The sequence below is a fragment of the Micromonospora costi genome (assembly GCF_003626655.1).
GTDB lineage: Bacteria > Actinomycetota > Actinomycetes > Mycobacteriales > Micromonosporaceae > Micromonospora > Micromonospora costi.
This window is the reverse complement of sequence record NZ_RBAN01000004.1, coordinates 456,599-514,269: the sequence shown is the minus strand read 5'-3', so window position 1 is coordinate 514,269 and position 57,671 is coordinate 456,599. Positions and strand designations below refer to the sequence as shown.

The window sequence follows — 57,671 nt, the reverse complement described above, 5'->3', positions numbered from 1 at the left end:
CTCCTCGAAGGCCGCCACCTGCCGCGGCACGGCCGGACTGCCCGGCACGTCGGCGTCGGCGAGGTGGGACCACACCCCGCGTACGCGGATGCTGCCCTCCACCTCGTACTTCCGGGCCCAGGCCACGAGTTCGGGCCAGTCCTCCCCGGCGGCGCCGTTGCGCGACAATCCGGTGTCGGCCTTGAGCTGCACCATGGCGGGTGCGCCGAGCCGGCGGGCCGCGTCCGCGACCGCGCGCAGGTGGACGGGCGTCGACACACCGACGTCGACGCCGGCGGCGATCAGCGCGGCGAAGTCCTCGTCCGGGCGGTACAGCCAGCTCAGCGTGGGCGCCGTGACGCCGGCCGAGCGCAGGGCCAGTGCCTCCGCCGCGGAGGTCACCCCCAACCAGCGGGCGCCGGCGCCCAGTGCGGCGCGCGCGACCGCCGCCGCGCCGTGCCCGAACCCGTCCGCCTTCACCACGGCCATCACCGGGGTGCCGGCGGCTGTCGCGACCGTCCGCACGTTGCGGGCGATCGCGGCGAGGTCGATCTCCGCCTCGGCCAGCGCCGCCATCACGCCAGCTCCGCTCGGCGGTGGCGCGGAAGGTCGAACAGCCAGGACGCGCCCGACGCGGTCAGCCCGCGGTGGATGGCGAGGCTCAGGCCGATCACCAGCGCGGTCAGCAGGACCGGGTAACCGAGCACGACCAGGCTCTGCCCGGCCGGGCCCAGCCCGGACAGCGGCGCGGCGAGCAGCCCGTGCAGCAGGGCGAGGGTCGGCATGTGGATCACGTAGACGGGCAGCGTCGTGCGGCCGAGCCGGGCGAGCGGCCGGCCGAGGGCGGGCCGGCGGCACAGACGCGCGGCGGCGGTGACCCCGAAGGCGACCGCCACGACGGAGACCAGCGGCCACACACCGAACCAGCGCTGCGCGCCGGTCCCGGCCATCACGGCGAGGGCGAGGGCGTACGCGCCGGCCGTCAGCCCGAGCCGGCGCCGGGTCGCCGTGGCCGCCCAGCGTTCGATCTGTGGGCGCAGGTGCAGTCCGGCGAGGAAGAAGACCAGGTTCTGGTACAGGCCACCGCGGTTGCCGGGAGTGTCGAGCAGGCCGGCGGCGGCGACGGCGGACAGCGCGGCGGCCGGCACGAGGACCACCGCGGGGCGCATCCGGCGCAGGGACTTGGCGAACGCGAAGTAGAGGGCCAGGGCGTACAGGTACCAGAGGTTGGACGGCGTCACGGTGAGCTGCGCCAGCAGGCCGGACGCGGACGTGGCGCGGTCGGTCGGGAACTCCGGGGCGGCGGCGAGGACCGCGGTGTGGATCAGCAGCCAGGCGGCGTACAGGTAGAGGAAGCGGGCGATCCGGCTCCGCACGACGACCCGCCAGGGCCGCTGGACGGCGTTCGTGGCGAAGACCCCGGAGATCGTGAAGAACAGTGGCATGCGCAGCGGCAGGAGCTGTTCGCCCAGCGTCCCCCACAGGCCCGGAACGGGGACGCCGAGGTGCCAGTCGACCTGCAGGTAGTCCTTGACGATGACGTGCCACGAGACCACGAGGATGATGCAGGCGCCCTTCGCGGCGTCCGCCCACTCCGCGCGCGGTGGCCGGCCCGGGCCGGCGCCGCTCGTCGTGCTCCCGGGCGGCGCCGGCCGCGGGGCGGGGGATAGCTGTCGGATCACGAGGCCGAAGGTGCCAGCCGCATGTGCGCACATGATCCGCGAACTGTCATGAGCCGGTAACGGAGTCCCGGGCCGTGTCACGGCGGGGCCAGTTCGGGAGGGCGGACGGCTACAGCGCCGACACGGGCACCACGCGCAGCCCGTCGACCCCGTCGAGTTTCAGCAGGTCGGCCAGCCCCGGTGCCTTTCCTTCCACGTGCAGCTGGAACCGGAGCGACGGCCGCGCCAACTCGGGGTCCAGCTGCGCAACCAGCTCGCCGTTGCCTTCACACCGCTGGCGGAGGCGTTCGTACGCCGCGTCGCCGTCCTCGAACGCCACCGAGTCGGCCTGCGGCAGCGCGTGTACGGCGTCTTCGACCGCGGTCCGCCGATCGCTTGCGATCGCCGTCTCCAGCTCGACCACCACCCCGATCCGGGATGGCGGCGGGTCCATCTCCGTGCTGCCGAGGGTCACCTCGTCGACGCCGTCGACCCCGGCCATCGCCAGCTCGACGGCTTCCGCGATCGTGGGGTCGGTGACACTGGCCCGGAACGACTCCGGCATGTGCTCCGGCCTCATCGCCGCCAGCAGATCCGGTCGGTCCTTCATCATCTCCTTGCTGCGCTCGTACGCCTCGTCGCGGGTTTCGAGGGTCACCTCCCGGACGCTCGGCATCGAGCGGAGCCGCTGCTCCACGGCGGTCTTCTGCTCGGCCGTCACCTCGTTGTCGAGGAAGACGGTCACACCGGTGGGCCCGGTCGGCTCCGGCTCGGAGGCACAGGCGGGCAGCGTCAGCAGGAGCAGGCAGGCCAGTATCGGCGCGATTCGGCGCATGGGGTCCGATCGTAGGTGATCATGGCGCGGCGTACGGTCCCACGATCGAAGCCGGCAGTGGTGCGCGGGCGGGGCTCAGGGCCGCGCCGGTCCGCTCCGGGCCCGGTGCCGGCGTACGGCGTCGCGGTTGGCGCAGCGGGGCGAGCAGTAGCGTTGCCGGCCGGTGCGGGACAGGTCGGCGTAGATGGTCGCGCATCCGTCGCGGGAGCACCGGCCCAGCCGGTCCATGCCACGGCCGGTGAGGTGCAGCGCGGTGCCGACGCTGATGAGGGCGCGCAGCACCGCCGACAGCGGCACCCCGTCGTCGCGGTAGTGCAGGTGCCACTGCCCGTCGGCGTGGTCGGTGAGCCGCGGGTACGTCGACGCGCTCGCGAGCATCCGGTTGAGCAGCGCCGCCCGCTCGCGGACCGAGGTGGCGTCGACGATCGCGCACCAGTCCTCGACGAGCCGGAGCGTGACCGGCAGGTCGTCGTCGCGTACGGGCATGTCCATCGCCACCCCGGCCGTCGCGCAGCGACCGGCCAGCTCCGCGATCGACGCGGGAGGGTCGTTGGCGAGGTCGACGGCCAACCGCACCGGATCGGCGCCGTAAGGGTTGAGATGCACAATGCCATTACACCAGGCTGTGGGCATGAGCGACAGCGACGGGCACGTGTGGCGGACCCGGTCCCGGCACCGGACGAGCGAGGGGATCGTCTACTACCAGTGCTGCCACTGCGGGCTGTGGCGGATCCACGCGGGCCGGGTGAGCGGGAGCCCGGCGGGCGTCTTGCCGCTCTCGGCGCGCCGGCCACGCCGCTGACTTTTGTTAGGTCATCTAAAAGTTTCGTTGCATCTATGTAAAGTGGTAATGTCGGCGATCGATCTTTCGTGTCACGCGATCGTAATCGCCGGTCCCGGGAGAGAAAGTGGCACGGCTTCGTCCCGGCCCGGACTCGCACCCACCGGGAGGAAGCATGACCGCACCACACCGGCAGAGACGCCGGCGCACCGTGCTCGCGGCCGCGGGCGCCGCTCTGGCCACCCTGCTCGCCGCCGCCCCGCTCGCACCGGCCGCGGCCGCACCCGCGGCCGACGTCCCGCCGCAGGAACCGGGCGTGACCCTCCGCTCGTTCGACATGGGCGTCCCGCTGTCGGCGCTGTGCACCCTCAAGCCGGCGCAGACACCGAACGTCGACAAGCTCATGCCGCAGATCAACTGGACCACGACGGACGAGTTCGGCCTGTCCGACCGGTTCATCACCCACGCCATCGCCAACCTCACCGTCCCCAGCGACGGTGAATACACCTTCCGGCTCACGAGCGACGACGGGTCGCGGCTGACGATCGACGACCAGCTCGTCGTCGACCACGACGGCCTCCACGGCGAAACCGCCAAGGAAGGGTCCGTCACCCTGGGCGCCGGCCTGCACCCCCTGTTCGTGGAGTTCTTCGAGAACGGGGGCGGCCAGGTGCTGCGCCTCGAGTGGCGGGTACCCGGCGCGGACGACTTCGCGCTCGTCCCGGCCTCCGCCCTGAGCACCGAGGCCGGCGTCGTGCGGGTCACGGCGCCCGGCTGGAAGTACTGCGAGGGCGCCACCGACTCGGCCGGCGACGGCCTGCCGCTGGACCGGGTGCACCCGGGCTACACGCTCACCGACCTGCGACCCGACGGCTTCCAGCCGCAGGTCACCGGCATGGCCTTCCGGCCCGACGGCGACCTGGTCATCTCGACCTGGGGCGGCACCGACAACGCCACCGGCGAGGTCTACGTCGTCGAGGGAGTGACCGGGCGGACGGGTCCGGAGCGGGTGGCCTACCGCCGGTTCGCCGACGGGCTGCGCGAGCCGCAGGGCGTGGCGGTGGTCGACGGCACCGTCTACGTGAGCCAGAAGCACGAGCTGACGGCCCTGCGCGACACCGACGGCGACGGCGTCGCGGACGACCGGAGGACGGTGGCGACCTGGCCGTGGGGACGGAACTTCCACGAGTTCGCGTTCGGTCTCCTCTACCGGGACGGCTACTTCCACCTCAACCTGTCCGTGGCCATCAACCAGGGCGGCGCCACCACCGTGCCCCAGCCCGCGCCGAACCGCGGAACCTCGATCAAGGTGAACGCGAGGACCGGCGAGATCACCTACGTCGCCGGAGGCCTCCGCACCCCCAATGGGATCGGGTGGGGCCCGCAGGGCGAGGTCCTCGTCACGGACAACCAGGGCGGCTGGCTGCCCGCGTCCAAGCTGGTCCAGATCCGGCAGGACGCGTTCTACAACCACTACACGACGCCCGCGGGACCGTTCGACGACAACGCCGTGACGCGTCCCATCGTCTGGTTGCCGCAGAACGAGATCGGCAACTCGCCGTCCACGCCCGTCCTGCTCAAGCAGGGGCCGTACGCGGGGCAGCTCGTCGTCGGCGACGTCACCTACGGCGGCCTCCAGCGCGTCTTCCTCGAGAAGGTCGAGGGGCAGTACCAGGGCGCGGTGTTCCGGCACACGCAGGGCCTGGAGTCCGGCATCAACGAGGTGGCCCTCGGCCCCGACGGCGCGCTCTACGTCGGTGGCCTGGGCGCCGGCGGCAACTGGGGCCAGGAGGGCAAGCTCACGTACGGCCTGCAGAAGCTGGCCCCGAACGGGACCTCGGTCTTCGAGGTCAAGCGGATGCGCGCGTCCCACGTCGGCTTCGAGCTGGAGTACACCGAGCCGCTGTCGGCCGACACCGCGCAGAAGCTCGCCGAGGCGTACCAGGTGACGCAGTGGCGCTACGGCGCGACGAGCCAGTACGGCGGCCCGAAGCTCGACCTGGAGACGCTCACGGTCGCCAAGGCCGAGCTGTCGGCCGACCGCCGCACCGTCAAGCTCCGGATTCCGGGCCTGAAGGAGAACCGGGTGGTGCACGTACGCTCCCCGCGCCCGTTCACGTCGGCCGACGGCGAGGAGCTGTGGAACACTGAGGCCTGGTACACGCTCAATGAGATCCCGGGACGTGTGGTGCAGCCGCAGACCTTCTTCGAGGCCGAAGAGGGCCGGACGGTCGCGGTCGGTATGGCCACGGACCACGCGGCCTACTCCGGCGGTGGCTTCGCCGCCGGGTTCGCCCAGGACGGCTCGTCGACGTCGATCGCCGTCGACGTGCGGGAGAGCGGCACGTACGACCTGGCCATGCGCTACAGCAACGGCCCGAACCCGTATTCCGGCGAGAAGCAGCTGAGCCTGTACGTCAACGGTGAGCGGGTGGAGCAGACGGTCTTCCCGTCCACGGTGACCTGGGAGGAGTGGGGCACCGTCACCACCACCGTGAGGCTGGCGAAGGGGCGCAACGTGGTCGAGTACCGCAAGGAGGCCGCCGACTCCGGGCACGTGAACCTCGACGTCCTCGCCGTCCGGCCCCACGGCGAGCGCATCACGCTGTTCGACGGCGGCGACCTCACCGAGTGGCAGCACAGCGACGGCCGTGAGCCGGAGTGGACGGTCGCCGACGGCACCATGACGGTGCGCGGCGGCGACCTGCGCACGGTGCAGGCCTTCGGCGACTTCCGTCTGCACGTGGAGTTCAACCTGCCGCTGTACCCGCCGGACGTGACCGGCCAGGCGCGCGCCAACAGCGGCGTGTACCTGCAGGACCGCTACGAGATCCAGGTGCTCGACTCGTTCGGCATCGACCCGCCGCAGAACAACGACGCCGCGGCCATCTACAACCAGAAGGCCCCGGACGTGAACGCGGCCCGGCCGCCGCAGACCTGGCAGACGTACGACATCGTCTACCGGCAGGCCCGCTACGACGCGGCCGGCAACAAGGTCGAGAATCCGCGCGTGACCGTGGTGTGGAACGGCGTCACCGTGCACGACGACGTCGAGATCCTCGGCCCGACCGGCGGCAGCCGGCCCGAGGGCCCGGCGGCCGGAGCCATCCGCCTGCAGGACCACGGCAACCCGGTGCAGTACCGCAACATCTGGATCGAACCGCTCACCCGGTAGATCGCGCGCCACCTGACGCGCCGGCCGGGACCGGTCCACCCGCCCGGCCGGCGCGTCGTCGTCGGGGACGCGCCGGCCCGGCCGCCAGCGTGTGAGCCGGCGGGGCGGATCGGGGCGCCAGGCGACGCGGAGCGTCTCCGGGACGCCTACCCGAGCGCCGACTCGCCGCCCGGGTAGGCGAACGACGAACGGGGCGAGTAGAAACCCCACACGACCTGCAGCGGTTCGGCCGGGCGCAGCGCGTACACCGGGTGGTCGGGCTCCAGGAACTCCAGCGACTCCACCACGAAGGGGTCGACCGGCTCCGCCACGAACGGGTAGTTGCCGCTCAGCAGCCTGCCGTCGAGGCGGGTGAGGTAGCGGAGCTGCCCCCGGTTCACGGCGTCGCCGGTGCGGCCGACGCGGGCCGTCGTCCTGATGACCGGCACGCCGTCGGCCTCGGTCGTGGCGACCAGGCGGTGGCCCCGCACGTCGATCGTCGTCGTCCCGGCCGCGGCCGGGACGCCGCGGGCGGCGGCGTACGCGCGGACCGCCGGACTCGAGTTGAGGTAGTGCGTCCACCAGCGGCCGGGGGTGACGCCGTCGGGGGCGTCGACGCCGGACAGGTCCGGACCGATGTACGTGAGCGAGTACGCGCCGAAGCCGGACGTCTGCCCGTCGCCGTCGACGACGTACTGGTTCATGAAGACCTGGCGGTTCGGTGCCGGTTCGAGCCCGTCGGGCACGAGGGCCGCCACGGCCTCCGGATCGGCCGGTAGCCAGCCGAAGTAGATCATCCTGCTGTTCACGACGAGCTGCGGAGCGACGATGTCGGTCACGAGGGGGGACCCTTCCGCGCGGCTTCGGTGTGTGATCGCGACGCTACGGAGAGAGCCCACGGCAGACAACGACGGATTGCCGACACGCGAGACCGTCACGCATCTGTCCACTCCGCACGACGGAGAGTGAACCGGACCCGTCCGCCGTGCGTGCCTTCCAGTGGGTACCGGCAGGCCCACCGACCGTAACGACCCGGGCCTGCGCCCACGTTGAACAGGCAGAACACCACATCGGACCGGCGTCGTCGCAGGCCCGCAACCGGCCCCGCGGCGCAGGTCACCACTCGGGCAGGAAAGGGAGCTTGGCATGCACGCACGGATCCTCCGTACCGTCGTCCCGCGCCGCAGGACCCCCGACGTACCGCCTGGATCGCCGGGACGCCGTCCGGCACGGCCGGGTCGCTACCGGCTTCGCGCCGCCGCCGCCCTGCTGGCCGTCGCCGCGTCGGGACTCGCCGCGACCGTCCCCGGCGCGCCCGCGAACGCCGAGCCGGGCGGCCCCACCATGCTCGACCGGAAGCTGGCGGTGCGGACGGCCGCCACGGGCCTGGTGAGCCCGACGGGCATGGCGTTCCTCGGCGACGACGACCTGTTGGTGATCGAAAAGACGACCGGTCGGGTCCAGCGCGTCGTGGATGGCGCCGTCGCCGGCACACCGCTGGACCTCGCCGTCAACGCCGCCTCCGAACGGGGTCTGCTCGGGATCGCCCTGCACCCGCGCTTCCCGGCCGATCCCGGGGTCTACCTGTACTGGACGGAGAGCACGACCGGCGCGGACACCACGGTCCTCGAGGAGACCCCGCTGCTCGGCAACCGGGTCGACCGGTTCGTGTGGAACGGCAGCACCCTCACGTTCGACCGCACCCTGATCCGCATCCGCGCCACGCAGGAGGACGCCGGCCAGCCCGCGCGCGGCAACCACAACGGCGGGGTGATCAGCTTCGGCCGCGACGGGAAGCTGTACGTCTTCACCGGTGACCTCGGCCGGCGCGGCCAGCTCCAGAACCTCACCTGCGGTCCGACAGCCGTCTGCCCCGGGCCGGTCGTGCCCGACGACCAGTTCGGCGGGCCGCGGGCCGACCGCGCCCACCTCAGCGGCGTGGTGCTGCGCCTCAACGACGACGGAAGCACGCCCTGGAACAACCCGTTCTTCCGCGTCGGCGCGGCCATGGGCGGCGAGGTCGGCGCCACCGTCCAGAAGATCTACTCGTACGGCCACCGCAACGGCTTCGGCATGGCGGTCGACCCGCGCAGCGGCGACGTGTGGATGCAGGAGAACGGTGACGACAGCTTCAGCGAGATCAACCGGCTCGAACCGGGCATGAACGGCGGCTGGATCCAGATCGCCGGGCCGGTGTCGCGGATCGGCCAGTTCAAGGAGATCGAGACGACGTTCGGCGGGCAGAACCTCCAGCAGCTGCGGTGGCCGCCGTCGAACATCGCCGACAGCCCGTGGACGGCGCTCAGCCGGCTGTTCATGCTGCCCGGGGCGCACTACAGCGATCCCGAGTTCAGCTGGAAGTGGGAGGTCGCACCCGGCGGCATGGGCTTCCTCGACAGCCGGGCGCTCGGGCCGGAGTACCGGGGCGACCTGTTCCTGGGCGCCGCGACCGGTGCCCTCGAAGGCGGCTACCTCTTCCGCTTCAACCTGACCGGCAACCGCCGCCAGATCGCGGTCGATGATCCCCGGCTGCGAGACCGGGTGGCGGACAACCTGGCCAAGCACGAGATCACCGAGAGCGAGAGCCTGCTCGTCGGCCGGGACTTCGGCACCGTCACCGACATCGAGACCGCTCCGGACGGCACCCTCGCCGTCCTCTCGCTGACCAACGGCGCGGTCTACACGATCCACCGGCGCTGACGACCGACGCCCGGGGGTGACCCGCCCGCCCGACGCGGACGGGCGGGTCACCTCGTACGTCCTCGGCCCCCGGCCGTCAGGCGACGGGCGGCGCGAGCGCGGCCGTGCCCCAACCTTCGGGAACGGGAAGACCGGCCTCCCGCCGGGCCATGATCGCGGCGCCGACCTGCGCGGCCTGGGCGCCGAAGGCCGACCGCAGCACCGGGGGCGGCGGCCGCCACGCGAGGGCCCCCCGGAGGGCGTCGCGTACCGGGTCGAAGAACAGCGCGCCCGCGTCCGCGAGGCCACCGCCGAGCACGATGCGGGCCGGGTCGAGGGTCAGGGTCAGGGTGGCCAGGGCGGTCCCCAGCGCCCGCGTCGCGTCGTCCCACACGGCACGGGCCACCGGGTCGGTGGCGACCGCGTCGGCGATATCCCGGCTGTCCGCCCCCGGCGTGCCGCCCAACCGGGCGTAGCGACGGGCCAGCCCGCCGGCGGAGGCGTACACCTCCAGGCATCCCCGCTGCCCACAACTGCACGGCTCCCCGCCGGGGTAGACGGGCATGTGGCCGACCTCGCCGGCCGCGCAGGTGGCGCCGGGCACCGGCGCGCCGTGCACCACCACGGCCGCGGCGATGCCGGTGCCCAGCGGCAGCAGCAGGAAGTTGTCGAGGCCGCTGGCCGCCCCGGCCACCGCCTCGGCGACACCGGCGGCACGCGCGTCGTGCCCGACCGCCACCGGCAACCCGAGGTCGTCGGAGACGAGGGCGCGCAGCGGCACGTCGCGGAACCGGAGGTTGGCGGCGTACCGCACCACACCCGCCACCTCGTCGACGAGGCCCGGCGTGACCACGCCGATCGCGGCGGGCGTGGCGCCGAGGGCGAGTGCGTCGTCGCGCAACTGGAGACACAGTGACCGGACGGCCTTGACCGGATCGTCGTCGGCCCGCGACGGCACGGTCAGCGAATGCCGGATGTGCCCGTCGTCGCCGACCACGGCCCCCTTGATGGTCGTCCCGCCGACGTCGACGGCGAGGACGCACCGGTCTTCGGGCTGGGTCACGCGATCACCCGGTCACCACGGCGAGGTCCGCGGTGAAGTCGCGGTCGAGCGGAAACATCGGTCGCACCACGTTCCGGTACGGCAGCCGCGCGAGATCCTGGTCGACCCCGCCCGGGGTGAGCGCCAGCAACCAGTCGCCGGCGGCGTCGAACAGTTCGGGTTCGAGGTAGCCGATCTTCACCACGACGAGGTCCACCGCGTCGACCGTGACCCCCAGCCGCTCGTAGGAACTCAGCAGGCGGTACTGCATCCGGCGGGACGTCACGAAGACGCTGCATCCGCCGACCCGCACGCTCACGCACCGCCCGCCGTCGGGGTCGTCGGCGACCGCCTCCAGCGTGCCCTCCAGCGGCAGCGGACCGGGGGCCCGGGAGTCGATCCGCCCGCCGACCGTGACCCGCACCGGCGAACCGATCGGCTGGTCGGCGATCTGCGCCACGGCCTGCGGGTCGACCAGCGAGGCGAAGACGGCGCGGCGCGATCCGTCGCGGATCTCGGGCCGGGCCAGCATCCGGTCGAGGGCGAACGTGACGTCGTCGGCGCCCCCGGCCCCGGGGTTGTCACCCGAGTCGCTGATGAAGAACGGTCGCCGGGCCGGATCGGCGACCGCGGCGAGCGCCGTGTCGAGGCACTCGTCCATGGAGCCGGTCGGGGCCACGAAGGCGAACTCGTCGCGGGCGGCCCAGAAGTGGTCGCCGAGCTCGCGGGCCGCGTCGGTGGTGGCGGCGGCGTCCGTGCCCGTGACGACGACGGCGCCCTGACAGCGAGGCTGGTCGGCCCAGGCGAATCCGATCCAGATCGCCGCGTCGACGATGCCCGCCCGGGCCTCGATCTCGGGGATCCGCGCGTAGAGCCCCCGGGCGGGCTCCTCGCGGGTGCTGGTCATCTCGCCCGGTAGCAGGATCGGCACGTGGACGAGGGCCTTGTGTGGGCGTCGCTGCCGGCGCAGCGCCTCGACCAGGTTGCGGGCGGCGCGTTCCCGGGTCTCCCACACGTCGACGTGCGGGGCGGTGCGGTAGCAGGTGAGCAGGTCGCAGGCGTCGAAGAGCACCGGTGAGACGTTGCCGTGCAGGTCCATGGCGGTGGAGATGAACGGCTCCGGCCCGATCGCCGAGCGGATGGCCGTGACGAGGTCGCCCTCGGCGTCGTCGCGTCCCACGACGCTCATCGCGCCGTGGAAGTCCAGCAGCATGCCGTCCAGCGGGCCGGCGGCGGCCAGCTTCTCCACGATCTCGCCCGCCCAGGCCTCGTAGGTGGCGGGGTCGACCGCGCCGCCGGGCAGCGCCCGGGCGTGCACGAGTGGGATCCACTCGACGTCGACGGCCCAGGGCCGGGCGGGGGAGAGCCAGTCGTACCGCGCCAGGAGCGCGTCGCCGCGGGTGACCTCGAAGTCGTCGGCGGTGCTCACGTGGGGCGAGAACGTGCTGGATTCGATGTGGATGCCGCCGATGGCGATGCGGAGGGGACGGGGCACGGGTGTTGGCTCCTCAGGAGGGTCGTACGTCGGCCGTCGTGCGCAGCAGGTGCCCGAGGCCGACCAGGGCCGCATCGGGGCCCGCGACGCTGGCTTCGATGATCAGGGACTGGGTCATGGACGGTAGGCAGCGCTCGTAGAGCATCCCGCGGGTGGCGGCCACGTAGACGTCGAGGCTGGACAGTGCGCCGCCGATGACGACGGCGTCGGGGTTGAGGAAGTTGACGAGGCCGGAGAGGGCGACCCCGAGCAGTCGGCCGGCGTGGCGCACCATGGTGACCACGGTCGGGTCGGCGTCGCTGACCGCGGCCATGATGTCGCGGACGCTGGTCGCCGGCGAGCCCTGCTCGCCGAGCTGGCGGGCCAGCGCGGCGCCGCTGGCGACGGTCTCCAGGCAGCCCCGGCTGCCGCAGGAACAGACCCGCTCGCCGCTGTCGGCCACCCGTACGTGGGTGACGTCGCCGCTGAGGCCGCGGCCTCCGCGGTAGACCTGGCCGTCGCTGACCAGGCAGGCGCCGATGCCGGTACCGGCCTTCACGTAGATCATGTCGCCGGGTTCCTGGCCCCGGGTCACGTACTCGCCGATCGCCGCCGCCTTGGCGTCGTTGTCGACGACCACGGGCACCTGGAAGCGCGCGGCGAGGTGGGCGCTCGCGTCGAAGCCGCTCCAGCCGGGCATGCGGGCCGGGCCGACGAGCCGCCCGTGCGGGAACTCGACCGGGCCCGGCAGGGCGACGCCGACGCCGAGCAACGGCTGGCCGGGCGCGGTCGCCGCCTGGAGCCGCGCGAACGTCGCCGCGACGACGTCGAAGACCTCGTCGGGGCCGGCGGCGATCTCGATCGCCACCTCCTCGGTCGTCACCAACCCACCGCCGGGCGCGCACAACCCCACGCGGGCGTGCCGGCCGCCCAGCTCGGCGACGGCGAGGACGCCCTTCGTCTCGCGCAGGCGCAGGATCCGGGGACGCCGGCCGCCGGTGGAGCGGCCGACCCCCTCCTCCAGGATCACTCCCTCCTCGAGGAGCCGGCGCACCACGGCGGTGACGGTCGAGGGGGCGACCTGCAGCGCCTCGACGAGGTCGGCGCGCGAGGTCGCCGCACCGCTGCCCAACAGGTCGAGGGTCTGGTCACGCAGAGTGGCGGAGATCGATGGTTCCACGTTGCCTCTCCTCGGTCGGGCGGTCCTCCGGCGCCGCCTCAGTGTGTCGCAGCGCCGAGGGCGGTGCGTTCCGGAGTCCGCGCGAAGAGTATCGGTCGATACTTCGCCGACTTCGAGCGTACCCCGACCTAAGTTGCCGAATAAAGAGGGAAATTTTCGTTGACTCGGTACTTCGGCGCGGATACATTCTCCGCGTCGAACGTCGAGGAGCAGCACAGGGCGGCTGGACACATGGCGCCGCCGCCGGCGCCCGGCGACGCGGGGCACGTGCAATCAATCGAGGAGACTCATGAGGAGCAGATTTCCCGGGCGCGCCCTCCGCGGCGCGGTGGCGGTGGTAGGCGCGATCGCCCTCGGGGCGGGCCTGGTCGCCTGCGGTGGCGACAGCGGTTCGTCGAAGAGCGGCGGCAGCGAGGGCAAGGACACCGCGACCGTCGCCTTCCGCACCCCCAACTGGATCCTGCCGATCTCGGCACCCGGGTTCACCCAGGGCGAGAACGCCATCTTCGGCCAGGCGCTCTACCGGTCCCTGTACCAGTACAAGCTGGACGGCACGGCGCAGTACAACATCGACCCGCAGCGCTCGATGGCCGAGCCGCCCGTGCTGAGCAACGGTGGCAAGACGCTGACCATCACCCTGAAGGACAACACCTGGTCCGACGGCAAGCCCGTCACCACCAAGGACATCCAGTTCTGGTACGACCTCGTCACCGCGAACAAGGACAAGTGGGCGTCCTACCGGGCCGGCGGCTTCCCGGACAACATCGCCGAGTGGTCGGTCAAGGACGAGAAGACCTTCTCGATCACCACGACGAAGGCGTACAACACCGCCTGGTTCGTCGACAACCAGCTCAACCGCATCACCCCCATGCCGCAGCACGCCTGGGACAAGGACTCCGCGGGCGCGGCCGTCGGCAACCTGGCCAGCACGCCCGAGGGCGCCAGGAAGGTCTTCGACTTCCTGACCGCCGCCTCCAAGGACCTCAAGACGTACGCCTCCAACGAGCTGTGGAAGGTCACCAGCGGTCCGTGGAAGCTCGACAAGTACGTGCCGAGTGGCGAGGTCACCCTCACCGCCCAGCCGAACTACTCCGGCGTGGACAAGCCGAAGCTGGCCAAGATCGTCCTCCGGCCGTTCACCGGTGACGACGCCGAGTTCAACGTGCTGCGCGCCGGTGACATCGACTACGGGTACGTCCCCGCGGCCAACCTCTCCCAGGAGAGCTACCTCAAGTCCAAGGGCTACACGGTCTCCCCGTGGTACGGCTGGTCCGTCACCTACCTCCAGCTGAACTTCAACAACCCGAAGACCGGGGTCCTGTTCAAGCAGCCCTACCTCCGGCAGTCGCTGCAGATGCTCATCGACCAGCCGACCATCAGCAAGGTGATCTGGTCCGGCACGGCCGCGCCGACCTGCGGCCCGGTCCCGGCGAAGCCGGGCACCAACGGCACCGACGCCGCGGGCTGCGTCTACTCCTTCGACCCCGCCAAGGCCAAGGAGCTGCTGGAGAGCCACGGCTGGAAGGTGACCCCGGACGGGCAGACCACCTGCCAGACGCCGGGCACCGGGCCGAACCAGTGCGGCGAGGGCATCGCCGCCGGGACCCCGCTGACCTTCACGGTGACCAGCCAGACCGGCTTCGCCGCCACCACGAAGATGTTCGCCGAGATCAAGTCGCAGATGGCCAAGCTCGGCATCCAGCTGACCATCAAGGAGGTGCCCGACTCCGTCGCGGTCACCCCGGCCTGCAAGCCGACCGAGGCGACCTGCTCGTGGGACATGTCCTTCTTCGGGTCGCAGGGCAGCTGGTACTACCCGGCCTTCGCCAGCGGCGAGCGGCTCTTCGCCACCGGCGCCCCGGTGAACCTGGGCAGCTACAGCAACCCGGAGGCCGACCAGCTCATCGAGGCCACGCAGTTCTCCGGCGACGAGAGCGCGCTCAAGGCGTACAACGACTTCCTCGCCAAGGACCTGCCGGTGCTCTGGATGCCGAACCCGGTCTTCCAGGTCTCCGCGTACCGCTCCGGCCTCCAGGGAGTCGAGCCGCAGGACCCGATGAACTTCATGTACTTCCAGGACTGGTCCTGGAAGTGACCGATCACTGATCGTCCCGGCCCCGGCGGCGCGTACCGCGCCGCCGGGGCCCCGACCGGGGAGGAGGAACGGCCCACGTGGTCCGGTACCTCATCACGCGCCTGGGACAGGCCCTCGTCGTCGTCGTGCTCGTCACGGTGATCGCGTTCCTCATCCTGCACCTGCTGCCCGGGGGCGCCGCGCGGGCCACCCTCGGCAAGGAGGCCACGCTGGAGCAGTTGGCGGCGTTCAACCACGACATGGGGTACGACCGGCCCTGGTTCCAGCAGTACGTCATGTACGTGCAGCGGCTGCTGCACGGCGACCTCGGCTACTCGTACCAGCTCAACCAGTCGGTCGTCGAGGCGATCAGCCAGCGGCTGCCGAAGACGATGGTGCTCTCGCTGCTGTCGACCCTGCTGGCCATCGTGCTGGCGATCCCGCTCGGCGTCATCCAGGCGGTACGCCGCAACCGCTGGCCCGACTACGCCATCACCTCGCTGTCGCTGCTGGCGTACGCCACGCCCATCTTCTTCATGGGCCTCATGATGATCATCCTCTTCTCGCAGGTGTGGCCGGTCCTGCCACCGGAGGCGCCGCAGGGGTTCACGGTCGCGGAGGTGCTCGCCGACCCCGCCGGGCTGGTGCTCCCCACCGTCACGCTCGCCATCGTCACCATCGCGGTCTACTCCCGCTACGTCCGCTCCACGATGGTCGACAACCTCAACGAGAACTACGTACGCACCGCCCGCAGCAAGGGCCTCTCGGAGCGGCGGGTCGTGCTGCGGCACACGCTGCGCAACGGGTTGTTCCCCGTCATCACGCTGCTCGGCATGTACCTGCCCGCCCTGTTCAGCGGGGCGCTGGTCGTCGAGTCACTGTTCAACTTCCCCGGCATGGGGCAGCTGTTCTGGCAGGCGGCGCTCAAGCGTGACTTCCCGATCCTGCTCGGGGTCACGGTCATCATCTCGATCGCGACGGTCGTCGGCGCGCTCCTCGCCGACCTGCTCTACGCCGCCGTCGATCCCCGGGTCCGACTCCGCGGGAGCGCGTCATGACCACACTCTCCGAGGCGGTCCGTCCCGGCGCCGTCCCCGACCAGCCCGCCGACGCGTCCGAGGCGCCGGTGCGCGGCCTCTGGCGGCAGGGCGTGGTCGTCTTCTGCGAGAACCGGCTCGCCCTCGTGGGCCTGGGCCTGTTCGTCCTGCTGGCCGGCGTCTGTTTCCTCGGCCCGCTCTTCTACCACACCGACCAGGTGCACACGGACCTCCAGGCCGTCCACCTGGCGCCCGGCGAGAAGGGACACCCGCTCGGCACCGACGGGGTCGGCTACGACCAGTTGGGTCGGCTCATGCTCGGCGGCCAGACCTCGATCATCGTCGGGCTCGCGGCCGGCATCCTCGCCACGGCCGTCGGCACGCTCTGGGGCGCCGTCGCCGGGTTCGTCGGCGGGTGGGTGGACTCGGCGATGATGCGGGTCGTCGACGCGATGATGTCGATCCCCTCGCTGTTCCTCTTCATGCTGCTCGCCGCCATCGTGACGCCGAGCGTGCCGATGCTCATCGTCATCATCGGCGCCTTCGCGTGGCTGGGGCCGGCCCGGCTGGTCCGGGGCGAGGCCCTGACGCTGCGCTCGCGCGAGTACGTGCAGGCCATGCGCGGGATGGGCGGCACGGGCAGCCGCGCGGTGCGCCGGCACATCGTGCCGAACGCGATCGGCACCGTGATCGTCAACGCGACGTTCCAGGTCGCCGACGCGATCCTCTACGTCGCGTACCTGTCCTTCCTCGGCCTCGGCGTTCCCCCGCCGGCGGCGAACTGGGGCGGGATGCTCTCCGACGGCCTCGCCGACACCTACAGCGGCCACTGGTGGCTGCTGTACCCGCCTGGAATCGCCATCATCCTCATCGTCCTCGCCTTCAACTTCATCGGCGACGGGCTGAGGGACGCCTTCGAGGTCCGCCTCCGGCGGCGTTGAGCAGGAGCAGAGAATGAGCGAATCGACCGTCCGACACGAGCCGGCAGCCGGCGAGCCGGCAGTGGTCCAGCCCCTGCTGGAACTGCGCGACCTCGACACCGACATCGCGCTGCGCCGCGGCACCGTGCACGCCCTCGACGGCGTCAGCTTCGAGGTCATGCCGGGGGAGACCCTCGGCATCGTGGGCGAGTCGGGCAGCGGCAAGACCATGACGGCACTGTCGATCATGGGATTGCTGCCGCACGGCGGCCGGGTGACCGGCGGGCAGATCCTCTTCGAGGGCCGCGACCTGCGATCCCTGCCGGCCGACGAGGTACGCCGGATCCGCGGCGTCCGGATGGGCATGGTCTTCCAGGACCCGCTCACCTCGCTCAACCCCACCATGCGGATCGGCGTCCAGGTCGCCGAACCGCTCCGGGTGCACCAGGGAGTCGGCCGGGCGGAGGCCCGGGAGCGGGCCATCGACATCCTGCGCCGCGTCGGCATGCCGCGCCCCGACCGGATCGTCGACAACTACCCGCACGAGCTGTCCGGCGGCATGCGGCAACGCGTCGCCATCGCCATGGCCCTGGTCTGCTCCCCGCGCCTGCTCATCGCCGACGAGCCGACCACCGCCCTCGACGTCACCACGCAGCGGCAGATCCTCGAACTGATCGACGACCTGCGGGAAGAGTTCGGGATGGCCGTCATCCTGGTCACCCACGACCTCGGGGTGATCGCCGGCCGCGCCGACCGGGTCGCCGTCATGTACGCCGGTCGGGTGGTGGAGACCGCCGCGACCGCGACCCTGTTCCGCACACCCCGGCACCGCTACACCGAGGCGCTGATGGAGGCGCTGCCCGAGTCGGCGATCCGGGAGGGCGGCGAGAACGCCCGGCTCTACAGCATCCCCGGCCTGCCGCCGGACCTGTCCCGGCCGCTGACCGGCTGCCGGTTCGCGCCGCGCTGCCGCCACGTCACCGACGAGTGCCGGACCACCGACGTCGCCCTGTCGGCGGGGTCGCACCAGTACGCGTGCCTGCACCCCGTGCCCGCGGCGTCCGCCGCGCCGGTCGCCCTGCCGGCCCCGGTACGCGTCGAGGCGACGCCGGAGCCGGCCCAACCGACGGCCGCGCCGGACGAACCGGCCGGTACGCCGGTCCTGTCGGTGCGGTCGCTGGTCAAGAACTACGCGGCGCACGGCCGTGGGGTGCTGCGCCGCGGCGCCGGGCAGGTGAGCGCCGTGGCGGACGTGTCGTTCGACGTCGGCCCGGGGGAGACCTTCGGGCTGGTCGGCGAGTCGGGCTGCGGCAAGTCCACCGTGGGACGGCTGGCCGTCGGGCTGGAACGCCCGACCGCCGGGCAGATCCTGGTCGACGGCACCGACCTCGCCAGCCTGACCGGGCGGGAACGCCGCCGGATGCACCGGCAGGTCCAGCTGATGTTCCAGGACAGCTACGCCGCCATGAACCCGCGGATGCGCGTCGACGCGATCCTCGCCGAACCGCTGGAGATCCAGAAGGTGGGCGACGGGGCGGCGCGCCGGGCCCGCGTCGCCAGCCTCCTCGACCAGGTCGGCCTGTCGCGGCGGGTCCTCGAACGCTACCCCCACGAGTTCTCCGGCGGCCAGTTGCAGCGCATCGGTCTGGCCCGGTCGCTGGCCCTGCAACCGCGGCTCATCGTCGGTGACGAGCCGGTCAGCGCATTGGACGTGTCGATCCAGGCGCAGGTACTCAACCTCATGCGGGACCTCCAGCGCGAGCTCGGCCTCGCGTACGTCTTCATCAGCCACGACCTGTCCGTCGTCGACTACATGGCGGACCGGATCGGCGTCATGTACCTCGGCAAGCTCGTCGAGGTCGGACCCGCCCGGGACGTGGTCCGGGCCGCCCGGCACCCGTACACGCAGGCGCTCATCGACGCCGTCCCCTCGGTCACGCCCAGCGCCGCGACCGCCCGCGACGGCGTCACCATCCGCGGCGAGCTGCCCAGCGCGCTGAACCCGCCCACCGGCTGCCGGTTCCGGACCCGCTGCCCCCTCGCCCAGGAGATCTGCGAGACCGAGCCGCCGCTGGCCGGCGACCGGCACCAGGTGGCCTGCCACTTCCCGCTGCGCCCCGAGTCGAGCGGGACGCCCGTCGAGGCCGGGACGGCGGCATGACCACCGTCGAGATCTGCGTGAGCGACGTGCCCACCGCGCTGGTGGCGGAGGCGGCCGGGGCGGACCGGCTGGAACTCTGCGCCGACCTCGGTCAGGGCGGCACCACCCCCAGCCTCGGCACCGTCGAGGTGGCGTTGCGGACGCTGCGCCGGGTGGGGGTGCGGGTGATGGTCCGCCCCCGCGGCGGGGACTTCCGGGTGAGCGAGGTCGAGGAGCAGGTCATGCTCGCCGACATCGAGGCCGTCCGCGCCCTGCCCAACCCGCACGGTCTCGCGGTCGGGGTGGTCGTCGGGGCGGTCGCCGACGGCGGCGGCCTCGACCTGCCCGTGCTGCGTCGCCTCGTCGAGGCGGCCGGACCCCTGCCAGTGACCGTGCACAAGGCCTTCGACGAGGTCGACGACCAGATCGCCGCCCTTGAGGCGATCATCGACCTCGGAGCCGACGCGGTCCTCACCTCGGGGGCGGCGCCCACCGCGCTGGCCGGCGCCGAGCGCATCGCCACGCTGCGGCGGCGCGCCGGCGACCGGTTGCGGATCATCGCGGGCGGCGGCATCCGGTCGCACAACGTCCGGCAGGTGCTCGCGGAGACCGGGGCGCGGGAGGTGCACCTGCGGGCGCCGGTGCAGCGCGACGGGCGCGAGGCGACCGACGGCGACGAGGTACGCCGGGTCGTCACCGCCGCGCACGGCGACTGACGCAGGCGTGGCCGGTGGCGCCGGCCGACGCGACACACCACGGGCGGTCCCGGCGGCGTCGCGGCGGTACGGGCGTGGGTTGTGGGCCTGTGCGAGGATCGTCGGCGTAGTGCGATCCGCTCGTCTGCCGGCGTGCCCCGCGGATGCCGCTGGCGGCGTCGAGGCAGCACGGGCCGTACCTTCTGGGAGGGCGCGATGCCTCGCTCCGCGGTCCGGACCTTCGCCGAGCTGAACGCCGTACGCCCGCCCGAGGAGCCGATGCCGGTCATGGGCAAGGCCGTCGTGGTGGGCGGCAGCGTGGCCGGGCTGCTGGCCGCGAGGGTGCTCTCCGACCACGCGGAGAGCGTCGTGATCGTCGACCGGGACGACCTGGACGCGCCGGGTTCGAGGCCGGGAGTGCCGCAGGGGACGCAGCTGCACGCGCTGCTGCCCGGCGGTTTCCTGCAGCTCGAGCGGCTGTTTCCCGGCTTCCGCGAGCAGGCGGTGGCGCAGGGCGCGATCGAGTCACCGCCGCCGAGCCGGCGCAACTACCTCGACGGTCGCGCGAAGGTGCTCGTGCCCGACGACGCCGACAGCCTGACCGGCAGCCGGCCGCTTCTGGAAGGGCTGATCCGCCAGGCCGTGCTGCGCCTGCCAAACGTCAAGACCGTGACCGCCCGCGCCACCGGCCTCGTGTTCGACGGTGCGCTGACCACCGGCGTCAGCTACGAGGCCGGTGGCGCGTCGGGCGTCGAGACGGCGGACTTCGTGGTGGACGCCATGGGCCGGTCGAGCCGGCTCTCCGAGTGGCTCGACCGGGCGGGCTGGGACCGGCCCGTCATCCGGCGGATGACGGTCGGGCTCAACTACGCCACCGCGCTGTTCCGGCGTCACGAGCCGGACCCGGAGCTCACGATCGTCCTCGCACTGCACAGCCCGAGCAGGGGCGCCGACGTGGCCGGCGCGGCGTACTTCGCCGTGGAGGACGGCCGGTGGATGGCCATGATGGCCGGCTACGGCGACAACCGGCCGGGCCACACGGCGGACGACTTCGTGCGCCGGATGCGCGAGCAGTTCCCGCCGGAGTTCGGCGCGGTGGCCGGCAACGAGATGCTCGGCGACGTCCAGACGTACCGGCACGCCGACAGCCGGCGGCGGGACTTCCACGCGCTCGCGCGCTTCCCGGCCGGGCTCGTGAGCGTGGGTGACGCGGTCGCCTCGTTCAACCCGGTCTACGGGCAGGGGATGACGGCCGCCGCCCTGCACGCGGCCGCCCTCGCGACGTACCTGCGCTCCGGCCCGGCCCTGACGGCGCCTGCGCGCGAGTTCTTCGCGCTCCAGAAGGTGGTGGTGGACGCGGCCTGGTCGATGTCGACGTCCGCGGACCTGGCGCTGCCACACGTGGACGGTCCCTACCCGCGCGGGTACCGGTTCTCGAGCTGGGCCAGCAACCAGATCGTCCGGGCGACGGTCACGGATGTCGCGATCGCGCGCCGGTTCAACCAGGTCGTGTCGATGCGCGAGCACCCGAAGTCGCTGGCCACGCCCGGCGTGGTCCTGCGCGCCCTGCGGGTCAACCGACGCGCCCACTGAGGCGGCGACGACACCACGGCGGCGCCGGTCGTCAAGCCGAGCCCACGAACTGGCTCACGTGGTACGCGGTGCTGCGGCCGTCGGGCGTCCTGGTCCACTTCGAGACCATCAGGTGGAGGTCGTTGGCGCGGCGGCTGGACCACGGGTGGATGAAGCCGCCGTAGAGCCCGGGCTCCTGCCACGGGGTGACCTGGATCTTCTCGGGCGTCCAGACCTGGTCCGGGCCGGCGGCCGTGCGGGTCACGATGCATCCCGTGGCGCCGTTGAGGTAGGACATCACCCAGGTGCCGTCGGCGAGCCGACGCACCGAGGGTTCGCCGAAGCGGCCAGTGAGGATCGGTGTGCAGGGCCGACCCCATCCCCAGGTGCTGCCGTTCCAGCCCCAGCCCTCGTACGACTCGGGGTAGAACAGCCGGTCCCATCGCACGCGGCGCAGCATCATCGGCCCGTCCTGCCGGCCGGAGCGGACGGAGAACACGTACACCCAGTCGCCGTCGCGTTGCATCGTCCACATCTGGAACGGGTCGGTGTTGGCCCCGTCGTTCCACCACTTCAGCGGGGTGCGGACGAAGTCGTTGCCGTTGTCGCTGTACGCCAGCCCGGCGTACCGGGACTTCCAGTGCGGGCCGGCCGGGCCGGCGGAGTTCCAGTTCTCGATGCTCATGTAGGAGATGAGCTGGCGGCCCGTCTCGGGGAAGCTGATGCCGTCGTTGGGGATGACGGTCACCTCCCAGAGGCCGTCGATGCCGATCCCGTTGTGGCCGTTGTGCATCAGTTCCGGCGCCCGGCCGTTGCCAGCGACCCGGGCCGCGCTGTCGAAGACCACGCCGCCGGAGGCGCCGGGGTGGATGTTCGAGCGCAGCATCACCGGTGAGCGCCAGTCGTTGGGCAGCGGCGGGCCCTCCGGCCACGGCGTGTCGAAGGTGTCGCCGAACAGGTAGCCGATCGAGCCGTTCTCCAGCACGTACGGGATGCCGAGGTCGGTGCCGGCGACCCGCCAGCGCTGGTTGGTGTCCAGGTCGGCGCCGGTCAGGCGCTTGCGCCAGACGGCGGCCTGCGCCCGCGCGGGCGCCAGGTGCGGGGCGAGTGTCGCCGCTACGCCGGCGGCGGCGACCGAACCGAGGAACAACCGGCGGTTGAGGCTCATGTCTCGTCCTTGTCCGGCGACGGGGCGATCGAGGGAAATCGATTGATGGGCATGCTGGAACCTACGACCGCCCGTCCGCCCGGTCAAGGCTTCGCGCCGCCGCGTCCCGTCGTCCGGCCGTCTTGACATCGACGATGTTAACGATAACGTGGTCTAGCGCCGGCTCACTCACTTGGCACCGTCCACCCCGCAGGCGACGGCCATGCGCACGTTCACAAACGCTGCCTCGCCGCTCACCACCACCGGCCAGATGAAGGAGAGTGAGAAGTGGCCAAGCAGTTCTCTCGACGGCGCCTGCTCCAGATCGGCGCACTGGCGGCCACCGCCCCCGCCGCGCTGACCATCACGTCGACCCCCGCCGCGGCCGCGACCGCCGGCGGCGGCGACGGTGCCGCCCCGGCCGCCAAGCCGTTCGCCCTCGACCAGGTGGCCCTGGGCGAGGGCGTCTTCCAGCAGAAGCGCGACCGGATGCTCAACTACGCGCGCAACTACCCGGGCACCGGAGGCGTCCTCGACGGACCAGACCGGATGCTGCACCTCTTCCGGGCCAACGCCGGCCTGCCGGCCCCCGGCACCTGGCCGGGCGGCTGGGACACCCCGAACCACCTGCTGCGCGGGCACTTTACCGGGCACTACCTGACGATGCTCTCCCAGGCGTACGCCGCCACCGGCGAGGAGGTCTTCCTCGACAAGCTCGACTACCTGGTCGAGGAGCTGGGCACATGCCAGCGGGCGCTGGACGCCCGCGAGACCGGCCGGGTCGCCGGCCGGTCCGGCAAGGCGGTACGGCTCAGCGACCCGCACCCGAACCAGTACGTGGCGCTGCCCGGGCGGATGCTCGACGGCGTCACCGACGTGACGTTCGCGGTCTGGGTGCGGCTCGCCGCCGGCCAGGTCAACGCCAAGGTCCTCCACTTCGGCGCCGGTGCCAACGCCTACCTGTCCCTGTCGCCCTGGACCTCTGCCAGCACGGGTCCGCGGTTCGCCATCAGCACGCAGGGAACCGCCGGCGAACAGCGCGTCGACGGCGCGCGCGACTCGGTCCCGGTCGGCGAGTGGGCGCACGTGGCGGTCACGATCTCCACGGCCGACCGCACCGGCCGGCTCTACGTCGACGGCGACCAGGTGGGCGAGAACCCCATCGACCTCACCCCGGCCGACCTGGGCTCCACCACGACGAACTGGATCGGCCGGTCGCCGAGCCTCAACGACCCGTACCTCAATGCGACAGTGGACGACGTCCGCGTCTACCGCCGGGCGCTGACCGGCGCCGAGGTGCGGGCGCTCGCCACCGCGGACCCGGCGCAGGAGTCGCCGGACCGGACCGACCTGGTGGCCTGGTACCGCTTCGAGGAGGAGGGCGAGACCGCCCGGGACCACTCGGGCAACGGCCGCGACGCCACCATCGTCGGGACGAGCTACCCCGGCTACCTCGCGGCGTTCCCCGAGGGCCAGTTCAGCCGCCTCGAACCGCCGACACTCCGGCCCAACAGCGGCGCCAACGCGGTCTGGGCGCCGTGGTACACCTGCCACAAGATCATGAGAGGTCTGCTCAACGCGTACCACCTCACGGGCAACGAGGAGGCCCTGGAAATCGTCTTCCGGATGGGGGACTGGGCGCACCGGCGACTCAGCCGCTACAGCCAGGCCGAGCTGGACCAGATGTGGAACATCTACAGCGCGGGCGAGGCGGGCTCCATGAACGAGGTCATGGCGGAGCTGGCAGCGCTCGCGCCGGATCCCGACGCGAAGGCCCGCTACCTCCGGACCGCGAAGGCCTTCACCTTCACGACCCTGTTCGACGCCACGCTCGCGGAGAACGACATCCTCAACGGACGGCACGCCAACCAGTACATGGCGCCGAACATCGGCTACCTACGAATCTACGAGCAGACCGGCGCCCGCGAGTACCACACCGCGGCCCGGAACTTCTGGGCCATGGTCGTCCCGCACCGCATCTTCAGCAATGGTGGCGCCGGCCGCAGCGAGCACTTCGGCGTACGCGGGGTCATCACCGCCGGGTTCACCTCGAACTCGGATCCCCGGCACGCCGAGACGTGCTGCGCCTACAACATGCTGCGGCTGACCCGGAACCTGTTCTTCCACGACCAGGACCCGGCGTACATGGACTACTACGAGAGGGCGCTGCACAACCAGATCCTCAGCTCGCGGCGGGACATCGACAGCGTCACCGCGACCGAGGTGACCTACCACCAGAACATGTGGCCCGGCCGGTCGCGTCGCATCGGCAGCGTCGTCGAGTACAGCCGGTACGGCGGCAACGGCAGCTGCTGCAACGGCACAGGCCTCGAGAGCCACACCAAGTACCAGGAGTCGATCTACTTCCAGTCGGCCGACGAGTCGACGCTCTACGTCAACCTCTTCATCGCCTCGACGCTCACCTGGCCCGGCCGCGGGTTCGTCATCACCCAGGACACCCGTTACCCGACCGAGGGCGCCAGCCGGCTGCGCTTCGACCAGGGCAGCGGCCGCTTGAAGGTCCGGCTGCGGGTGCCGTCCTGGGCCGTGAAGGGCTACACCGTCCGGGTCAACGGTGTCGAGCAGCGGCTCGCGGCCACCCCCGGCAGCTACGTCACCCTGGACCGCGACTGGCAGCGGGGGGACACGATCGACATCGCGATGCCCTTCAGCTTCCGAGTGGAGAAGGCGCTCGACAACCGGTCGATCCAGTCGATCCTCTACGGCCCGACGCTGATGGTCGTGCGCGACGCCACGCCCAGCTACCGGGAGTTCTCCTTCTTCGCCGACCTCAAGCTCGACGGCGACCTGGCCGCCGCCATCCAGCCGACCGACGTCCCGATGCACTTCACGACGCACGGATACACGCTCGCGCCGTACTACGTCGCGGACCCGGTGCCGGGGCAGTTCAACGCCTTCCACCCGTACGTGAAGCGGGTCGAACCGGAGGTCGTCTTCGGCTCGGCGGCCACCGGCGTACCCAACGACGCCGTCCGCGACGACGACGGCGAGACGTTCCTCGACCGGGTCTGGGAGGCGGCGCCGTTCCGCGACCACGGGCACTTCCTGCGGCGCGTGGCGCAGGTGTCGGACGAGTGGCTGAGCGCCGGGCGGCACACCGAGTCGCAGCGCGACGCCATCGTCGCGGCCGCCGCGCGGTCGAAGAAGGACCTGGAGCAGTGACATGGCATCGACGATGATGATTGACTGGTGTCCGCCGTGGGAGAGGGGTCCCGACCGATGAAGGCATTCACCGCACTGGTGGCCGCGATGCTCGCGGTCACCGGCGCGCCCGCCGTCGCACACGCCGACGCCACCTGGCAACCGGGCACGCCACCGATCGCCACGCCCTGGACCGACCAGGTGTCGCCGGACAACGCGCTGCCCGAGTACCCCCGTCCGCAGCTGGTGCGTGACAGGTGGCAGAGCCTCAACGGCGTGTGGCAGTTCGCCGGCGCCGCCGAGGGCGAAGCTCCGCCGTTCGGCGAGCAACTCGGCGAGCGGGTGCTCGTGCCCTATCCGATCGAGTCGGCACTCTCCGGCATCCAGCGCCACGAGGACCGGATGTGGTACCGGCGTACGTTCCAGGTGCCGCCGAACTGGCAGGTCGGCGGGGACGGGGAGCGGCTGCGGCTCAACTTCGGCGCCGTCGACTACGACGCGACGGTCTGGGTCAACGGCGTCCGGGTCGCGGACCACCGGGGTGGCTACGACGGCTTCAGCGTCGACGTCACCGACGCGCTGCGCGGCCGGGGGAGCCAGGAGCTGGTGGTCGGGGTCACCGACCTCACCGACCGGACGTGGCAGCCGGTCGGCAAGCAGCGCAACGTCCCGGACCGCGGCATCTTCTACACCTCGTCGTCGGGCATCTGGCAGAGCGTCTGGATGGAACCGGTGTCGGCCAGCCACGTCGAGCGGTTGCAGATGACACCGGACCTCGCGGACGGCAGCCTGCGGCTCACCCCGCACGTCGCGGCCGGCGACGGCGTGACCGTCGAGGCCGTCGCGTACGCGGGCAACCGGGCCGTCGGTCGCGCCACCGGGCCGGCCGGGACCGAACTCCGCGTCCCGGTGCCGGATCCGAAGTTGTGGTCGCCGGATTCCCCGTACCTGTACGACCTGACGGTGCGGGTGCTCACCGGCCGGAAGGTCGTCGACCGGGTCGACTCCTACTTCGGCATGCGCGAGGTGGGCAAGGCCAGGGGCGCCGACGGCAAGCTCTACCTCACGCTCAACGGCAGGATCCTGTTCAACATGTCCACCCTGGACCAGGGCTACTGGCCGGACGGCATATACACGGCCCCCACTGACGAGGCGCTGCGGTTCGACATCGCCGAGACGAAGCGGCTCGGGTTCAACACGATCCGCAAGCACATCAAGGTGGAACCGGACCGCTGGTACTACTGGGCCGACCGGCTGGGCCTCATGGTGTGGCAGGACATGCCGTCCATGCGTACCGGCGGCACACCGCCGGCCGACGCCCAGCAGGAGTTCCAGCGGCAGCTCCGGGAGATCGTGACCGAGCACCAGAGCTGGACCTCCGTCACCGTCTGGGTGCCGTTCAACGAGGGCTGGGGCGAGTGGGACCGCGCGGCGACCGGGCGGATCGCCGACGACCTCCGCGTCCAGGACCCGAGCCGGCTGGTCAACGCCCACAGCGGCGTGAACTGCTGCGCCTCCCGCGGCGACTCCGGCCGCGGCGACATGATCGACTTCCACCAGTACGTGGGCCCGGCCACCCCGTCACCGACGGCCGACCGGGTGGCCGTCGACGGCGAGCACGGCGGCTTCGGGCTGGAGGTCGACGACCACATGTGGTTCGGCGAGGGCCACGCCTACGAGATGACCCCGGACAGCGCCACCCTCACCCGGCGCTACGTCGAGAACCAGCGGGACCTGCTGACCGTGGCCAACCGGTGCGGCCTCTCCGGCGGCGTCTACACGCAGACGACGGACGTCGAGCACGAGGTGAACGGCTTCTACACGTACGACCGCCAGGTCCAGAAGATGGACTTCGCCCGCGTACGGGACGTCAACAGGGCCATCATCCGTTCCGTCGACGGCACGGGCGCGAACGCGCCGCCGCCGGCCGCCGGAACGCCGGGGCTCACCGGCGTGGGCTACTGGCCGCTCGATGACGGCAGCGGCACGGTGGCCGAGGACCGGGCCGGCGACCATGACGGGACCCTGGTCAACGGCGCCACCTGGACGGCGGGCCGGACCGGCGGCGCGGTGCAGCTCAACGGCGTCGACCAGTACGTCGACACCGGGGCGGCGATCCTCGACACGACCGGCAGCTACACGGCGTCGGCCTGGGTGCGGCTGGACAGCCTGGGCGGCTTCGCGACCGCCGTGAGTCAGGACGGCGACCGCACGAGCGCGTTCTTCCTCCAGTACTCGGGCGCGGACAACCGCTTCGCGTTCAGCTTCGCGGGGGTACGGGCGCTCGCGCCCACCGCGCCGGAGACCGGCCGCTGGTACCACCTCGTGGGCGTCCGGGACGCGGCCAGCGGCTCGCTCACCCTCTACGTGGACGGCCAGCCGGCGGGCACCGCGAGTTCCTGCCTGGGCGAGGCGGCCGGCGGCCACACCGTGATCGGCCGCGCCCGGTTCAACGGCGGTCCCGTGGACTACTGGCGGGGCGCCGTCGACGAGGTGCACGTCTACGACCGGGCCCTCTCGGCGGCCGAGGTCGCCCAGCTGCACGCCTCGGAGCGGTAGGGGAGCGGCCCTTCTCCGTCGTCGTGGTGGCCTCTTCGGTGCGCCGAAGAGGCCACCACGCGCCTGCGTGCGCGGGAGCCTTCCGGGTACTCCGCTGCCGCCCGGGCGCGGGAGGGCGTCCGGGGCGGCAGCACCGGCAGCCGCCCGTCGCTCAGCGGAGGAGCACGTCTGATGCGCATCGCCGGACAGGGTCGGCTTCCGCCGCGGTTCTGCCTCTTCCTGCTCGCCTCGATCCTCGTGTCCTTCATCGCCGCGTCGGCGGCCCCGAGCCCTCTCTACGGGATCTATCAGGCGCAGTGGCACTTCTCGCCGGTCACGACCACGGTGGTGTTCGCCGTGTACGCCGTCGCCGTGCTGGGCTCCCTGCTCACGCTCGGCAAGCTGTCCGACCACGTGGGGCGGCGGCCCGTCCTGTTGGTCGCGACCGCGGTCCAGATGGCCTCGCTGGTCATCTTCGTCCTCGCCAACGGCGTCCCCGCACTGCTGGCCGCCCGCATCGTCCAGGGCATCGCGACCGGTGCCGGCATCGGTGCCCTCGGCGCCGCCATGCTCGACATCAGCCGCGCCCGCGGCACGCTCGCGAACTCGATCGCCCCCGGTATCGGCACCGGCGTCGGCGCGCTGCTGTCGGCGCTGCTCGTCCGGTATCTGCCCGCGCCCACCCGACTGGTGTACGCCGTCCTGCTCGTGGTGCTGCTGGTGCAGGCCGTCGGGATCGTCCTGATGCCGGAGACCGTCACACCGACGGGTCGGGCGCGGCGGAGTCTGCGGCCGGACGTCCGCCTGCCGCGCGCCGTACGCGGGCCGGTGCTGGTGGTCGCTCCGGTGGTCTTCGCCGTCTGGGCGCTGGCCGGCTTCTTCGGCGCGCTGGGTCCGGCGCTCGTGCGGTCCCTCATGAACTCGTCGATCGTGATCGGCGGTCTGGTCCTCTTCGTGTTCGCCGTCTTCGGGTCCGTGGCCATCCTCGTGCTGCGCAACGCGGCCGCCGGGACCATCATGATCACCGGGATCACCGCGCTCGTCCTCGGCATGATCATCACGCTGCTGTCGATCATGGCGCACTCGGTCGTCGGCTTCTTCGTCGGCCTCGCGTTCGGCGGTGTCGGGTTCGGTGGCGGCTTCCAGGGCAGCATCAAGACGGTCATGCCACTCGTCGAGGCGCACGAACGGGCAAGCGTGCTCTCCCTGCTCTACGTCGTCTGCTACGTCGGCTTCGGCCTGCCCACCGTCATCGCCGGCTTCCTGGTGGTCTACGCCGGCGGCCTGCCCCGGACCGCCAGCGAGTACTCGGTGGCGGTCATCCTCCTCGCCCTGGTCGCCCTGTTCGGGCTGCGTCGCGCCACGGCGACCGCACCCCGTGCCGACGCCTGACCGGGCGCCAGGGTGCCGGTCCGGCTCCTCTCGGTGGCGTGACGCTCTGGTGAGCGGGCGACGGTATGCGGCGGTCGGCCCGGCGGATGCTGGTGCCGGCGCAGCGGCCCAGGGCCGACGCCGTAGTGGCGTTACACTCGCCGGCCATGGGAGCGCTCATCTTCAGCCTCAACCTCACCCTGGACGGTTGCGTCGACCACCAGGAAGGGATCGCCGATGACGAGACGCACGCCTTCTTCACCCGTCTCATGGACGAGGGCGGGGCAATGCTGTGGGGTCGCGTCACCTACGAGATGATGGAGAGCTACTGGCCGGCCGTCGCCCGCGGCGACGTGGAGGCGCCGCCGGCCATGCGCGAGTGGGCGGTCAAGCTGGAGGCCAAACCCAAGTACGTGGTGTCGTCGACGCGCAAGGACTTCCCGTGGGCCAACAGCCACCACATCGCCGGTGATCTGCGCGAGGGCGTGCAGAAGCTCAAGGACGCGACCCCGGCCGGGGTCCTCCTCGGAAGCGGCAAGCTCGCGACCGAGCTCGACCGGCTGGACCTGATCGACGAGTACAAGATGCTCGTCCATCCCAGGATCGCCGGCCACGGCCCGACGCTGCACCAGGGCGGGCTGCCCGGCACGCGCCAGCTCGAGCTGCTCTCAGCGGAACCGCTTCGCAACGGCGCGGTGGCCATGCAGTACCGCCGCGCGCGCTGAATCACAGGAGTCCATCGCCGACGGCTCACCGGCAGCGCGGCGTCCTCCTTGCGCTCGCCGTGCAGGGCCGCCGGCGGCGCAGCATCGGCCCGAACGGCTCCTACGAGGTCGATGCGCTTCGCCCTAGGGGCCGAACGTGAAGACGTACGCGCGGAAGCCGGGGTCGTCGGCGACCAGGGTCAGCAGGTGGTCGTCGCGTGACGCCCCGGCCACGAGTCGCAGCATGGCCGCCCGGTCGACGTGCGCCACGCCCTCCGGGTCCACGTCGGCGCCGCGTTCCGCGCGCACCGGATGCCCGTCGAGCAGTACGCCGACCGCGGCGTGCCCGGAGGGTCCCGGCTGGGCGACGAGGTTCACCTCGCCGGCGTTGAACGGCAGCGCGATCGTGCCCGTGCCGCTGGCGAGTTCGACGTGGTCACCGCGTTCCCGCCAGTCGCCGGTCACCGTGACGGCGCCCGGCACCCGCCGGTCCGTACCGATGTACGTCTCCTCGGTCACGTCCGCGTACGAGGGTTGCTCGGTCGTGACGAACGCCGTCGCCTCGGGGGTGACCGAAGGCAGCTCCACGTCGGGCATCCGGGCGAGGAGGAGGCCCCGGATCTCGGCCTCGGTGCGGTCGTAGTCGCCCTCCCCGATCCACCGGGCGACGTACCGGCCACCCGCGTCGAAGAGGTAGCGCGCCGGCCACGCGATGTTGCCGAGGGCCTCCCACACCTGGAAGTCGTTGTCGAGCGCGATCGGGTAGGTGAGCCCGTGGTCGCGGATGCCCTGGTCGATGTTCTCGGCCTGCTTGCCGAACGCGAACTCCGGCGCGTGCAGGCCGATGACGGTCAGGCCGTGGGCCGCGTAGTCGCGGTGCCAGGCGCGGACGTACGCGGCGGTGCGGATCCAGTTGACGCAGGTGTACTCCCAGACGTCCACCAGGACCACCCGGCCGCGCAGCGCCTCGGGCGTGAGCGGCGGCGAGTTCACCCACCGCTGGACATCGAACGCGGGGATCCGCGCGGCCTCGTCGATCATCTCGGCGACCGGAGGCCGGCCCGGGGCTCGGACGGACGTACCACGCGGTCAGCCTAAGCCGCGCCCGCGGGCCGGCGAGCCCGAACGCGGACTTCGCCCCGGCGGGCGGCGGCCACCCCGGGACGCCGCCCGCCGGGTCGCCTCAGCGCAGCGCGCCGTCGCGGAGCACGGCGTGCGCGCCGACGGTCTGGTTGACGATCTGCGTCACGCGGACGTCGACCGCGACGCTGGCCAGCGCCACGGCGTCCGCCCGCTCGACCCCGTGCAAGCGCTGCATCAGGGTCAGCATCGAGTCCAGCGCCATGAACGTGGCCTCGTCGAGGGTCGCGCCGACGCCGAGCGTCAGCCAGGCGTCCGCGGTGCGGGCCACCGGCCCGGTGACCGGGAAGTCGTCCCGTACGTCGAAGGTGAGGCTGACCTCGTCCATGGGGCACTCGATCGCGGTGCCGCCGACCTCACCGTCGCCCTGCGCCGCGTGCCCGTCGCCCACCGAGAACAGCGCCCCGTCCACCGGGATGGGCAGCAGCAGGGTGCTGCCGGCGGTCAGGTCCTTGCAGTCCAGGTTCCCGCCCCAGCGCCGGGGTGGCACCGTCGAGTGCCGTCCCGGCTCGGCCGGCGGCATGCCGAGCACGCCCATGAACGGGCGCAGGGCGACGCTCCGCCCGTGCTGGTTGCGGCCGATCATCGCCACCGGGTCCAGCTCCCAGGCGAGCACCACCCCGTCCTTCTCGACGCCGTACCGCTCGTTGAAGACGCTCGGCCAGCCGCCGGCAACGGTGGTGCCCCAGGCGCCGGGGACGACCGCGTCGATGCGTACCTCGAGGGTCTGGCCGGCGCGGGCGCCGCGGACGGCGACGGGGCCGATCAGCGCGTGTCCGTGGTCCGGCTGGTACTGCGGGGCCCGCGGCCGGTCCCGGTTCTGCCCGCCGGGGTACGGGCCGGCGGACCACCAGCAGTCCAGGGTGCGGTAGGTGACGGTGTCGCCGGGATCGATGGTGAGCACCGGTGGGACGTCGGGGGAGAAGTGGCCGTGCAGGGTCCGGTCGCCGGGCGTGAGGGTGTGTCGCATCTGCGCAGGCTAGTTGCCGGCACCGGGCCGGGACAGGGGCGTGGCGGCCCGCGGGGCCCCGTCACACCGGCGCCGGCACGACACGACAGGACACGACATCTGTCGTAGCGGAGCAGATCCTCTTCGCTACGGATGGTCATTGATTTGCGTGAGCGGCATAGATGACGCTGTATCGACCATGTGTCTCTGGAGCTGACGGAGGTAGGGACATGGGTTTTGCACGGCGATTGACAGCCGTCGGAACGGTCGTGGGGATGGTGATCATGAGCGCGCCCGCGGTGGCGAGCGCCGCCGCCGACGCCCCCGGGATCGTGATCGAGAATGGAGTGACACAACCGGTCTTCTCGTACGGCGACGCCGTCCAGGAGGTCGTCTACGTCGAGGCGCCGATGGACAGCGACGGCGACGGCCGTCGGGACCTGGTCGAGGTCGACGTGATCCGGCCGGCCGAGACCGAGACGGGCATGCGGGTGCCCACCATCATGGAGGCCAGCCCGTACTTCGGCCGGGACCCCGGCGATCCCCTGCCGGACCGGACCCGCGGCTTCCCCGGCTGGTGGGACGAGTACTTCGTCCCCCGGGGCTACGCGGTCGTCCAGGTGGAGATGCAGGGCACCGGACGGTCCTTCGGCTGCCCCACCACCGGCGGACCCGAGGACACCATCAGCATCAAGGCCGTCGTCGACTGGCTCAACGGCCGCGCGCCGGGCTTCCACCACGACGGCAGCGCGGCGGTCGCCGACTGGAGCAGCGGCAACGTGGGGATGCAGGGCGTGTCGTACGTCGGCACCCTGCCCAACGCGGTGGCCACCCAGGGCGTGCCGGGCCTGCGGACCGTGGTGCCCATCTCCGCGATCTCCAGCTGGTACCGGTACGTGAACGACCAGGGGGTCCCCTGGTCGACCTGGAGCGAGAACGTCGACTTCCGGTACACCGAGTACCTCGCCGACTACGTCTCCGTGGGCCGGACGCTCCCGGGCGCGGCGTCGGCGCCGGCCTGCGAGTCGGTCATCACCGGGCTCGGCGACGCCGAGGAGGCCAGCGACTCCGACTTCACGCCGTTCTGGCAGGAGCGCAGCTACCTGCCGGACGCCAACAAGATCAAGACCGCCGGCACGTCGGTGTTCATGGTGCACGGTCTCACCGACTACAACGTCAAGACCATGCACTTCGCCGACCTGTGGCGTGAGGTCGAGAAGCGACAGATGCCGCGCAAGATCTGGATCCACCGCGGCGCCCACGTGAACCCGACCAGCTTCCGGCTCACCGAGTGGCAGGCCGTCATGCACCGGTGGATGGACTACTGGCTGTACGACATCCCCAACGGCATCATGGACGAGCCGATGGCCGACATCCAGCGCCCCGACGGCAGCTGGGAGACCCACTCGACGTGGCCGGACGCCGCCGCCAAGGACGTGGACCTGAGCTTCGGTCCGGCCACGGCCGACGCGGCGGGCACGCTGTCGGCCGACGCGCCGAACGGCAACCCCGCGCAGAGCTTCGTCGACCAGGTCGAGTCGCAGGCCGTCAAGATCGGTAACGCCGAGCAGGCCAAGCCGGGCCGGCTCGCCTACGTGACGCCGCCGCTCGCGGCGGACGTACGCCTGTCCGGCACGCCGGAGCTGGCGGTCCGGATGTCGACGACTGCCGGGACGGCCCTGCTGTCGGCCCTCCTCGTCGACTACGGCGCGGGACCCACCGTCACCGTGGCGGGCAAGGAGCCGCTGGAGGTGGTCCAGGAGTCCTGCGAGCCCGCGGACCTGGCCAGCGGAACCGGGTGCGCCGAGCCGATGGAGGCGACCGTCGAGATCACGCCAGAGCGGGTCCTGGCCTGGGGCCACATCGACGTCAAGAACTCGCCCGACCTCCGGCGCAGCGAGGCCCTGACGCCGGGCCAGCAGTACAACGTCCGGTGGAAGACCCTCCCGACCGAGCACATCATCCCGGCCGGGCACCGGATCGGGCTCGTCATCACCGGCAACTACAACGCCAACCCGTCGTCGAACCGCCCGGCGCGTGACGCCGCGGCGGTGGGCAGCCAGGTCACCGTCCAGCTGAACGGCAGCACCCTGACGCTTCCCGTCGTCGGGGGCAGGGACGCCCTGGGCCTCTGACCCGGGCGATCCGGCGGGCGGCCCCGCACCCTGGCCTCAGCTGGGTGCGGGGCCGTCCGCCCGCTGGCGCGTCAGGCCGCCTCCGGGTTCCCACGGGCCCGTGCGACGACCCGCCCGCGCTCCGAGTCGGGGAACCGGTCCAGCATGGCGCGTACCTCCTCGGCGCTGACGTTCGCGCCGAACAGCTCGCTGCCCGGTTCGAGGCGTACGCCCTCGGCGAGGGGACCGGCGACGACCGGGTCGAAGCCGAGCCGGTCGACGAGCGACGCGACGGTGGCCAGGTCGGCGGGGTCGTCGCCGGCGATCGCGATGGCCTTGCGGCCGGCCGCGCCCGCCGGTCTCGCCCCGTCCTCGAGATCGTGGTATCCCATGTGGTTGAACGCCTTGACCACGCGGGACGCGGGCAGGAACGCCCGCACCGTCTCGCTCGACGAGGTGCGCGGGTCGGTGAGGTCGTCGCGGATGCCGTCGACCTCCCACCAGTAGTTCATGGCGTCGACGACGAGCTTGCCGCGCAGCGCGTCGGCGGGGATGCTGCGGTACTTGCCCAGCGGGAGGGCGAGGATGACGATGTCGGCGCCGGCCGCGGCGTCGGCCGCCGTGGTGGCGACCGCTCCGGGCGTCAGCACCTCGGTGGTGAGGGCGATCCGCTCGGGGTCGCCGGAGCCGGCGACGAGCACCCGGTAACCGGCGGCGAGGGCGAGCCGGGCGAGCACGGTGCCCACCTTGCCGGCGCCGAGGATGCCGAGGGTCTGCGGCCCGTTGCGGGCGCTGTCGTTCATGGCGTCCTTCCGGGTGTCGTCGGCGGGGTCGACGGCACGGTCAACCGGCCAGCATGTCACGGACCAGCGGGACCACCCGCGTGCCGTACAGCTCCACGGCCCGCATCCGGGCGCTGACCGGCTGCGCGCCGGCGGTGTAGATGAGGTCGAACCGGCCGACGCCGAGACTGCGGATCGCGTCGGCCATGCGCCGCGCCACGGTCTCCGGTGAGCCGATGTAGAGGGAACCGTGCGCCACCTCGGCGTCGAACTCCTCCCGGCGGATGGGCGGCCAGCCGCGCAGCGCGCCGATGCGGTTCCGCATGACCCGGTAGTGCGGCCAGAACACCTCCCTGGCCTCCTCGTCGGTGTCCGCGACGAAGCCGGGCGAGTGCATCCCGACCGGGTACGCGGTCGTGCCGAACTGCGCGGCCGCCCGCCGGTACAGCTCGACGTACGGCGCGAAGCGCTCGGGGGAGCCCCCGATGATGGCGAGCATCAGCGGGAAGCCGTAGCGGGCGGTACGCACCACCGACTGCGGCGAGCCGCCGACGCCCACCCAGGTCGAGAGGCGACCCGACTCCGTCTTCGGGAAGACGTCGGCGTCGGTGAGCGGGGCACGCTTGGTGCCGCTCCAGGTGACCGGCTTCTCCTCCAGCAACTTCGCGAACAGCTCGATCTTCTCCTCGAACAGCACGTCGTAGTCGCTCAGGTCGTAGCCGAACAGCGGGAAGGACTCGGTGAACGAGCCGCGGCCGAGGATCACCTCCGCCCGGCCGTGGGACAGCGCGTCCACCGTCGCGAACCGCTGGAACACCCGGACCGGGTCGTCGGAACTCAGCACGGTCACGCCGGAGGCGAGCCGGATGCGCGAGGTGCGGGTGGCGATCCCCGCCAGAACGGTCTCGGGCGTCGACACCGAGTACTCCGGGCGGTGGTGCTCGCCCAGGGCGATGACGTCGACGCCGATCTCGTCCGCCAGCACCGCCTCGTCGAGGACCTGCCGGATCGCCGCGGCGTGCGACAGGGGCCGGCCCGAGTCGTCCTCCGGCACGTCGCCGAAGGTGTCGAGGCCGAACACGAGTTCAGACATGGGTGGGCTCCTTCGCCAACAGATCCCGGACGCGCGGCGCGACCTCGCTGCCCAGCAGCTCGATCGTCCGTGCCCGCGCCTCCCGGGGCAGGTGCATGATGTCGTACGTGAGGTCGAAGCGGCTCAGCCGCAGGTCCCGGGCCACCGTGGCGATCTTCCGCGCCACCGTCTCGGGTGACCCGACGAACAGCGGCCCCGTGGTCGAGTCGGCCTCGTAGCGCTGGCGGTCCGGCTTGTCGAACCCGCGCTCCTCGGCGAGCCGCGCCACGACCGGTTGCCTGTACCGCCGCCAGGTCTCCACGGCCTCCTCGTCAGTATCGGCGACGAGGCCGAGCGAGTGTTGCCCGATCGGTTGTACGGGATGCCCGGCCTGGCCGAGCGCGCGGAGACAGGAACGCCCGAGTTATTGACATGTCAAACATGCTAGCTTGCTAATTGACATGTCAATCGGGAGAGGATGATGACGAAGGCCACACCCGAGCGGCGGAGTGGACGCCAGCTGCCCACCGCCGACGAACTGCGCGCCTGGCGAGACTTCATCGAAACGACCGAGCTGCTCCGGTCCCGGATCGCATCGCGCCTCCAGGCCGCGTCCGGGCTCTCGCCGGGCGACTACGCCGTCCTGCTCGCCCTCACCGAGGCGCCGGACCAGCAGATGCGCTCGTCCGAACTCGCCACGCACGTCGGCTGGGAGCGCAGCAGGCTCTCCCACCACCTGGGGCGGATGGAGCGGCGCGGCCTGATCCGCCGCCAGGAGTGCGCGACCGATCCCCGGGGGGCGGAGGTCCACCTCACGCCGGCCGGCACCGAGTCCTTCCGGGCCTCCACGGTCCCGCACCTGCGGGCCATTCGGGAGCTCTTCGTCGACGCCCTCACGCAGGACCAGGTCCGCGCGGCGGGCGAGATCGCCGCCGCGCTCCACGCGCACCTCGACGCCGAGCGAAGGCCCTGAGGCCGACACCCGGCGGGTGCCTCCGGGACGACCGGCGCGGGATGCCGGCGTCGCACGGGCGTCGGTCAGCGTCCACGTGACGTTCAGCCCACAATCTTGACTCGTTCCAGAAAACGGGCAAGACTTCCCGCCGTGCCCACGACCCTGGACGTCCCACAGATGCCGCGCCGCAACGCGTCGCGGGTGATCCGTCCCCGGGCAGCGGGCGACGACAGCGGCTTCGCCATCGGCGGAGCCGGGGTCGTCCACCGGGATCCCGGCTCCGACCGCCGCAGTGCCGGCAACCGCTGAGCCGCCCCGTTCCGCCCTCACCACAGAAGGAATCCGTTGTCCGAGAACCCCATGTCCGAGCACCACGACGCCGTCGTCCACGACGCGGAGGCGGGCGCCGAGTCCCGCTGCCCCGTCGCGCACGGGCGCGCGCCCCACCCGACCCAGGGCGGCGGCAACCGCGGCTGGTGGCCGAACCGGCTCAACCTGAAGATCCTGGCCAAGAACCCCGCCGTGGCCAACCCTCTCGGCGAGGAGTTCGACTACGCCGCGGCGTTCTCGACCCTCGACCTCGCCGCCGTGAAGCGGGACATCGCCGAGGTCCTCACGACCTCGCAGGAGTGGTGGCCCGCCGACTTCGGCCACTACGGCCCGTTCATGATCCGGATGGCGTGGCACAGCGCCGGCACCTACCGCATCAGCGATGGTCGTGGCGGCGCCGGCGCCGGACAGCAGCGGTTCGCCCCGCTCAACAGCTGGCCGGACAACGGCAACCTCGACAAGGCCCGCCGCCTGCTGTGGCCGGTCAAGAAGAAGTACGGCAAGAGCCTCTCCTGGGCCGACCTCATGATCCTCGCCGGCAACGTGGCGCTGGAGTCGATGGGCTTCACGACCTTCGGCTTCGCCGGCGGCCGTGTCGACGTCTGGGAGCCCGACGAGGACGTCTACTGGGGCCCGGAGACCACCTGGCTCGGCGACGAGCGGTACACCGGCGACCGGGAGCTGGAGAACCCGCTCGCCGCGGTCCAGATGGGCCTCATCTACGTCAACCCCGAGGGGCCCAACGGCAACCCGGACCCGGTCGCGTCGGCGCGCGACATCCGCGAGACGTTCCGCCGCATGGGGATGAACGACGAGGAGACCGTCGCGCTGATCGCCGGCGGTCACACGTTCGGCAAGACCCACGGCGCGGGCCCCGCCGACCACGTCGGCCCCGAGCCGGAGGGCGCCCCGATCGAGGAGCAGGGCCTCGGCTGGAAGAACAGCTTCGGCACCGGCAAGGGCGCGGACACGATCACCAGTGGCCTGGAGATCACCTGGACCACCACGCCCACGAGGTGGACGAGCAACTTCTTCTGGAACCTCTTCGGCTACGAGTGGGAGCTGACCGAGAGCCCGGCGGGCGCGCACCAGTGGAAGCCCAAGAACGGCGCCGCCGCGGGAACCGTCCCCGACGCCCACGACGCCTCGAAGCGGCACGCACCGGGCATGCTGACGACCGACCTCGCGCTCCGCTTCGACCCGGTCTACGAGCAGATCTCGCGGCGCTTCATGGAGAACCCGGACGAGTTCGCGGAGGCGTTCGCCCGGGCGTGGTTCAAGCTGACCCACCGCGACATGGGCCCGATCCAGCGCTACCTCGGCCCGGAGGTCCCCGCCGAGACGCTGATCTGGCAGGACCCCGTCCCCGCGGTGGACCACGAGCTGGTCGACGCCGAGGACGTGGCCGCCCTCAAGGCCGACATCCTCGCCTCCGGCCTGACGGTGCCCCAGCTGGTCTCCACCGCCTGGGCGTCGGCCTCGACGTACCGCGGCGGCGACAAGCGCGGCGGCGCCAACGGGGCCCGCGTCCGCCTCGCCCCGCAGAACAGCTGGGAGGTCAACGACCCCGACGAGCTGGCACGGGTGCTGCGCACCCTGGAGGGCGTCCAGGAGACGTTCAACGCCGCCCAGACCGGCGGGAAGAAGATCTCACTGGCCGACCTGATCGTGCTCGCCGGCGGTGTCGGCGTCGAGCAGGCCGCCCGCAACGCCGGCTTCGTCGTCGAGGTTCCCTTCACGCCGGGACGGACGGACGCGTCGCAGGAGCAGACCGACGTGGAGTCGTTCGAGGCGATGGAGCCGACCGCGGACGGCTTCCGCAACTACCTCGGCAAGGGCCACCGCCTGCCGGCCGAGTACCTGCTCCTCGACAGGGCGAACCTGCTGACCCTGAGCGCACCCGAGATGACGGTCCTCGTCGGCGGTCTCCGCGTCCTGGGCGCCAACCACCGGCAGTCGCCGCTGGGCGTCCTCACCACGACGCCCGGTGCGCTGACCAACGACTTCTTCGTCAACCTGCTCGACATGGGCACGGTGTGGACGGCGACGTCCGAGGACGCGACCACCTTCGAGGGTCGTGACCTCGCCACCGGGGAGGTCCGGTGGACCGGCAGCCGCGCCGACCTGGTCTTCGGCTCGAACTCCGAGCTGCGGGCGATCGCCGAGGTCTACGCCAGCGACGACGCCCGGGAGGCGTTCGTCGCCGACTTCGTCGCGGCGTGGGTCAAGGTCATGAACCTGGGCCGGTTCGACCTGGCCTGATGGTGACGTCCGGGCCGGCCGAGGCCGGCCCGGACGGTCCCGGCCGCCAACGCTGGCGCGGTCCGCCGTCGGGGGAGCCGGGACGGTGGGACGCCCCGACGGCCGCGGGCCAGGACACCTGACCGCCTTGGTGCGGACGCCATGGTGTCACTTCGGATTACGCGCGCCACCGTCCGCCGTTCATCGACGGTCCCGAAAGTATCGGCCATGACAAGGCTGAGCCGTCGCATCTTCGTCCTCGGTGGACTGTCCGCCGCCGGCGCCGCGCTGGTTCCCTGGCAGAACGCCCGGGCCGCGGTGCCGTACCCCTTCAAACTCGGTGTGGCGTCCGGAGACCCGGCGCCCGACAGCGTGGTCCTCTGGACGCGGCTGGCGCCGTCCCCGCTCAACGCCGACGGGCAGGGCGGCATGGCCGACGCGGACGTGACCGTCGAGTGGCAGGTGTCGACCAGTCAGACCTTCTCCTCGCTGGTCGCCTCCGGGTCGGTGGTCGCGCGCTACGCCGACGCGCACTCGGTGCACGTCGTCGCGGGCGGGCTCGCCGCCGACTCCGACTACTACTACCGGTTCCGGGCGCAGGGCCACATCTCGCCGGTCGGCCGGACGCGCACCGCCCCGGCGCCCGGTACGTTCGGCCGTGACCTGGTGATGGCCTTCGCCTCCTGCGCCCACTACGAGACCGGCTACTACACCGCCTACCGCCGCATGGCCGAGGACAACCCGGGCCTGATCCTGCACCTCGGCGACTACATCTACGAGGGCGGCGTCAACACCTCCGCGGTACGCCAGCACGTCGGCAGCGAGATCGTGTCGCTGGCCGACTACCGCCGCCGGTACGCCCTCTACAAGTCCGACCCGGACCTGCAGACGGCTCACGCGGCGGCGCCCTGGCTCGTGGTGCCCGACGACCACGAGGTGGAGAACAACTACGCCAACATGGTCCGCGCCGACAGCAGCCCCGCGCTGACCGCCGCCCAGTGGACCGCCCGGCGCACCGCCGCGTACAAGGCCTACTACGAGAACATGCCGCTGCGGCCGGCCTCCACGCCGAACGGCAACAGCATCCCGCTGTACCGCCGCATCCGGTGGGGTCAGCTCGCCACCTTCCACATGCTCGACACCCGCCAGTTCCGCGACGACCAGGCGTGCGGCGACGGCTGGAAGGTCTGCGCCGACGCCGACCTGGCCTCGCGCTCGCTCACCGGCGCGGCCCAGGAGGCCTGGCTCCTCGACGGGCTCGCGCAGCACTACGGCACCTGGGACGTCATCGGCCAGCAGGTCTTCTTCGCCCGGCAGTTCGACGCGAACGGGGCGGCGAGCATGGACGCCTGGGACGGCTACCGCGCGTCGCGCAGCCGGATCCAGACCGGCTGGCAGCAGCGGGGCGTCCGCAACCCGCTGGTGCTCACCGGCGACGTGCACAAGTCGTGGGCCAACGAGCTCAAGGCCGACTACGCCAACCCCGCCTCCGCCACCATCGGCACCGAGCTGGTCTGCACCTCCATCACCTCCGGCGGCAACGGCAGCGGCAGCACCACCATCCCGAACGTGGCCACGAACCCGCACCTGAAGTTCCACTCGGACCGCCGTGGCTACGTGCGTACCACGATCGGCCGAAGCCAGGTCCGCGCGGACTTCCGCGCCGTGAACACGGTGACCGAGCACGGCGCCGCGGCATCGACGGTGCGCTCGTTCGTGATCCTCGACGGCCGCCCCGGCCTGCAGGCCGTGTAGGAGGAGACCACCATGACCTCATTGAGCGCACTGCTCGCCGCCTCGACCCTGCTCCCGGGCGTGCTGGGGCTCGCCCCCGCCGGGCCGGTGGCGGTGACCGCCGCCGCGGTCACCTGGACCACGGCCAACAGCGTCGCCACGGGCGACCAGGACGTGCCCGCCGTCGCCATGAACCGCAACGGCCACGTCGCCGTGGTGTGGGAGGACGACCGGGACGCCACGGCCCCCGGCGACGACACCCACAGCGAGATCTACCTGCGCCTGTTCCGCGACGGCGTGTCCGCCTACGAGGTGAAGCTCTCCGGCGGAGGCACCAGCGGAGTCGCATGGCGCCACATCAGCCCCGACGTGGGCCTCGACGACCGGGGCAACGCCGTGGTGGTGTGGGCCGGGGACGGCGACGGCAACGGCGTCTACAACATCCAGTACCGGGTGGTGTCGCCCACCGGCGCGGTGCTCGGCTCCGGCCAGGCCAACGCCAGCGCCGCGGGCCAGCAGATCTGGCCGAAGGTGGCCGTGGACCCCGACGGCGCGCCCACCACCGCCGCTGTCGGGTTCACCGTGGTCTGGGAAGACGTGCAGGGCACCACCCCCGCCACCGTGAAGGCCGCCGGCTTCACGGCCCCCGCCACCAAGGCGTACGAGGTGACGGCCTCGCAGACGACGGGGGCGCACCACCGGCCCGACGTGGCGGTGTCCGCCTCCGGCGAGGCACTGGTGGTCTGGGACGAGGACGCCGACGCGAACGGCGCGTACAACGTCGGGCTGACCCGCCTGGCGCGCGCGAACGGCGCGGTCGTGCTGCCGCGGCGTACCGCCAACTCCCAGAGCGGCGGGCAGCAGCAGCGCGCCGCGGTGGCGGCGAACGCCGCCGGCGACTTCACCGTCGCCTGGGAGTCCGACCACACGGGCACCCGCGGTATCTGGGAACGGTCGTTCACGGCCGCCGGCACCCCCCGCCACGGCGAGGTCGAGGTCTCCACCGGCGCGGGCGCCAGCGTTCCCGCCGTCGCCATCGACGACCAGGACAACGTGGTGGTGGGGTGGACGGTCGGCGGCGCCAACCCCGACGTGTGGGCCCGGGGCCTGAACCCCGACGGGACCACCGCCGGCCGGCTGGCGGCCCAGACGCTGAGCCAGACCACCACGGGCCGGCAGGACCAGATGGCCGTCGCCGCGTCCCCGTGGGGCGAGGTGAGCGTCTGCTACACCGACGACAACGACGGGAACACCTTCGACCAGGTGCTCCTCGGCCTGGGCGCGACGAACTCCACCTGGCTGGTGAGCGCGGAGGAGCTGCGCCGTATCAAGGCGCGGGCGGCCGCCGCGCGCTGAGCGACCGGATCGGATCGCGCGGCCCCGCCGGATCGTCCGGCGGGGCCGTCGCGTCCTCGTCTGCGTGTTTCGCTGCCGGCTGGGTTCAGCCCACGTTGCGGGCGAGTGCGTCGGCGACGGCGACGCGCGTGGGTCGGGGTCCGCCCAGCTCCAGTTCGGGTGGGCGCGGTTGGTGAGCAGGCCGAGCACCAGCCGGCGGTCGGGGTCGACCAGGAGCGACGGGCCGGCGAACCCGGTGTGGCCGAAGGTGCGGGGGGAGGAGAGCCCGCCCATGAACCACGGCTGGTCGAGGACGACGCCGAGGCCGTGCGCCGAGGTGCGGTTCGGACGCTCGGGGTCGATCGCCGGTTTGCCGGCGTTGGCGTTCGTGAGCATCCGCTTGACGGTCGCCTCGGCGAGGATCCGGGTGCCCCGGTAGGCGCCACCGTTGAGCAGGAGCTGGCCGATCACCGCGAGGTCCGCAGCGGTGGCGAAGATGCCGGCGTGGCCGGCGATCCCGCCGAGGTGGTTGGCGACGTCGTCGTGGACGGTGCCGCGCAGCAGTCCGCGGGAGGACCGGGCGTCGGTGGCGACGAGGCGGACGTCCTTCTCGTTGCCCGACGGCCAGGTCTTCGGGTTGAAGCCGGTGTCCCAGAGGCCCAGCGGGCCGGTGAGGTTGGTCTTCAGGGCCCGGTCGAGACGTTGACCGGTCACCTGCTCGACGATCTTGCCGGCGACCATGAGACCGACGCTGGAGTAGCGGAACGTGGTCCCCGGTGTGGCGCCGGAGACCAGCGGCGTGGCGAGTACCGCCTTCCAGCGGGCCGCGTCGTCGGGCAGGCCCGTCACCGTGGCGCCGACGGGGAGGCCGCTGGTGTGGGTGAGCAGCATCTCGACGGTCACCCGGTCCTTGCCGGTGCCGGTGAAGCCGGGCAGGTAGTCGCGCACCCGGGCGTCGAGGCGTACCCGGCCCTTGTCCACCTGCTGGAGCAGCAGGATCGACGTGTAGACCTTGGTGATCGAGGCGAGGTCGAAGATCGAGTCGGGACGCATGGCCACGCGCCGGTCGGCCGGCAGGAGCGTGGGGCCGGCGCCGTAGCGCAGGGCCTCGCCGACGGCGGTGTGCACCGTGGTCCGGCCGCCGACCGTCACGAGGGCGACGGCGCCGGGGTAGCCGGAGTGCTGGAACGTGCCGGAGGTAGCCGGCAGCCAGCGCCGCAGGACCGCGGTGACCTCGGCGGCGTAGGACGCCTGCGGGGGCGGGACGCTCGGGGGCCTGGTCGGTCGGGTCGGCCGGCTGCCGAACGCCTCGGTCACCCGGCCCGGTCCGTCCGCCCGCGGACTGGCGACGGCCGTGGCGGCCGAGCCGGTGGCGCGGTGTGCGGCGCAGCCGCCGAGTGCGGCGGTGGCGGCGAGGCCGGCGCCGAGCAGGGTACGACGAGTGACGGGCATGGCCGTCATGATGGCAGGACCGGCCCGGCGCCTCCATCGGTGTGCGCGTATTTCCCCCGGTCGTCCATGCCGTCCGCGCTGTTCGGCCCTCGACACGGAGCGTCCACATCGGGCCACCGTCACCGACCGCGACAGGCGTAGGACAATCCATCGATAAATTTCTCCACTCGTCGGATGATCGGTCGCGGGTAGCGCCGTAGCGTCGATGCACTTCACCTCGTGCCGGAGTGATCACCAAGCGTGATCGCCGGGGCGGGCGCCGCGGAACCAGGGCGGCGGGCCGCTGCCGCGGCCGTGAACGAGCCGCGCTCGGAGCTGTCTTGTCAACCCCCGAAGGGAGCAGCGGTGCCCCCACACTTCCGACCGTCCCGCAGTCGGCGTAACGCCGCGTTACTGCTGGCCACGACGCTTGTCGCGTCGCTGACCACGGTGACCGCGACACCCGCCTGGGCCGAGGCCGATCCACCGGAGCCGCCGAAACCGACGTTCCTCACCGGTCCCGCCGACGGCGCGCCGGACCAGATCGCCGTCGACTACCTGCGGGCCCATCCCGCCGAGTACGGTGTCGCGGCCACGGACCTCGCGGACCTCGCGGTGGCCTCCAGCAGCACGAGCCGCCACAACGGCGTCACCCACGTCAACCTCGCCCAGCGCCACAAGGGCCTGGAGGTCTTCGGCGCCGTCGCGACCGTCAACGTCGCCCGTGACGGCAGCGTGGTCTTCGTGGGGGACTCCCTGGTCCCCGGGCTGTCCGCCGCCGGCGGAGAGACCTCGCTCGACGCCGTCGAGGCGGTCCGCGCCGCCGCCGACGCCCTCGACCTGGCCGAGCCGTCCGGCGCCCGGGTGATGAGCCGAAGCGGCGGCGCGGCGCAGCGTACGGTTGTCTCCGGCAGCGGCATCTCCGACCAGCCCATCCCGGCGAAGCTGGGCTGGCAGCCCACGGCGGACGGGCTGCGCCTGGCCTGGCAGATGGTGATCGACGACTCCTCCGACGTGCACCTGTGGAACGCCACGGTCGACGCCGAGACCGGCGAGCTACTCGGCGCCGACGACTGGACGCACCAGGACAGCCCGGAGGATCTGGCCGGCACCCTGGGCCGCCGTGAGGCCCCGGCCACGACCGTCGCCACCGAGAGCGTCCCCGCCGCCCGGGTCCGCCCGCCGAACCCGGTCGACGACGGGTCGAGCTACACCGTCTTCGAATTCCCGAAGGGGGACCCGAACGACGGGCCGCGCACCGTCGTCACGAACCCGGCGGACGGGAGCGCGTCGCCGTACGGGTGGCACGACACCGACGGCGTTCCCGGCGCCGAGTACACCACCACGAGGGGCAACAACGCGCACGCCTACACCGACCGGGACGCCAACAACCAGATCGACCCGGGCAGCCCGTCCGACGGGGGAGCGGGTCTCAGCTTCAACTTCCCGGCGGACCTCAACGAGCACCCGCAGACGTACGCGCAGGCCGCCGTGGTGAACCAGTTCTACTGGTGCAACATGGTCCACGACCTGACCTACCGGTACGGCTTCGACGAGGCGTCCGGCAACTTCCAGGTCAACAACTACGGCCGCGGCGGCGCCGGCGGTGACGACGTGCAGTGCGAGGCGCACGACGGCTCCGGCCAGAACAACGCGAACTTCTCCACGCCGGCCATGGACGGTGGCCGCCCGCGGATGCAGATGTTCCTCTGGCCGGGCAACCAGTTCGGCCTGCCGAACGCCGTGACGATCGGCGCGGGTTCCGCCGCCGGCACCTACGAGGCGGAGTACGCACGGTTCACCCCGGCCCCGACCACCGCCGGCTTCGCCGGTCAGGTGGTGGCGGTCGACGACGGCGTCGGGGCGGCCGGTGACGGCTGCACCGCCTACAGCCTGCCCGCCGGCGCCATCGCCGTGCTCGACCGGACCAGCGGCTGCAACTACCACACCCAGGTGGTCAACGCCGAGGCGGCGGGCGCCGCCGCCGTGGTGGTCGTCAACAACGCGGCGGGCGCGCCGGTGGTCATGAACGGCTCCATGAGCCCGGCCGTCGGCATCCCCGCGGTCATGGTGAGCCAGGCCGACGGGGCCACCATCAAGGGGGGTCTGCCGGCCGCGGGCCGCGTCCACCGCAACCCCACCCGGCCGGCGATGCGGGACGCCTCGTTCCGGTCGGAGACGATCTTCCACGAGTACGGGCACGGGGTCTCCAACCGGCTGACCGGCGGCCCGACCGTCAACTGCCTCACCGGTGAGGAGCAGATGGGCGAGGGGTGGAGCGACTTCCTCGCGATCGTCTCCCTGCTCAACCCCGCGATCGACGACCCGGAGCAGGCCCGCGGCTACGGCCAGTACGCGCTGTTCCAGGACAGCCGGGTGGGCCCGGGGATCCGGCCGCGGCCGTACTCCCGGAACATGGAGATCCAGCCCTTCACGTACGACAGCATCAAGACCGGTGGCTGGCTGGACGGCACCTCACTGGCCGCCCCGCACGGCATCGGCCACGGCTGGGCCTCCGTCCTGTATGACATGACCTGGAACCTCGTCGACCGGCACGGGTTCAACCCCAACGTTTACGAGTCGTGGAACACGGGCGGCAACAACCTCGCCCTCCAGCTCGTCATCGACGGCCTCAAGATGCAGGGCTGCGGCCCCGGTTTCGTCACCGGCCGCAACGCCATCATCGCCGCCGACGCCGCGCTGACCGGGGGCGAGAACGCATGCGTCCTGTGGGCCTCCTTCGCCCGCCGGGGCCTCGGCTACAGCGCGGTGCAGGGCACCACCGGGCGCAACGACAACACCGAGGCGTTCGACACCCACCCGTCCTGCCGCGCCGACTTCATCGGCCAGGCGGCGCAACCCGCCCTCAACACCGTCTCCGCCGGTGACGCCGTGCCGATGAAGTTCCAGCTCGCGGGCAACCGGGGCCTGGACATCCTCGCCAGCGGCTCGCCCTACTCCCGGCTGGTCGACTGTGAGACCCTCCGGACCGTCGGTCCGGACGGCGCCACCACGCCGCGACCCCTTCCGGTCGCCGCGAGCAACCCGGGTGGATCGACGATGTCGGTGAACGCCCAGGGCCGGTACAACTACCCGTGGAAGACCGACCCCGCCTGGGCCGGCACCTGCCGCGAGTTCGTCCTCACCCTGGACGACGGTTTCCAGTACCGCGCCTACTTCCAGTTCACCGCCTGACCGCGGGCCCTGGGAGTCCGGAGGGAGCGTCCGTCGCGACGCTCCCTCCGGCGCGTACGCGCCCAGGGGTCAGGCCGCCGCGGTCAGGAAGGCGGCGAAGGGGTCGACCAGCCGGGCCGGCGCCCGGTTGATCCCGTCGTGCCCGCAGCGCGGGACGGGCAGCACCCGCATTCCGGGCAGGACGGGTGCCAGCGCGGCCGCGATGTCCGCGTAGTACGGCGGTCCGTCCTGCCCGTAGGAGAACAGGACCTCGGCGGTGACCGGCGCGTACTGCTCGGGTGGGCCGTCGTGCGCCGCGATCTCGTCGTCCTCGTCGAGCGTGATGTCGAGCAGCTCACCCATCTGGCGGCCGATGCCGGTGCGCAGGAACAGGCTGCAGACCGCCGTCTGCACGCCGAGTGGCAGCCGTGACCCCGGGAGCTGCGGGTTGATTGCGGCCCCGACGATCGCCATGGCGCGGGCCCGGTGACCCGCACGCAGCGCCGCCCGTGTCGGCGCGAGAAAGTCCAGCGGGAACGCACCGCCGACGGCGACGGCCGGGTCGTAGAGCGCGAGGCGCGCGATGGGCAGCACGAGGGCCGCGCGCAGCGCGATGAACCCGCCGGAGCTGTGGCCGACAACGGCCCGCGCTCCGGTGTGCTCCAGCACGGCGCCGAGGTCCTCGATGTCCTGCTCCACCGTGTACGGCTCGCGTCGGGCGGGTGCGTCCGCCCGGCCCCGCCGGTTGTAGAGGTGCACGGTGCAGCGGTCGCCGAGGGCGGCGGCCAGCCTCCGGTACGGCTCGATGGTGACCCCGCCGCCGTGGACCACGACCACGTCGGTGCCCGTGCCGGTCGAGTGCAGGGTGATCTTCTCGCCGTCCGGTGCGGTGATCAGTGCCATGGCGCTCGACCTCCCGGTTGTCAAAACTGCGAACGGTGTTTGCAGTTTACAGTGAATCGGTGAGCGACGCAGCATCCGAAACCGGCCCCTCCCCGCGCGACTCGATCTGGCGGCGACCGGAGCGTGGGACTCGGGGGCCGACCCCCGCCCACAGCCGGGACGACATCGTGGCGGCGGCTGTCGCGATCGCCGACGCAGACGGCCTGGCCGCGGTGTCCATGCGGGCGGTGGCCGCGCGGCTGGAGACCGGTGCCGCCTCGCTCTACCGGTACCTCTCCTCCCGTGACGACCTGCTCGACCTGATGGCCGACCGGGTGGCGGCGGAGCTGCGCCCGTATCCGGAACCGCACGGCGACTGGATGGACGCGCTGCTGCGGATGGCCCGCGCCCAGCGGGAGGTGCACGAGCGCCACCCCTGGCTGGCCGAGCTGAGCCAACGCCCGTCGGCCATCGGCCCCGAGGCGCTCGCGTTCTTCGACGCCTGCCTCGGGATCATGGCGGCGTCCCCGGCGACGATCACCGCGAAGTTCGAGGCGATCGCCATGATGAACGGCGTCGCCATCCTGTTCGCCCGGCAGGCGAGCGCCGGTGCGGGGTTCACGTTCGCCGGGATCGACCTCACCCCGTACCCGCATCTCGTGGCCGCGTTCCGCCAGCCGCCCGCCGCGCCCCCCGCCACGGATCTGTTCGACCGCGCCCTGCGCGGCCTGCTGCGGGCTCTCCTCGCGCCCGACGCGTCCTGAGCCCGGGTCGGCCCCGCCCCGGCGGCGGCTCGCCGGCCGGGCGCGGCCGGGCGCGCGGCGGCTGTGGTCCGGCCCACGAGCGTGGGCGGGTGGTGGGGTGGCGACCTATGATCCGACGGTGTTCGACTCGCGCCATATCCGGACGTTTCACGAGGTGGTCCGGACGCGCTCGTACTCCGCCGCGGCGCAGGCCCTGGGCTACACCCAGCCGGCGATCACCCAGCAGATGAAGGCGCTGGAGCGCGAGGTCGGCACCCCGCTGTTCACCCGGGTGGGCCGGAGGCTGCGGCTGACGGAGGCGGGGGAGACGCTGGCCCGCCACACGGAGAACATCCTCGGCAGCATGTCGGTCGCCCGGGAGCAGATGGCCGCGATCGCCCGGCTGCGGACCGGCCGGGTGCGGGTCTGCGCGTTCCCGAGCGCCAACGCGACCCTGGTGCCGGAGGCCATGGCGCTGCTGTCCGTCGAGCACCCGGGCATCCGGGTGGAGCTGCTCGAGGACGAGCCGCCGGACTCGCTGCGACGCGTCGTCGACGGCGAGACCGACGTCACGCTGGCCTTCACCTACCCCGGGCTGCGCGAGGAGGTGCCGGAGGATCTGGTGGAGATCCCGCTGCTGGAGGACCAGCTCACCGTGCTGCTGCCCGTCGGGCATCCGCTGGCCCGGCGCCGGGCCGTCCAGCTCGCCGACCTCGCCGAGGAACGCTGGATCGCCGGGTGCCTCCGCTGCCGTACGAACTTCCTGCACGAGTGCGCCCAGCTCGGGTTCACCCCCGACATCGTGTTCACCACCGACGACAACCTGGCGGTCCAGGCGCTCGTCGCCCAGGGCCTCGGCGTCGCCATGATGCCCGGGCTCACACTCTCCTTCCTCCGCCGCGACAAGGTCCGGGGACGGCCGCTGTCGCCCGCCTCACGACGCCAGGTGTCCGCGTACGTCCTGCGGGAGCACCTGCGCATCCCCGCGACCGCCCGGGTGCTGGAGGCGCTCGCGTCGGTGGCCGGACGGCGGAACGACCGGGCGGAGTGAGCCCCGTCGGATAAGCGTTCCTTATGATCGTCCAAGAAACTGTTGTTGGACGTGATAGGAGACAGCGGTCAGGCTGGGTTCCATGAGCACTCCGGCCACCGTCCCCCTCACCGCCACCACCACGCGCCTCGCCCGGCTCGTCGAGGAGGTACGGGACGTGGTCGACCGGGGCCTGCCGCCCGACCTGACCGCGTACCTGGTGGGGGAGCGGCTGGCCCCGCACCTGGGGGCGGCCGACCTGCTCACGCCGGAGCAGTACGAGGGCGACCCGGAGCGCTACCGCCAGCACGTCCTGCACGCCGAGCGGGACGGCGGCTTCTCGATCGTGGCCCTGGTCTGGCTGCCCGGCCAGAAGACCGCCATCCACGACCACGTCGCCTGGTGCGTCACGGGGGTGCATCAGGGCGAGGAGCACGAGCGGCGGTTCCGGCTGGTGTCCGACGGCACCACGGCCCGGCTGGTCGCCACCCAGGACGTGGTCAACCGGCAGGGCGAGGTGTGTGGCTTCGCGCCGCCCGGCGACATCCACCGGGTCTGGAACGGCGGCACCGGCAAGGCCGTGTCCCTGCACATCTACGGTGCGGACATCTCCCGCCTCGGGTCGAGCGTGCGGCGCGTGTACGACCACCGGACCGACGAGGCATGACACTCACCAGCACGACCGGCCACGGCCCGGGGGCGTCCCCGCGTACCGGTGGGGGTGGCCCCGACCGCCGCGATGGCGCGGACGCGCCGACGACGCGCTCCCCTGGTGGGAGCCGGCTCGCGGGCGTCCTCCCCGGGCTCCTCGTGGCGGGCATCGGCGCGGCGGCGGCCTGGGCGGTGCACTGGGCGCTTCCCGCCGTCCCGACCCTGACCGTGGCGATCGTGCTGGGTGTCGTCGCCGCACACCTGCCCGCCCTGCGGGACAGGGTACGCGGGGTGGCCCGACCCGGCCTCAGCGTCGCGGGCAAGCGCCTGATGCGGCTGGGCATCGTGCTGCTCGGGTTGAAGCTGAGCGTGCAGGACGTACGCGCGCTCGGCTGGCCGACCATCGTGATGGTGGTCGCGGTGGTCGCCGCGACCTTCCTCGGCACGTGGTGGCTGGGCCGGCGCATCGGCCTGCCCGGTGACCAGCCACTGCTCATCGCCGCCGGGTACGCGATCTGCGGCGCCTCGGCGATCGGCGCGGTCAGCGCGGCGACCGGCAGCGACGAGGAGGACGCGGCGTCGTCGGTCGCCCTGGTGACGTTGTGCGGGACGCTGGCCATCGCCGTGCTCCCGCTGCTGCAGCACCCTCTGGGTCTCGACGCCGCCGAGTTCGGCCGTTGGGTCGGGGCGAGCGTGCACGACGTGGGGCAGGTCGTGGCCACCGCCCAGACCGCCGATCCGGCGGCCCTCGGCGACGCCGTCCTGGTGAAGCTGATGCGGGTGGCGCTGCTCGCCCCGCTGGTCGCCGTGGTGGCACTGGCCCTCCGACGCCGGCACGCCACCCGCCCGGGCACCGACCCGGGGCCGGCCACGAAGCCGTCGATCGTGCCAATGTTCGTCGTCGGCTTCCTCGTCATGATCGGGCTGCGCAGCACCGGCTGGCTGCCCGCCGACGTGCTCGACGGTGCGGCGCTGGCGCAGGAGATCCTGCTCTCGGCCGCGCTGTTCGGGCTCGGCAGCGCGGTGCACCTGCCAACCCTCGCGCGCACCGGGAAGCGGGCCGCGGCCCTGGGCCTGAGTGCCTGGGCGGTGGTGGCCGGCGTGTCGTACGCGGGCGTGCTGCTGACGGCCTGACCGGTCGGGCCGGTCAGCGGCCGGACACGCTGGGCGGAACGTCGCGCCCCTGGTACACGTCCGGCACGCCGTCGGCGTCGCTGTCACGCTCCTCGATCGTGCAGACCCGCCGGTAGTGCCGGTTGCGGGCACGCAGGACGGCGGTGGCCAGCAGGGCGGACAGCAGCGACCCCAGCAGAACGCCGATCTTGGTGTGGTCGTCGCGAGCGCTGCCGGCGCCGAACGCCAGCTCACCGATGAGCAGGGACACCGTGAAACCGATTCCGGCCAGCAGCGCCAGCCCGAAGACGTCCCACCAGTCGATCTCTTCCGCCAGGCGGGCCCGGGTGAGCCGCTGCACCAGCCAGGTGGCGCCGAAGACGCCGACCGCCTTGCCGACGACGAGCCCGACCAGCACCCCCACGGTCACCGCGTCGGTGAGGCTCGCACCGAGCCCGCTCGCGCCGCCCACGGACACCCCGGCCGCGAAGAACGCGAACACCGGGACCGCGACGCCGGCCGACAGCGGCCGGAACCGGTGCTCGAAGTGCTCCGCGAGCCCCGGCCCGGGCCCCGGCCGGCGGCGCAGCACCGGCACGGCGAAGCCGAGCGCCACCCCGGCGACCGTGGCGTGCACGCCGGAGGCGTGGACCAGGGCCCACGTCACCGCGGCGAGCGGCAGCAGCAGCCACCAGGACCGTACGCGTCGCTGCACGAGGACGGTGAACAGCGCGAGCGGCGCGAGCGCCAGCAGCAGCGGCCCGAAGTGCAGCGAGCTGGTGTAGAACACCGCGATGATCACGATCGCCAGGAGGTCGTCGACCACCGCGAGGGTCAGCAGGAACGTCCGCATCGCGGCGGGCAGGTGCGTGTTGATCACGCCGAGGACGGCCAGGGCGAACGCGATGTCCGTGGCCGTCGGGATGGCCCAGCCCCGCAACGCCTCGCCGCCGGCGCCGGCGTTGAACGCCGTGAAGATCAGCGCCGGCACCGCCATGCCGCCGAGCGCGGCGGCGACCGGCAGCAGAGCCCGGCGGGGCTCGCGCAGGTCCCCGGCCACGAACTCACGTTTGAGCTCCAGACCGGCCACGAAGAAGAAGACGGCCAGCAGGCCGTCGGCGGCCCACTGCGCCAGTGTGAGGTCCAGGTGCAGGCCCGCCGGCCCGAGGGTGAGATCACCGAGCCGCCGGTACGCCTCGGACCACGGCGAGTTGGCCCAGACGAGGGCGAGGACGGCGGCGGCAAGCAGGAGCATTCCGCCCACGGTCTCGGTACGCAGGATGTCGCCGATCCGGCGTGCCTCCGGCCAGCTGCCGCGGCTCAGCAGGCGCGGCGTACGGTCGGTGGGCGGCGTGGCCATCGGGAAGCTCCTCCGGTGGGGTCGATGAGGGGACCGCCGACCAGACTTCCCGGCACACCGCCACCCATTCTAGCCGAGCGACGATCATCGACCCTGGCGGCACCGGGCTGGCCGGACGGGTGATGTGACGACATCTTGCATGGATCTTGTCTGCGGTGAAGGATGTCTACATACCGTTGCCGATCGTCTGGAGGTTGGCGTGCGTACCCTCGTCCGCGTCGCCCTGCTGGCCGTCGCCGCCGGCGCGCTCGCCGTCGGCCCCGCGGTGCCGGCGCCCGCCGCCGCCCGCACCGACCCGTCACCCGCAGCCGAACCGCTGGACGTCGGCGACACGGCCTACGTCGACGTGGCGGTCGCGACCTCGTGGGTACGCCCCGGCGAGGACCGGCCGGTGGACGCGCCGGCCGTCGGCGACCCGGTGGACATCCGGGCCTGGACCCGGGCGATGACGCTGGCGGAGCGGGCCTGGCTGATCGGCCGCCTGGAGACGCAGGCGACGTACGGCACCGAGGTCACCGTCCTGGCCCGCTCCGGCGACTGGCTCCAGGTCGCCGTGCACGGGCAGCCCACCCCGCGCCACACGCTCGGCTACCCCGGCTGGATGCCGGCCGCCCAGGTACGCGCCGCGTCGCGCTTCGGCGCCCTCGTACGCTCACGGCCCGTCGCGCAGGTGACCGCCCCGACGGCGTGGCTGTCCGCCGACCCCGGGGGCCGACGACACCTCGCGGAGCTGTCGCTGAACACCCGCCTTCCGCTGCTGGCCCGTGCCGGCACGGCGATACGCGTCGCCACCCCCGCCGGCGCCGGCTGGCTGCCGGCCGACGCGGTCGCCACCTACGCCGCCGCGACCGAGATCCCCGCTCCCACGGGGGAGGATCTGGTCGCCACCGCCCGGCAGTTCGTGGGCCTGCCGTACCTGTGGGCCGGCACGTCCGCGTTCGGCTTCGACTGCTCCGGCTTCACCCACACCGTCTACGGCCTGCACGGGGTGACCATCCCGCGCGACGCCGCGCCCCAGTACGCGGCCGGCACACCGGTGCCCGACGACCAGCTCCAGCCCGGCGACCTGCTGTTCTACGGGCGGCCCGGCCGCATCCACCACGTCGGGATGTACGCCGGGGACGGCTACATGATCGACGCGCCGGCCAACTCGTCCACCACCGAGAGCCTCCTCGAGTACGTGCCGATGTCCGAACACCGGTACGCCTTCGAGTACGCGGGCGCCCGCCGGTTCCTGCCGTGACGAATCCCTGAACCGCCACTGCCACGACGTCCGGACGACTGTCGCCACGCACCGGCATTTCCGTTACGGTGATCGAACCGTGTTCTCGTCTCGCCGCCGCATCCTCGTCGCCGCCCTGGTCGCCGCCGCCGCCCTCGGCGCGTCGGTGTTCGCCGTCGTCCAGCTCACCGGGGACGACGGGCCCGATGGACCGGTCGCGGCCCCCCGGGTCGTCCAACCGGGCGCGCCCGGTCAGGCCGGCCGGGCGCTGTCCCCGTCCGAGCAGTCCCACCTGCCCGCGCCTCCGACGCACACCGCGGCCGACACGCAGTTCATGCAGAAGATGATCGGGCACCACGCGCAGGCGCTGGAGATGACGGCGCTCGTCCCGGACCGCGCGGAGAGCCGGGACGTGTCGCTGCTGGCCAAGCGGATCGAGACGTCCCAGCGGGACGAGATCGCCCAGATGCAGCGGTGGCTCACCGAACGCGGCGAGCAGATTCCACGGCCGCACGAGCACCACGCCGGGATGCCGGGGATGCTGACCACCGAGCAGCTGGCGCAGTTGGGGCGGGCCCGGGGCGCGCAGTTCGACCGGTTGTTCCTCGACCTCATGATCCAGCACCACGAGGGCGCGCTCACCATGGTCCAGCAGCTCTACGGTGCCGGCGGCGGCCTCGAACCGGCGAGTGACCGGTTCGCCCGCGAGGTCAACGCGGACCAGGGCATCGAGATCCGCAGCATGCGGGAGCTCCAGGCCCGGCTGGCGCGCTGAGCAACGCGCCGCCCTGAGCCGGCTCGCCGGCTGGTCACCCGGTGCCGGGCAACGATCCAGACGCTGGCCGTGGCGGCGACATCGAGCGTGTCGAGGCGGCGGGCGACATCCACGATGAGACTGATGCCTCAGAGGCATACATATGCCTCTGAGGCATCACGCTCGAACGGGTGACGTCACGGCGAGCGGGCCGGCGGCCGCAGGGCACGCCCCGCCGCCGGGCGCGACAACGGTGAGGCCGCGCCCCACCCTTCGGCGGGACGCGGCCCCTTGGTCGACCGTCGGGTCAGGTCAGTCCAGGTTGGCGCACTGACCGGTGGCCGGACCGGACACCCGGTTGGCCGTACCGAGGTTGATCGGCGCCGGCGCGTTGCCGCTGCACGCGAGCGGGCCGCTCACGCTGCTGTCGGCGATGATCGGCTCGATCGACCCGGTGCCGCTGCCGGTCAGCACGGCCGGGCCACGGATCTCACTCTTCACGATGGCCGCGCTGCCCCGCGTACCGGTGATGGTCACCGGGCCACGCACGGTGGTCTCGTACAGGTGCACCGCGGCCGCGTTCGCCGCCGACACCGGACCGGAGATCGACGCGTCGATGGCGAGCAACGACGCGCCCGGACGCACGGTGACCGGACCGGAGACCGTCGCGCCGTTGAGACAGGTCACACGGTTGACCGTCAGCGGGCCGTTGTGCCGGCCGGTGACGGTCGTGGTGCAGGTCCGGGCGAGCTGGTCGAACCGGGCCCGGGCCACCGCGAAGCTCGGCGCCCAGCTGATCGTCGTCTGGTGCTGGGCGTTGAACTGCGGCAGCTGCACCTCACGGGCCGCCTCGATCTCCGCGGCGGTCAGGTGCTCGCTGGGCTTGAGCCCGAGGACGTCGAACCCGCGGGCGATCTCACTGCCGTAGACCTGGCCGTTGTACCAGTACGCCGACCAGAATCCGCCCAGCACACTGCTGGCCGGGTTGATCGGGCCGCGGTCGAAGTAGCCGATCTCCCGCGGGTGGGCCGAGTCGGTGAAGTCCATGAGCGAGATGCCGCCCTGGTACCACGCCTGGACGAGGATGTCCCGGCCCGGCACGGGGATCAGCGAGCCGTTGTGCGCGACGCAGTTCTCCTGGAGCGTCTGCGGGACCGGCAGCTTGTAGTAGCTGGCGAAGTGCATCTTGCGGTCCACGATGTCGAAGATCGCGTTGGCGCCCCACTGCGGCTGGTCCGTCGTCCGGCAGCGCGGGCCCGTGCCGCCGCCCCACTCGTCGGTGAAAACGACCTTCTTGCCGTCGTTGCTGATCGTCGCCGAGTGCCAGTACGCGAAGTTCGGGTCGGACACCTCGTCGATCCGCACCGGGTTCGCCGGGTCGGAGATGTCGATGAGGATGCCGTTGCCCTCGCACGCACCGGCCGCCAACCCCAGCTCCGGATAGGCAGTGATGTCGTGGCAGGCGTCCGTGACCGGCGACGGGCCCCACGGCGAGCCCGACGGGTGGGTCGGCGCGGGCGGGTTGTTCTGCAGGCCGTCGATCGCGCCGGTCGCCTCGTCCGCGAACAGCCGCGGGTTGTTGACGACCGCGGCCTGCTCGGGCGCCGCGATCGGCACCTTGATGACGTCGATGCGCCACCGCGCCGGGTTGTCACCGGCGGCCGGGGTGTTGTTGCAGCCGGCCATCGTGCTCGCCGGGCGCACCCCCGCCGTGCCGGAGACGTACACGTAGACGTTCGCGCTGTCGTCCGGATCGCTCACCACCGTGTGCGTGTGCGATCCGCGGCAGGTCTGCACGGCGGCCACCTGCACCGGGTTCGTCACGTCACTGATGTCGAAGACCCGTACGCCCTGGAAGCGCGTCCCGGCGGTCGGGTCCGTACCGCAGTCGAGCCGGCCACGGGTCTCCTCGACGGACATGAAGAGGAGGTTGCCGAAGACCGAGACGTCGCCCTGCCCGCCCGGGCACACCACGCTGGTGACCAGCGTCGGGCTCGCCGGCTGCGAGATGTCGTAGATGTTGAAGCCGTTGTAGTTGCCCACGAAGGCGTGGTTGCCGCCGAAGGCCAGGTCCGACGCCACGAAGCCGAAGTCGCCCGGGTTCGCCGGGTTCACGAAGCCGGCCGGCTTGTCGCGGTGCGCCAGCAGATCGAGGTTGCTGCTCGCGCTCTGCGCGTCCAGCCAACCCCCGCCGAGACCGATCCGCGGGTCCGGTTCGGCCGCCTGGCCCGATGCCGTTCCCGGCAACAGGGCGACGAGGAGCGCCGCGGTGGCCGCGGCGCCGAGAAGGCGGCGTCTGCCGCCTGACGGGTGTTTGGATCGAATCATGCGTGTCCTCCGCGCGGTGCCCCAGTGGTGGCGGCGCGCATCGGGGCGCGTGCGCGCGCCGCGGTAGTAAGGACCGTACCGCCTACCCGCCGGTTAGGATCATAGATGTATTTGCGGAGGACGAAAAAATCGGTGTGAATGTCGGGCGCCGGTCAGAGCCCCTCCCAGACCGCCTTCGCCCCCGAG

General features: G+C 72.3%; 44 protein-coding genes and 1 pseudogene (2 of these 45 running past the window's edge). 26 read left to right on the top strand and 19 right to left on the bottom strand.

Annotated features, from left to right (window positions below; genetic code table 11):
* The 4 genes from alr to D7193_RS24105 form a co-directional block, all read right to left on the bottom strand.
* Positions 1 to 555, bottom strand: the beginning of a protein-coding gene (gene alr / locus D7193_RS24120) for an alanine racemase (RefSeq protein ID WP_120781805.1). Its footprint begins 585 nt before the window's first position; 555 of the gene's 1,140 nt are visible here — the first part of the coding sequence; the start codon lies at positions 553 to 555; its stop codon lies beyond the left edge, outside the window.
* Complete coding sequence (locus D7193_RS24115) at positions 555 to 1,661, bottom strand: acyltransferase family protein (RefSeq protein ID WP_241563356.1); 1,107 nt, start codon at positions 1,659 to 1,661, stop codon at positions 555 to 557. Before D7193_RS24115 ends, alr begins: the two co-directional genes overlap by 1 nt.
* Positions 1,662 to 1,770: 109 nt before the next feature.
* Entirely contained in the window at positions 1,771 to 2,475 is a 705-nt protein-coding gene (locus D7193_RS24110) for a permease-like cell division protein FtsX (RefSeq protein ID WP_120781803.1), read from the bottom strand.
* A 75-nt stretch (positions 2,476 to 2,550) separates the two neighbouring features.
* Complete coding sequence (locus D7193_RS24105; RefSeq protein WP_120781802.1) at positions 2,551 to 3,081, bottom strand: CGNR zinc finger domain-containing protein; 531 nt, start codon at positions 3,079 to 3,081, stop codon at positions 2,551 to 2,553.
* Between the two features lie 25 nt (positions 3,082 to 3,106).
* Here D7193_RS24105 and D7193_RS33775 point away from each other — a divergent pair, with 25 nt between their 5' ends.
* Complete coding sequence (locus D7193_RS33775) at positions 3,107 to 3,277, top strand: hypothetical protein (RefSeq protein ID WP_174242715.1); 171 nt, start codon at positions 3,107 to 3,109, stop codon at positions 3,275 to 3,277.
* 154 nt (positions 3,278 to 3,431) lie between these two features.
* On the top strand, positions 3,432 to 6,431 hold the full coding sequence (locus D7193_RS24095) for a 3-keto-alpha-glucoside-1,2-lyase-like domain-containing protein (protein WP_120781800.1): 3,000 nt from the start codon (positions 3,432 to 3,434) through the stop codon (positions 6,429 to 6,431).
* A gap of 146 nt (positions 6,432 to 6,577) precedes the next feature.
* Here the strand turns inward: D7193_RS24095 and D7193_RS24090 are convergent, their stop codons facing one another.
* Positions 6,578 to 7,249 (bottom strand): hypothetical protein, encoded by a 672-nt coding sequence (locus tag D7193_RS24090; protein ID WP_241563354.1) that lies wholly within the window; start codon positions 7,247 to 7,249, stop codon positions 6,578 to 6,580.
* A gap of 307 nt (positions 7,250 to 7,556) precedes the next feature.
* On the opposite strand from D7193_RS24090, the gene D7193_RS24085 reads away from it, so the two are divergent.
* Positions 7,557 to 9,110, top strand: coding sequence for a PQQ-dependent sugar dehydrogenase (locus D7193_RS24085; RefSeq protein ID WP_120781799.1), 1,554 nt, complete (start codon positions 7,557 to 7,559; stop codon positions 9,108 to 9,110).
* Between the two features lie 76 nt (positions 9,111 to 9,186).
* Here D7193_RS24085 and D7193_RS24080 read toward each other — a convergent pair whose 3' ends face one another.
* The 3 genes from D7193_RS24080 to D7193_RS24070 are packed head-to-tail and all read right to left on the bottom strand — an operon-like array spanning position 9,187 to position 12,785.
* Entirely contained in the window at positions 9,187 to 10,152 is a 966-nt protein-coding gene (locus tag D7193_RS24080; RefSeq protein WP_120781798.1) for an ROK family protein, read from the bottom strand.
* Between the two features lie 4 nt (positions 10,153 to 10,156).
* Positions 10,157 to 11,626, bottom strand: a complete 1,470-nt coding sequence (locus tag D7193_RS24075; protein ID WP_120781797.1) for a M81 family metallopeptidase — start codon at positions 11,624 to 11,626, stop codon at positions 10,157 to 10,159.
* Between the two features lie 13 nt (positions 11,627 to 11,639).
* Positions 11,640 to 12,785 carry an ROK family transcriptional regulator gene (locus tag D7193_RS24070; protein ID WP_120781796.1) on the bottom strand — a complete coding sequence of 382 codons (1,146 nt, stop codon included), beginning with the start codon at positions 12,783 to 12,785 and terminating at the stop codon, positions 11,640 to 11,642.
* A gap of 289 nt (positions 12,786 to 13,074) precedes the next feature.
* Here D7193_RS24070 and D7193_RS24065 point away from each other — a divergent pair, with 289 nt between their 5' ends.
* From D7193_RS24065 to D7193_RS24040, 6 genes are all read left to right on the top strand, one after another.
* Positions 13,075 to 14,880: a peptide ABC transporter substrate-binding protein gene (locus tag D7193_RS24065; RefSeq protein ID WP_120781795.1), complete on the top strand. Its 1,806-nt coding sequence runs from the start codon at positions 13,075 to 13,077 to the stop codon at positions 14,878 to 14,880.
* A gap of 77 nt (positions 14,881 to 14,957) precedes the next feature.
* Positions 14,958 to 15,917, top strand: a complete 960-nt coding sequence (locus D7193_RS24060) for an ABC transporter permease (RefSeq protein ID WP_120781794.1) — start codon at positions 14,958 to 14,960, stop codon at positions 15,915 to 15,917.
* Positions 15,914 to 16,837 carry an ABC transporter permease gene (locus tag D7193_RS24055; RefSeq protein WP_120781793.1) on the top strand — a complete coding sequence of 308 codons (924 nt, stop codon included), beginning with the start codon at positions 15,914 to 15,916 and terminating at the stop codon, positions 16,835 to 16,837. The genes D7193_RS24060 and D7193_RS24055 overlap by 4 nt, the downstream gene beginning before the upstream one ends.
* 13 nt (positions 16,838 to 16,850) lie before the next feature.
* Positions 16,851 to 18,977, top strand: a complete 2,127-nt coding sequence (locus D7193_RS24050; protein WP_120781792.1) for an ABC transporter ATP-binding protein — start codon at positions 16,851 to 16,853, stop codon at positions 18,975 to 18,977.
* Positions 18,974 to 19,672 (top strand): copper homeostasis protein CutC, encoded by a 699-nt coding sequence (locus D7193_RS24045; protein ID WP_120781791.1) that lies wholly within the window; start codon positions 18,974 to 18,976, stop codon positions 19,670 to 19,672. Before D7193_RS24050 ends, D7193_RS24045 begins: the two co-directional genes overlap by 4 nt.
* 195 nt (positions 19,673 to 19,867) lie before the next feature.
* A complete protein-coding gene (locus tag D7193_RS24040) occupies positions 19,868 to 21,244 on the top strand; it encodes an FAD-dependent oxidoreductase (protein ID WP_174242714.1) in 1,377 nt (458 codons plus the stop codon).
* A 31-nt stretch (positions 21,245 to 21,275) separates the two neighbouring features.
* On the opposite strand, the gene D7193_RS24035 is transcribed toward D7193_RS24040, so the two are convergent.
* Complete coding sequence (locus tag D7193_RS24035) at positions 21,276 to 22,391, bottom strand: DUF4185 domain-containing protein (RefSeq protein WP_120781790.1); 1,116 nt, start codon at positions 22,389 to 22,391, stop codon at positions 21,276 to 21,278.
* Between the two features lie 267 nt (positions 22,392 to 22,658).
* Between D7193_RS24035 and D7193_RS24030 the strand changes: the two genes are divergently transcribed.
* The 4 genes from D7193_RS24030 (at position 22,659) to D7193_RS24015 (ending at position 30,166) form a co-directional block, all read left to right on the top strand.
* Entirely contained in the window at positions 22,659 to 25,553 is a 2,895-nt protein-coding gene (locus D7193_RS24030; RefSeq protein ID WP_120781789.1) for a beta-L-arabinofuranosidase domain-containing protein, read from the top strand.
* Positions 25,554 to 25,610: 57 nt separating this feature from the next.
* Positions 25,611 to 28,091, top strand: a complete 2,481-nt coding sequence (locus D7193_RS24025) for a LamG-like jellyroll fold domain-containing protein (protein ID WP_120781788.1) — start codon at positions 25,611 to 25,613, stop codon at positions 28,089 to 28,091.
* Between the two features lie 171 nt (positions 28,092 to 28,262).
* A complete protein-coding gene (locus tag D7193_RS24020; protein ID WP_120781787.1) occupies positions 28,263 to 29,462 on the top strand; it encodes an MFS transporter in 1,200 nt (399 codons plus the stop codon).
* A gap of 146 nt (positions 29,463 to 29,608) precedes the next feature.
* The gene (locus D7193_RS24015) at positions 29,609 to 30,166 is read left to right on the top strand and encodes a dihydrofolate reductase family protein (RefSeq protein ID WP_120781786.1); all 558 of its coding nucleotides are present in this window, start codon (positions 29,609 to 29,611) and stop codon (positions 30,164 to 30,166) included.
* A 123-nt stretch (positions 30,167 to 30,289) separates the two neighbouring features.
* Here the strand turns inward: D7193_RS24015 and D7193_RS24010 are convergent, their stop codons facing one another.
* Together D7193_RS24010 and D7193_RS24005 are read right to left on the bottom strand one after the other, a co-directional pair.
* Positions 30,290 to 31,186, bottom strand: a complete 897-nt coding sequence (locus tag D7193_RS24010) for a thioredoxin family protein (protein WP_120781785.1) — start codon at positions 31,184 to 31,186, stop codon at positions 30,290 to 30,292.
* A gap of 142 nt (positions 31,187 to 31,328) precedes the next feature.
* The gene (locus D7193_RS24005) at positions 31,329 to 32,255 is read right to left on the bottom strand and encodes an acetamidase/formamidase family protein (RefSeq protein WP_120781784.1); all 927 of its coding nucleotides are present in this window, start codon (positions 32,253 to 32,255) and stop codon (positions 31,329 to 31,331) included.
* A gap of 263 nt (positions 32,256 to 32,518) precedes the next feature.
* Between D7193_RS24005 and D7193_RS24000 the strand changes: the two genes are divergently transcribed.
* On the top strand, positions 32,519 to 34,369 hold the full coding sequence (locus D7193_RS24000) for a CocE/NonD family hydrolase (RefSeq protein WP_158674845.1): 1,851 nt from the start codon (positions 32,519 to 32,521) through the stop codon (positions 34,367 to 34,369).
* Between the two features lie 71 nt (positions 34,370 to 34,440).
* Here D7193_RS24000 and D7193_RS23995 read toward each other — a convergent pair whose 3' ends face one another.
* Genes D7193_RS23995 through D7193_RS23985 form a run of 3 tightly spaced genes read right to left on the bottom strand, consistent with a single transcriptional unit; the run spans position 34,441 to position 36,524 of the window.
* Positions 34,441 to 35,151, bottom strand: coding sequence for an NADPH-dependent F420 reductase (locus tag D7193_RS23995; protein WP_120782190.1), 711 nt, complete (start codon positions 35,149 to 35,151; stop codon positions 34,441 to 34,443).
* A gap of 40 nt (positions 35,152 to 35,191) precedes the next feature.
* Complete coding sequence (locus D7193_RS23990) at positions 35,192 to 36,223, bottom strand: LLM class flavin-dependent oxidoreductase (protein WP_120781782.1); 1,032 nt, start codon at positions 36,221 to 36,223, stop codon at positions 35,192 to 35,194.
* On the bottom strand, positions 36,216 to 36,524 hold the full coding sequence (locus D7193_RS23985; RefSeq protein WP_206611957.1) for a hypothetical protein: 309 nt from the start codon (positions 36,522 to 36,524) through the stop codon (positions 36,216 to 36,218). The genes D7193_RS23990 and D7193_RS23985 overlap by 8 nt, the downstream gene beginning before the upstream one ends.
* 159 nt (positions 36,525 to 36,683) lie before the next feature.
* Here D7193_RS23985 and D7193_RS23980 point away from each other — a divergent pair, with 159 nt between their 5' ends.
* The 5 genes from D7193_RS23980 (at position 36,684) to D7193_RS23965 (ending at position 42,818) form a co-directional block, all read left to right on the top strand.
* Positions 36,684 to 37,175 (top strand): MarR family winged helix-turn-helix transcriptional regulator, encoded by a 492-nt coding sequence (locus tag D7193_RS23980; RefSeq protein ID WP_120781781.1) that lies wholly within the window; start codon positions 36,684 to 36,686, stop codon positions 37,173 to 37,175.
* A 132-nt stretch (positions 37,176 to 37,307) separates the two neighbouring features.
* Positions 37,308 to 37,466 (top strand): hypothetical protein, encoded by a 159-nt coding sequence (locus D7193_RS33520; RefSeq protein WP_158674844.1) that lies wholly within the window; start codon positions 37,308 to 37,310, stop codon positions 37,464 to 37,466.
* Positions 37,467 to 37,517: 51 nt separating this feature from the next.
* Positions 37,518 to 39,749 (top strand): catalase/peroxidase HPI, encoded by a 2,232-nt coding sequence (katG, locus tag D7193_RS23975; protein ID WP_120781780.1) that lies wholly within the window; start codon positions 37,518 to 37,520, stop codon positions 39,747 to 39,749.
* 207 nt (positions 39,750 to 39,956) lie between these two features.
* A complete protein-coding gene (locus D7193_RS23970; RefSeq protein WP_120781779.1) occupies positions 39,957 to 41,483 on the top strand; it encodes an alkaline phosphatase D family protein in 1,527 nt (508 codons plus the stop codon).
* 12 nt (positions 41,484 to 41,495) lie between these two features.
* Positions 41,496 to 42,818, top strand: coding sequence for a hypothetical protein (locus tag D7193_RS23965; protein ID WP_120781778.1), 1,323 nt, complete (start codon positions 41,496 to 41,498; stop codon positions 42,816 to 42,818).
* Between the two features lie 195 nt (positions 42,819 to 43,013).
* Here D7193_RS23965 and D7193_RS23960 read toward each other — a convergent pair.
* A pseudogene (locus D7193_RS23960) lies at positions 43,014 to 44,249 on the bottom strand (serine hydrolase domain-containing protein); the annotation flags it as partial.
* Between the two features lie 345 nt (positions 44,250 to 44,594).
* On the opposite strand from D7193_RS23960, the gene D7193_RS23955 reads away from it, so the two are divergent.
* Positions 44,595 to 47,423, top strand: a complete 2,829-nt coding sequence (locus D7193_RS23955; RefSeq protein ID WP_241563353.1) for a M36 family metallopeptidase — start codon at positions 44,595 to 44,597, stop codon at positions 47,421 to 47,423.
* Positions 47,424 to 47,492: 69 nt separating this feature from the next.
* On the opposite strand, the gene D7193_RS23950 is transcribed toward D7193_RS23955, so the two are convergent.
* Positions 47,493 to 48,305, bottom strand: a complete 813-nt coding sequence (locus D7193_RS23950; protein WP_120781777.1) for an alpha/beta fold hydrolase — start codon at positions 48,303 to 48,305, stop codon at positions 47,493 to 47,495.
* Positions 48,306 to 48,364: 59 nt separating this feature from the next.
* Here D7193_RS23950 and D7193_RS23945 point away from each other — a divergent pair, with 59 nt between their 5' ends.
* The 4 genes from D7193_RS23945 to D7193_RS23930 all read left to right on the top strand — a co-directional run bounded on the left by D7193_RS23945 (position 48,365) and on the right by D7193_RS23930 (position 51,842).
* Positions 48,365 to 49,048 carry a TetR/AcrR family transcriptional regulator gene (locus D7193_RS23945; protein ID WP_206611956.1) on the top strand — a complete coding sequence of 228 codons (684 nt, stop codon included), beginning with the start codon at positions 48,365 to 48,367 and terminating at the stop codon, positions 49,046 to 49,048.
* A gap of 118 nt (positions 49,049 to 49,166) precedes the next feature.
* Positions 49,167 to 50,078, top strand: a complete 912-nt coding sequence (locus D7193_RS23940; RefSeq protein WP_120782187.1) for a LysR family transcriptional regulator — start codon at positions 49,167 to 49,169, stop codon at positions 50,076 to 50,078.
* Between the two features lie 82 nt (positions 50,079 to 50,160).
* Positions 50,161 to 50,724 (top strand): cysteine dioxygenase family protein, encoded by a 564-nt coding sequence (locus D7193_RS23935; RefSeq protein WP_120781776.1) that lies wholly within the window; start codon positions 50,161 to 50,163, stop codon positions 50,722 to 50,724.
* Positions 50,721 to 51,842, top strand: coding sequence for a YeiH family protein (locus tag D7193_RS23930; RefSeq protein ID WP_120781775.1), 1,122 nt, complete (start codon positions 50,721 to 50,723; stop codon positions 51,840 to 51,842). Before D7193_RS23935 ends, D7193_RS23930 begins: the two co-directional genes overlap by 4 nt.
* 13 nt (positions 51,843 to 51,855) lie before the next feature.
* On the opposite strand, the gene nhaA is transcribed toward D7193_RS23930, so the two are convergent.
* Positions 51,856 to 53,181, bottom strand: a complete 1,326-nt coding sequence (gene nhaA / locus D7193_RS23925) for a Na+/H+ antiporter NhaA (RefSeq protein WP_120781774.1) — start codon at positions 53,179 to 53,181, stop codon at positions 51,856 to 51,858.
* Positions 53,182 to 53,380: 199 nt separating this feature from the next.
* Between nhaA and D7193_RS23920 the strand changes: the two genes are divergently transcribed.
* Together D7193_RS23920 and D7193_RS23915 are read left to right on the top strand one after the other, a co-directional pair.
* Positions 53,381 to 54,424: a C40 family peptidase gene (locus tag D7193_RS23920; RefSeq protein WP_158674843.1), complete on the top strand. Its 1,044-nt coding sequence runs from the start codon at positions 53,381 to 53,383 to the stop codon at positions 54,422 to 54,424.
* A gap of 79 nt (positions 54,425 to 54,503) precedes the next feature.
* The gene (locus D7193_RS23915; protein ID WP_120781772.1) at positions 54,504 to 55,178 is read left to right on the top strand and encodes a DUF305 domain-containing protein; all 675 of its coding nucleotides are present in this window, start codon (positions 54,504 to 54,506) and stop codon (positions 55,176 to 55,178) included.
* A gap of 291 nt (positions 55,179 to 55,469) precedes the next feature.
* Here D7193_RS23915 and D7193_RS23910 read toward each other — a convergent pair whose 3' ends face one another.
* Positions 55,470 to 57,485, bottom strand: a complete 2,016-nt coding sequence (locus D7193_RS23910; protein WP_120781771.1) for an LVIVD repeat-containing protein — start codon at positions 57,483 to 57,485, stop codon at positions 55,470 to 55,472.
* Between the two features lie 152 nt (positions 57,486 to 57,637).
* A protein-coding gene (locus tag D7193_RS23905) for a DUF2231 domain-containing protein (protein WP_120781770.1) crosses the window boundary here: on the bottom strand, positions 57,638 to 57,671 show its end. It continues 452 nt past the right edge of the window; 34 of the gene's 486 nt are visible here — the last part of the coding sequence; the start codon falls outside the window, past its right edge; it ends in the stop codon at positions 57,638 to 57,640.

Bases quoted from the DNA above. Each gene is read 5' to 3' on its own strand.
- D7193_RS24055 (WP_120781793.1), top strand. From the start codon at position 15,914: ATGACCACACTCTCCGAGGCGGTCCGTCCCGGCGCCGTCCCCGACCAG.
- D7193_RS24050 (WP_120781792.1), top strand. From the start codon at position 16,851: ATGAGCGAATCGACCGTCCGACACGAGCCGGCAGCCGGCGAGCCGGCA.
- D7193_RS24025 (WP_120781788.1), top strand. From the start codon at position 25,611: ATGAAGGCATTCACCGCACTGGTGGCCGCGATGCTCGCGGTCACCGGC.
- D7193_RS24020 (WP_120781787.1), top strand. From the start codon at position 28,263: ATGCGCATCGCCGGACAGGGTCGGCTTCCGCCGCGGTTCTGCCTCTTC.
- D7193_RS23970 (WP_120781779.1), top strand. From the start codon at position 39,957: ATGACAAGGCTGAGCCGTCGCATCTTCGTCCTCGGTGGACTGTCCGCC.
- D7193_RS24010 (WP_120781785.1), bottom strand. From the start codon at position 31,186: ATGATCGACGAGGCCGCGCGGATCCCCGCGTTCGATGTCCAGCGGTGG.
- D7193_RS24045 (WP_120781791.1), top strand. From the start codon at position 18,974: ATGACCACCGTCGAGATCTGCGTGAGCGACGTGCCCACCGCGCTGGTG.
- D7193_RS24065 (WP_120781795.1), top strand. From the start codon at position 13,075: ATGAGGAGCAGATTTCCCGGGCGCGCCCTCCGCGGCGCGGTGGCGGTG.
- D7193_RS23995 (WP_120782190.1), bottom strand. From the start codon at position 35,151: ATGAACGACAGCGCCCGCAACGGGCCGCAGACCCTCGGCATCCTCGGC.
- D7193_RS24095 (WP_120781800.1), top strand. From the start codon at position 3,432: ATGACCGCACCACACCGGCAGAGACGCCGGCGCACCGTGCTCGCGGCC.
- D7193_RS24000 (WP_158674845.1), top strand. From the start codon at position 32,519: ATGAGCGCGCCCGCGGTGGCGAGCGCCGCCGCCGACGCCCCCGGGATC.
- D7193_RS23990 (WP_120781782.1), bottom strand. From the start codon at position 36,223: ATGTCTGAACTCGTGTTCGGCCTCGACACCTTCGGCGACGTGCCGGAG.
- D7193_RS23910 (WP_120781771.1), bottom strand. From the start codon at position 57,485: ATGATTCGATCCAAACACCCGTCAGGCGGCAGACGCCGCCTTCTCGGC.
- D7193_RS24005 (WP_120781784.1), bottom strand. From the start codon at position 32,255: ATGCGACACACCCTCACGCCCGGCGACCGGACCCTGCACGGCCACTTC.
- D7193_RS23980 (WP_120781781.1), top strand. From the start codon at position 36,684: ATGACGAAGGCCACACCCGAGCGGCGGAGTGGACGCCAGCTGCCCACC.
- D7193_RS24085 (WP_120781799.1), top strand. From the start codon at position 7,557: ATGCACGCACGGATCCTCCGTACCGTCGTCCCGCGCCGCAGGACCCCC.
- D7193_RS23930 (WP_120781775.1), top strand. From the start codon at position 50,721: ATGACACTCACCAGCACGACCGGCCACGGCCCGGGGGCGTCCCCGCGT.
- D7193_RS24015 (WP_120781786.1), top strand. From the start codon at position 29,609: ATGGGAGCGCTCATCTTCAGCCTCAACCTCACCCTGGACGGTTGCGTC.
- D7193_RS23965 (WP_120781778.1), top strand. From the start codon at position 41,496: ATGACCTCATTGAGCGCACTGCTCGCCGCCTCGACCCTGCTCCCGGGC.
- D7193_RS24110 (WP_120781803.1), bottom strand. From the start codon at position 2,475: ATGCGCCGAATCGCGCCGATACTGGCCTGCCTGCTCCTGCTGACGCTG.
- D7193_RS23935 (WP_120781776.1), top strand. From the start codon at position 50,161: ATGAGCACTCCGGCCACCGTCCCCCTCACCGCCACCACCACGCGCCTC.
- nhaA (WP_120781774.1), bottom strand. From the start codon at position 53,181: ATGGCCACGCCGCCCACCGACCGTACGCCGCGCCTGCTGAGCCGCGGC.
- D7193_RS33775 (WP_174242715.1), top strand. From the start codon at position 3,107: ATGAGCGACAGCGACGGGCACGTGTGGCGGACCCGGTCCCGGCACCGG.
- katG (WP_120781780.1), top strand. From the start codon at position 37,518: ATGTCCGAGCACCACGACGCCGTCGTCCACGACGCGGAGGCGGGCGCC.
- D7193_RS24040 (WP_174242714.1), top strand. From the start codon at position 19,868: ATGCCTCGCTCCGCGGTCCGGACCTTCGCCGAGCTGAACGCCGTACGC.
- D7193_RS23950 (WP_120781777.1), bottom strand. From the start codon at position 48,305: ATGGCACTGATCACCGCACCGGACGGCGAGAAGATCACCCTGCACTCG.
- D7193_RS24035 (WP_120781790.1), bottom strand. From the start codon at position 22,391: ATGAGCCTCAACCGCCGGTTGTTCCTCGGTTCGGTCGCCGCCGCCGGC.